Genomic DNA, 56,861 nt, shown 5'->3' with positions numbered 1-56,861 from the left:
CCTGTAGAACCGGCACGGAACAGGACTAAATCACCGGTGCGCAGTTTGGTACGTGAAATCGACTTGCCCATCTCCTGCTGTTCATAGGTTGAACGCGGAAGATCTAACCCAAATTGCTCACGGAACGTACGCTGTACAAAACCGGAACAATCAATACCTGTTTTTGTGCTGCCACCAAGGCGATAGCGCACGCCTTTCCAGTCAGCATACTGGTCCATAATGCGGGACTTCACGTCCAGATTACGTACCATATTTTCAAATTCATCCTGAGAGGCTTGCAGTGACGAGGAATCTTCCATTCCCACAACACGCGTCTCAGGATGCATATTCTTTGCGGTGTTCGATGTACTACATGCAGACAACAGTACCGCGACTGCTATCGCCGGGATCCCCCGTAAGATATATCTCAGAAACGGTTGAGATTTGACCATTTTGTTTATTATCCCTTGAAGTCCTTAACGACAAATATCGTTATAAAAATGCCAAACGTGACGAGACTAATTATCTGTTCACATTGAGACAATTCTTTCTGGTCACATTTGTGGCACAGCGCACAAAATTATTCGCCAGTGAAATAATTATCTCTATGGGGCAAAACGAGTTCGAGATTAACCGATTGCCTGGGGTATTGCGAGAAAAAAAAGCCTTTTTTTTATAAGAAAATGTGATACAGAAAGTAAAAACATAGAATTGCTCAAAATAGCGACGGATCCGCTGCGCCAGTATGCAATTGCTTCATTTTTATCATGAATATGATGACGAGAATATGACAGTGGGGAAAGATCGCGGCGAGAACGCTATCAGGGATCATGTCGATCCCTGATAGCTCACGTTAATTTAGGTTAGTTATTTGTTTAATTGTTGTTGCGCTCTTCCGGGAAGATAGCGATCGAACAGCGCTATTATCCTGTCGCTCAGTGGGGTCATCAAACACCACGGCAGCGCAATCAGCGCCACGGAGAGCGAACCGACGGCAATATCGGTAAACCAGTGAGCGCCAATCATTACGCGCGGGAAGGCAAAAACCACAAAAATAATCAGGGCTATGGCAAAAGCTTTTCTGCCGAAATAGCGAAGCATAATTGCGGAAAAAATAAGCAGCATCATGCCGTGATCGCCGGGGAAACTGTCCTTCGACGCATCTTTTGTTGGAATATGCAGCAGTTCGCTGACGCGATAAATATCGGTGAAGAATAGCGTTGGGCTTGAACGCTTAACCGGAATAATCGCAGTTGCCAGCTGGTTAATGACAACGGCAAACAGCAGCATCACCAGACCGATAATGAGAATACGCCGACGCCCGGCTTTATCCTCTTTCAGCCAGAAAGAGAGCATCAGGCAGCCCATGGCCAGCAGCGAGAAGCCGTCGAAGGCGCGGTTATTGGTAATTGCCACCAGCCACAGGAACGCGCTGCTCTTCACCAGCTCCTGGTTGAAGAAGTGAAAAATGGCAGAATCCAGCGGGAACCAGAAACCATGATCCGCCGGGATATACCAGGAGAAGAAAAGCGCCAGACCGGCGACATTAAGCAGTAATATCAGGGGAAATCGAGTTGTCATAACGTTCTGCATAGAGTGAAAACTGGGGCAACGTTAGCCGCCCGAACTTAAACGAATCCTCAACAGGCTGGACTGGAGGGCATTCCAGTCGGCGTTAACCGCACTAATTAACTCTATTCGGCTGTCAGGCGGCGCCACATTCTGCGTTTCAATAAAGAAATCGTCACCCTGACGGTTGATCCTCACCAGCCCGTCTGGTGTGCGCATGATCCCTTTCACGCGATCGACGGGCGCAAGGCGAGCCCACTCGAGGATCCCGATGGTGTCAAAAACGGTTTCAGCATCAAAAATCCATCCGCAGGCCTGATATCCCTGGCCGCTGTTCAGGTTACGACGCCAGCGCTGATGTTCCGGCAGGCTGAGTGCGGCTAAACCTTGCTTAACCGGATGACTGTGCGAATGATCCGCGCTGGCAGGCAACTCGGTGAGGTTCAGACGAGGAAGGTCAAGCAGGGCGCTATCAATATTCCCCTGGGTGGTCTGCACCCGCGTGCGGTTGCCGCCGAAATGTTGCCACCACGCGTCCAGCGCGGCCTGGCTTTCAGCCGTGGCGCGATCTGCTTTATTCGCGACAATAACGTCAGCCGAGGCGAGTTGATCGCGGAAATTCTCATTGGCCACCGCCTTGTCATCCAGAAGCTGACGCGGATCGAGCAGGCACAGGGTGGCGCGCAGGTCGATCCACGGCTCGTAAACCGGGGCGGTCAGTAAATCGAGGATCTGCTTCGGATGACCCAGCCCGGTGGGCTCAATCAGCAGGCGGTCGGGTTTGCCCTGACGCAGCAGCGTATTGAGCCCGACCTGCATCGGCAGGCCATTGACGCAGCACATGCACCCGCCGGGGATCTCTTTAATCATCGCGCCGCTGGATGACAGTAACGCGCCGTCAATGCCTACCTCGCCAAATTCATTGACCAGCACGGCCCATTTCTCGGCAGGATCTTTATTCGCCAGCAGGTGGAGAATTGAGGTGGTTTTACCGCTGCCGAGAAAACCGGTGATGAGGTTGGTTTTGGTCACGTGCGCTCCAGATGAGGATTGTGATGCTATAACACTAATCTCTCTATCCTGGCGAAAAACGTGACCGGTGAGAAGGGGGAGGGCGAACGGAGGCTTCATCCGTTCGCGTTAAGCGCAATAATCGTTAAATATTTAACGTCTCAATAACAGCCTGACGCGCGCCGTGGCGGGTGATGCGCTGGTATGCCTGGCTGACAGCCTCCACAAACGCGCTGTTTTGCGCGAGATCGTGACCAAAGACCTCGCTCAGCCCCAGCAGGGCGTTAACGCGGTCGGCGTCGCTGCTGGCATTGACCATCGTGCGAATTTTATCGCTGAGGGGATCGCGAACATCAATCGCGTTGCCACGGTCGTCGGTACCGCTGACGTAGCGTATCCAGCCGGCCACGCCCAGAGCCAGCAGCGACCACGGTGTTTTTCGCTCGAGATGAACGCGGATCCCGTCCAGCATTCTTTGTGGAAGCTTCTGGCTACCGTCCATCGCGATTTGCCAGGTCCGATGCTGAAGTGCCGGGTTGGCAAAGCGCTCGAGCAGGCTATCGGCGTAGGCGGTGAGGTCGACATCCTTAATGCGTAATGTGGGCGCCTGCTCGTCCAGCATCAGCCGACGGGCGGCTTCACGGAATGCAGCGTCCTCCATGCATTCATTAATATGGGCGTAGCCCGCGAGGTACCCCAGATACGCCAGGAAAGAGTGGCTGCCGTTGAGCATGCGCAATTTCATCTGCTCCCACGGCAGAACATCCTGCACCATCTGAACGCCCGCGACTTCCCACTCCGGACGGCCGGCAACAAAATTATCTTCTACCACCCACTGAATAAACGGCTCACAGCTGATGGCGCACGGATCTTCCACGCCGAGCGCGTCGGTGATTTCCGCCAGTGAGGCGTCCGTCGCGGCGGGAACAATTCTGTCGACCATCGTCCCCGGGAAGCTCACGTGGCTATCAATCCATTCAGACAGCGCTGCGGAACGCTTTTGCGCCATGCCCAGCACCGCGTTTTTCACCACGTGCCCGTTATCAGGGATATTGTCGCAGGAGAGCACGGTAAACGCAGGCAAGCCGCGCTCGTGGCGGCGGTGAAGCGCTTCGACCAGGATCCCGGGTGCGGAATGTGGCTCTGAGGGGTTTTCAAGGTCATGGATTATTCGGGCGTTGTGCAGATCGAGTTTCCCGGTCGCGGGATCTATGCAATAGCCTTTCTCCGTGATGGTGAGCGACACAATTGCGACCTGAGGCTCGCAAAATTTCTCAATAATGGCGGGCAGAGAGTCCAGCTTTGCGTTAAGGCATTCATGGACGGCACCGACGATAATCGCCTCATTGCCTTCCGCCCCTTTCTCCAGCACGGTGAACAGGTGATCCTGCGCGCGCAGCTGGCTCATCAGCACGTCGCCGCTGAAAAGGCTAATCTCACAAATACCCCAGTCGCCGCCTTTTTCATTAAGCACCCGGTTTGTTAACAATGCCTGGTGCGCACGGTGAAACGCGCCAAAGCCAAAATGGACGATGCGGGAGCGCAGTTGCTGACGATCGTAGCGCGGCTGCTGAACCTGGGCAGGAAGGGCGGTGGAGGCAATTGTCTTCATGAGATACACACCTGATTAACCATTAATTAACAATGCCAGTGTAAAGTTATATGACAGCAAATAAAATTGGTGAGCCGTAAATATCCCCGTTCTGTGAGTTTGATCAATCAATGTGTGGCGGTATGTTGACCCTTAGCGGTAAACATGTATGGTAGTCGTCATTGCAGTAACGCATATTGGTATAACAACTTAAGAGGGTGAGGCAATGGAACAAACCTGGCGTTGGTACGGGCCGAACGATCCGGTTTCTCTTGATGATGTGCGCCAGGCAGGCGCAACGGGTGTCGTCACGGCGCTGCATCATATTCCAAACGGTCAGGTATGGCCGGTAGAGGAAATTCAACAGCGTCAGGCGCTGCTGGCGGAGAAGGGGTTAACCTGGTCTGTAGTAGAGAGCATCCCGGTTCACGAAGACATCAAAACCCATTCCGGGGACTACCAGACCTGGATTGCTAACTATCAGCAGAGCATTCGCAACCTGGCGGCCTGCGGCATTGATACGGTTTGCTATAACTTCATGCCTATCCTCGACTGGACGCGTACCGACCTTGAATATCAGATGCCGGACGGCTCGAAAGCCCTGCGTTTCGACCAAATCGCCTTTGCGGCGTTTGAGCTGCACATTCTGAAACGCTCCGGCGCCGAAGCGGATTACACCGCGGAAGAGCAGCAGCAGGCGCTCGCGTGGTTTAACGCCGCCAGTGACGCAGACATCGAAAAGCTGACCCGTAATATTATTGCGGGCCTGCCGGGGGCGGAAGAGGGGTATACGCTGGATCAGTTCCGCGCGCGCCTGGCGGAATACGGCGATATTGATAAGCAGCAGCTGCGTGAAAACATGGCGTACTTCCTGCGCGCTATCGTGCCGGTTGCTGAAGAGGCAGGCGTACGCCTCGCGGTACACCCGGACGATCCACCGCGTCCTATCCTCGGCCTGCCGCGCATTGTTTCCACTATTGAAGATATGCAGTGGCTGAAAGAGACGGTAAACAGCATCTATAACGGCTTTACTATGTGTACCGGCTCCTACGGCGTGCGTGCGGATAACGACCTGGTGCGGATGATTGAAACCTTTGGCGATCGCATTCACTTTACGCACTTGCGTGCGACCTGCCGTGAGGATAATCCAAAAACCTTCCACGAGGCGGCGCACCTGGGCGGCGATGTGAACATGGTAGCGGTGGTAGACGCCATTCTGGCGGAAGAGGCGCGTCGCAAGCAGGCGGGCGATGTGCGTCCTATCCCGTTCCGTCCGGATCACGGCCACCAGATGCTGGACGATCTGCGTAAGAAAACCAACCCGGGCTATTCGGCGATTGGCCGTCTTAAAGGGATGGCGGAAGTGCGCGGCGTTGAGCTGGCGCTGAAGATGACGAAGTATCCGGAGCTTCTGTAAGCGCTATTGCCCGGTGGCGCTACGCTTACCGGGCCTATAAAAAACCGGCCTGAGAGCCGGTTTTTGTGTTTTTGTCGGTCGGTTAAGGCAAAGCCGCCACCCGACAAACACCACAATCAGTCGGCGCGACCCATATAGCGTTTTTCTTCGATATGGATGCGGATCTTCTCGCCAGCGGAGAGGTATTCCGGCACCTGCACAACCAGGCCGGTGGTCAGGGTAGCCGGTTTGTTGCGCGCGCTTGCGGATGCGCCTTTGATGCCGGGTGCGGTTTCCACGATTTCCAGATCGACGGTCTGAGGCAGCTCCAGCGCCAGCAGCACGCCGTCCCAGGTCAGGACCTGCATATCAGGCATGCCGCCTTCAGGAATGAACAGCAGCTCTTCTTCAATCTGATCTTTGGTGAAGATGTACGGGGTGTAATCTTCTTTGTCCATGAACACGTATTCGTTGCCGTCGATGTAGGAGAAATCAACGTAGCGACGGGTCAGGGTCACGGTATCGACGATATCGTCACCTTTAAAGCGCTCTTCCACCTTCAGGCCGGTACGCACATCGGCGAAACGCATTTTGTACAGCGTTGCTGCACCACGGGCGCTGGGTGCCTGAATGTCGATATCTTTCACAATCAGCAGTTTGCCGTTGTAATTCAGCACCATACCTTTCTTAATTTCGTTCGCTCTTGGCATTGCAGTAATCCTGTTTACGGGAGGTAAAAAATATCGCGCCAAATTACTCGCGCGCGGCCTTTCAGGCAAGAGGAATTCGTGGCTTTTGCTATCAATACGCAAAAGGTGTTACTGTGCGCGCGATGCCCGACTGCGCGGGCGATCGTCAGCGAAAGAGAGCATTTATGGATTGCCGTCCCGATTGTGGCGCGTGCTGTACTGCACCGTCCATTTCAAGCCCCATTCCAGGAATGCCGGAGGGCAAGCCTGCCAATACCCGCTGCGTTCAGCTCTCGGAAACGAACCTGTGCATGATCTTTGGCTCACCGCTGCGCCCGAAAGTCTGCTCCGGGCTTCAGCCCACGGCCGAAATGTGTGGCAGCACGCGAGGGCAGGCGATGACGTACCTTCTTGAGCTGGAAGCGCTCACCGCGCCCTAAACGTCTTTAATCCTCGCCAGACAGCCGATCGTCAGGGTACACATCACCAGCGCAATCCAGAACACCGTGTGATAGTTCCAGATTTCTGCAACGACACCGGCCATTGAGCCCGCGATAATCCAGCCCACGCGGGTGGTATTAGTATAAAGGGTGGTGGCAGAGCCTGCCTGGCCCGGCATCAGATCCTGGAAATAGAGCATGCCTATCCCGGCGAGAATGCCAATATAGATGGCGTTCAGCAGCTGTAAAGCCAGCAACAGCCCCGGCGTATGTACCGTCAGCATACCGATATAAAACAGCAGACCGGCAACGGCGGCGATGCGCATTAAAAAACGCTTTCCGAAGCGCTTTGCGTAATAGCCCGCAATGAGCATTGTCGGGATCTCAAGCCCGGCCGCTGTGCCCATCATGATGCCCGCCAGCTTCTCCGACAGGTGCAGTTCATCAATAATAAACAGCGGCATATTGATGATATACAGGCTGTTGGTGCCCCACATCAGCGTACAGATAACAAACAGGAGCAGGGCATCGCGGCGGTTGCGGCGCGGCGCTTCCAGCACGCCCGTTGCCACTTTGGTCTCTTTGCGCATGGACGGCAGGAAGAACCACACCAGCGCGCCGCACACCACAAACGCGACGGCCGCGCTCAGGTACATCACCGTAAAGCCAAAACCCATCGCCAGCGCGTAGGCCAGCGGCGGGCCAATCACCCATGCCAGCGACACCTGAGCACGCAGGACAGAGCTGAACATCACCGCTTCACGTCCGGTATGGTCGGCGTGTTCGCGGGCAAGGGCGAACAGCTGAGGGTTCGCCGTTGAGCCAAAGCTGCTCAGGAATACCCCGACGAAGAGCAGAATGAAATAGTTGCGGTTCCATGCAAACAGAACGCAGGCCATGACCCCGAGCAGACAGCAGAAAACGATCAGGCTTTTGCGATCGCCTTTTCTGTCAGATCGTCCCGCCAGAAACTGGCTGACCAGGATGCCGATGATGGCGCTTACGGTAAAAAAGAAGCCGACCATTGCCGGACGGACGTGAACCTCATTTGTCAGAAATAGGCTCAATGTTGGCGTCTGTAACGCACCGGCAATGCCCGTGAAGAAGGCAACAACCAGGAATGCCGCTGAGGTCAAATCAAAGGGCTTCGGCGAGACGGCCGCAGGGGTGTTATGCATGTTTTATAATTAGCGAGTAGCAGAGAGGGGCGGAGTTTACGCCGTCAGCTAAAAAATAAACAGTGGGTGCGGTCAATGATGCCACGAAAAATCAAAATGGCATTTCAACTTACGACCCACCCGGCTGACCTTAGCTGAAACTGTCTTGCTGAACTTCAGCAAAATTCAGCTGAACGAAGAAGAAATGTGCTGTATCTCTAAATTCTGATATCGGAAATACGAGTTTACTTGCAAGACATTGCAGAAAGCGCAAGACTTTTTGAAACGTTTCAGCGCTATCTTGTTTTAACAAACGGAGCAGGCTAGCGCATTTTTTCTCATTAAAGCTGAAACGATTCAAGTTCAGCAGGAGTGGAGAACCATGTTCCAGTTATCTGTTCAGGATATCCACCCGGGCGCTCAGGCCGGGGATAAAGAAGAGGCTATTCGCCAGGTTGCCGCTGCGCTTGTGCAGGCGGGTAACGTCGCGGACGGCTATGTAAACGGCATGCTGGCCCGCGAGCAGCAGACCTCAACCTTCCTCGGCAATGGCATTGCCATTCCGCACGGCACAACCGACACCCGCGATCAGGTGCTGAAAACCGGCGTTCAGGTTTATCAGTTCCCGCAGGGCGTGCTCTGGGGCGACGGTCAGGTGGCGTATGTGGCTATCGGTATCGCGGCCAGCAGCGACGAACACTTAGGTCTGCTGCGTCAGCTGACGCATGTCCTGAGCGATGACGATGTGGCTGAACAGCTGAAGTCCGCGACCACAGCTGAAGAGCTGCGCGCCTTGCTGATGGGCGAAAAACAGAGCGAAGCGCTGAAGCTGGATAACGAAACGCTGACGCTGGACGTGGTTGCCTCCGATCTGGTAACGCTGCAGGCGCTGAACGCGGGTCGTCTGAAAGAAGCCGGCGCGGCGGATGCCACGTTTGTGACGCGCGTGATTAACGATAAGCCGTTGAATCTGGGTCAGGGTATCTGGCTGAACGACAGTGCTGAAGGCAACCTGCGCAGCGCTATCGCCGTGAGCCGCGCGGCTAATGCGTTTGACGTAGAAGGCGAGCGCGCGGCCATGCTGGTGACCGTGGCAATGAACGATGAGCAGCCGGTTTCCGTGCTGAAGCGTCTTGGCGATCTGCTGCTGAACAACCAAGCTGAAAAACTGCTGAACGCTGATGCCTCCACCGTGCTGGCACTGCTGACCAGCGATGATGTGCAGACTGAAGACGTGCAGACCGCGGAGTTCGTGGTACGCAACGAGCACGGCCTGCATGCCCGTCCGGGCACCATGCTGGTGAATACCATTAAACAATTCGAGAGTGAGATCACCGTGGCGAATCTTGATGGCACGGGCAAACCGGCCAACGGCCGTAGTCTGATGAAAGTTGTCGCGCTGGGCGTGAAGAAAGGCCACCGTCTGCGTTTCACCGCGCAGGGTGCTGATGCTGAACAGGCGCTGAAAGCGATTGGCGACGCCATCGCGGCAGGTCTGGGGGAGGGCGCATAATGAGCAGACGTGTTGCGACTATTACGCTGAACCCGGCTTATGACCTGGTAGGATTTTGCCCGGAAATTGAGCGCGGCGAAGTCAACCTCGTGCGTACCACTGGCCTGCATGCTGCGGGCAAAGGGATTAACGTCGCGAAAGTGCTCAAGGATCTCGGTATCGACGTCACCGTGGGTGGATTCCTCGGTAAAGATAACCAGGATGGTTTCCAGCAGCTGTTCAGCGAGCTGGGCATTGCCAACCGTTTTCAGGTTGTTCAGGGCCGCACCCGCATCAACGTCAAGCTGACGGAGAAAGACGGTGAAGTGACCGATCTGAACTTTTCTGGCTTCGAAGTGACGCCGTCTGACTGGGAGCGTTTTGTTAACGACTCTCTGACCTGGCTTGGTCAGTTTGACATGGTCTGCGTCAGCGGCAGCCTGCCGTCCGGCGTGAGCCCGGAAGCGTTTACCGACTGGATGACGCGCCTGCGCAGCCAGTGCCCGTGCATTATTTTTGACAGCAGCCGCGACGCGCTGGTTGCCGGTCTGAAAGCCTCACCGTGGCTGGTGAAGCCGAATCGCCGCGAGCTGGAGATCTGGGCGGGTCGTAAGCTGCCAGAATTAAAAGATGTGATTGACGCTGCCCATGCGCTGCGCGAGCAGGGTATCGCTCACGTGGTTATCTCGCTTGGTGCAGAAGGAGCGTTGTGGGTTAACGCTTCTGGCGAATGGATCGCCAAACCGCCGTCGGTTGACGTTGTCAGCACCGTTGGCGCAGGGGATTCCATGGTTGGCGGCCTGATTTATGGTCTGCTGATGCGTGAATCCAGTGAACATACTTTACGTCTTGCCACTGCCGTTGCTGCCCTGGCCGTAAGCCAGAGCAATGTCGGCATTACCGATCGTACCCAGTTAGCCGCGATGATGGCGCGCGTTGACTTAAAACCTTTTAACTAACAGCAGGAGAGGAATAATGAAAACGCTGCTGATCATTGACTCCGGTCTCGGACAGGCTCGCGCCTATATGGCGAAGACCTTGCTGGGAGCGGCGGCGAACAAAGCACATCTCGAGATCATTGATAACCCGGGCGATGCCGAACTGGCCATTGTCCTGGGCGACAACATCCCGGCTGACAGTGCGCTGAACGGCAAAAAAGTGTGGCTGGGCGATATTAATCGCGCGGTGGCACATCCGGAACTGTTCCTGAGCGAAGCGAAAGGGCACGCGTCTGTCTACAGCGCGCCTGTCGCGACGGCACCGGCTGCGGCCACGGGGCCGAAACGCGTTGTTGCGGTGACGGCCTGCCCGACGGGCGTGGCTCACACCTTTATGGCGGCTGAGGCCATTGAAACCGAAGCGAAAAAACGCGGCTGGTGGGTTAAAGTTGAAACGCGCGGCTCCGTCGGTGCCGGCAACGCTATCACCCCTGAAGAAGTGGCTGAGGCCGATCTGGTGATTGTGGCGGCGGATATCGAAGTGGACCTGGCGAAATTTGCCGGTAAGCCAATGTACCGCACGTCTACCGGCCTGGCGCTGAAAAAGACCGCGCAGGAGTTTGATAAAGCGCTGGTGGAAGCGAAGCCGTATCAGGCAACCGGCGCGCGTCAAACCGCGACGGAAGGTAAGAAAGAGTCTGCAGGCGCCTATCGCCATCTGTTGACCGGTGTGTCTTACATGCTGCCGATGGTGGTTGCAGGTGGTCTGTGTATCGCCCTCTCGTTCGCATTTGGTATTACCGCGTTTAAAGAGCAAGGCACGCTGGCCGCTGCGTTAATGCAGATTGGCGGCGGTTCCGCGTTCGCACTGATGGTTCCCGTTCTGGCAGGCTTTATTGCCTTCTCCATCGCTGACCGTCCTGGCCTGACGCCGGGTCTTATCGGCGGTATGCTGGCCGTGAGCACCGGTTCTGGCTTTATCGGCGGTATCATCGCGGGCTTCCTGGCAGGTTACGTCGCGAAGCTCATCAGCTCGAAGCTCAAGCTGCCGCAGAGTATGGAAGCGCTGAAGCCGATTCTGATCATCCCGCTGATTTCCAGCCTGGTGGTCGGTCTGGCGATGATTTACCTGATAGGTAAGCCGGTTGCGGGCATCCTGGCGGGTCTGACCCACTGGCTGCAAACCATGGGCACCGCGAACGCGGTTCTGCTGGGCGCAATTCTCGGCGGCATGATGTGTACCGACATGGGTGGTCCGGTGAACAAAGCGGCGTACGCCTTTGGTGTTGGCCTGCTGAGTACTCAGACCTACGCACCGATGGCAGCGATCATGGCGGCAGGTATGGTGCCTCCTCTGGCGCTCGGCCTGGCGACGATTATTGCCCGTCGTAAGTTCGATAAAGCACAGCAGGAAGGCGGTAAAGCGGCGCTGGTTCTGGGCTTGTGCTTCATCACCGAAGGGGCGATTCCGTTCGCAGCACGTGACCCAATGCGTGTACTGCCGTGCTGTATCGCGGGTGGGGCAGTGACCGGGGCGATCTCCATGGCGATTGGCGCGAAGCTGATGGCACCACACGGCGGTCTGTTCGTGCTGCTTATCCCTGGCGCCATCACGCCGGTGCTGGGCTACCTGCTGGCCATCGTTGCCGGTACGCTGGTGGCGGGTCTGTCATACGCGGTGCTGAAACGTCCTGAAGCGGAAGTCGTGGCGAAAGCAGCGTAAGCGATAAACCACAAAAAAGCCGGGTTGCATTATGCACCCGGCTTTTTTTATGCCGCCTGTTCAGCGGTTTGCTGTGCCTTCAGCCAGGCAATCTCTTCTGCCCAGATGTCCGGATTAATGGTTTCCAGCACCATCGGAATACCGTCGAAGCGGGCGTCCTGCATAATGAAGCGGAACGCATCGTGGCCAATGTTGCCTTCACCCAGGCTGTGGTGGCGGTCAACGCGGCTGCCAAAGGCGCTTTTCGCATCGTTTAAGTGCATTCCGCGCAGGTACTTAAAGCCAACAATGCGCTCGAACTCATCGAACGTGTTTTTCGTTGCCTCGGTTGTACGCAGGTCATAGCCGGCGGCAAACGCGTGGCAGGTATCAATGCACACGCCAACGCGGGATTTATCCTCCACGCCGTCGATGATCGCCGCCAGATGTTCAAACCTAAAGCCGAGATTGCTGCCCTGACCGGCGGTATTCTCTATTACCGCGGTGACGCCTTTGGTCTTGTCCAGCGTGATGTTAATGGATTCGGCAATGCGCGCCAGGCAGGCATCTTCATCGATTTGCATCAGATGGCTTCCCGGATGGAAGTTCAGCAGCGTCAGCCCCAGCTGTTCGCAGCGCTGAACTTCATCAAGGAACGCCTCGCGGGATTTTTCCAGCGCCTCTTCAACCGGGTGACCGAGGTTGATCAGGTAGCTGTCGTGGGGAAGGATCTGGCCTGGCCCGTAGTGGTACTTCTCACAGGCGGCTTTGAAATCATCAATCACGTCAGCGGTGAGCGGCGCGGCGCGCCACTGGCGCTGGTTTTTGGTGAACAGGGCGAAAGCGGTCGCCTCGATTTCGGCGGCGCGAATGGCGGCATTCGCAAGGCCACCTGCAGCGCTGACGTGCGCTCCAACATATTTCATAAAAAAACTCCTGCTAACCCGAAACGCTTATGATAGCGGGTTAGCAGGAGAAGGACGAGATGGTTTATGCCATCAGGCTATGGACCGCGAGGTTAATCGCTCCGCCCCCGACAATCAGCCAGATGAAGAGCACCAGCGCCATCAGCAGCGGTTTGGCACCGGCTTTTTTCAGCGCGCTGACGTGTGTGGTCACCCCCAGTGCCGCCATGGCCATCGCCAGCAGCACGGTATCCAGCGTCACCAGCATATCCACCGCCGCTTTCGGCAGCAGGTGGAAGGAGTTAAAGATAGCGACCACGATGAACAGGATCGCAAACCACGGAATGGTGATTTTGCTTTTCTCGCTGCCGCCTGCCGGTGCCAGCTGCTTAACCCGCGCCGCGAGGAAAATCAGGAACGGCGCCAGCATCATTACGCGCAGCATTTTGGCAATCACCGCCGCGTTTTCGGCTTCCGGGTTAATGGCATGTCCTGCCGCCACCACCTGAGCCACTTCGTGCATGGTCGAACCGATATAGATGCCGTAGGTTTCCGGGCTAAACCAGTGGGCAACCAGCGGATACATTGCCGGGTAGAGGAAGATCGCCAGCGTACCGAAGATCACCACCGTCGCCACCGCCACGGTCACCTTGCTGGCTTCGGCTTTAACGACGGGCTCTGTTGCCAGCACCGCCGCGGCCCCACAGATACTGCTCCCGGCACCGATCAGCCAGCTGGTTTGCTTATCCAGGCCAAAGACTTTCTGGCCGATAAAGCAGGCCAGCAAAAAGGTGCAGGTCAGGGTCAGGACGTCGATGGCAATTCCGCTCACGCCCACGTCCGCAATCTGCGAAAAGGTGAGACGGAAGCCGTAAAGGATGATCCCGAGACGCAGCAGGTGCTGTTTGGCAAAGATCACGCCGCCGTCGCAGGATTTCCAGATATGTGGGTAAACCGTATTTCCCACGACCATGCCCAGCAAAATGGCCAGCGTCAACGCGCTGAAACCTGCGCCCGCGATAGCCGGGATGCTGCCGCCCCATAGCGCTACGGCGGTCACTGCTGCGCTAAGCGCGAGGCCCGGCACGAAGTGCCACACTGTACGATGATGTTGTAAGGTGATTTCTGACATAACCTTCTCCTTTGTCTGGCTAAAGGTTACGGCGCTCTGGCTTAAAAATAAAATTGATTATATACTTATAATCAATCTATATAAGTGGTAAGCAACCATGCACATTACATTGCGTCAGCTGGAAGTGTTTGCCGAGGTGCTGAAAAGCGGCTCGACGACCCAGGCGTCACAAATGCTGGCGCTCTCGCAGTCTGCGGTCAGCGCGGCGTTGACCGATCTTGAAGGGCAGCTGGGCGTGCAGCTGTTCGACAGGGTAGGGAAGAGACTAGTGGTCAACGAGCACGGTCGTCTTCTTTATCCACGCGCTCTGGCGCTGCTGGAGCAGGCTATCGAAATCGAACAGCTGTTCCGCGAAGACAACGGTGCGATCCGCGTCTACGCCAGCAGCACCATTGGGAACTACATTCTGCCGGAAGTGATTGCCCGCTACCGCCGGGATTTCCCGACCCTGCCGCTGGAGATGAGCGTGGGTAACAGCCAGGACGTTATCAACGCGGTGATTGATTTCCGCGTGGATATCGGCCTCATCGAAGGACCCTGCCATAACGTCGATATCATTGCCGAGCCCTGGCTGGAAGATGAACTGGTGGTGTTTGCGTCCCCGGCCTCGTCGTTATTGCAGGGCGAGGTGACGCTGGAGCGCCTGGCACAGGCGCAGTGGATCCTGCGCGAGCAGGGCTCCGGCACGCGTGAAATTGTCGATTATCTGCTGCTTTCCCATCTGCCGCATTTCCAGTTAGGGATGGAGCTTGGGAACTCTGAGGCTATCAAGCACGCGGTGCGTCATGGCCTGGGGATCAGCTGTCTTTCCCGGCGCGTCATTGCCGAACAGCTTGAGACGGGGTCGCTGGTTGAAATCCCGGTTCCGTTGCCGAAACTGGTGCGCACGCTATGGTGCATCCATCATCGTCAGAAACACCTTTCCAGCTCTCTGCAGCGTTTTCTGCGCTACTGCGCCATTTAACGTTCCCCGGTGGCGCTTCGCTTACCGGGGCTACGCGCGCCTGTCACCCTACATTTTTATGCTTTACTTATAATCCTGGCCGAGTCATGAAGCTCTCTTATAACTGAGTATTTCTGCCGGAAGGAACGCGGATCGTCTGCTACAATCGCGCCTCATTTATTGAATGGACAGCATTTTCATATGGTTTCAGAAATTAAAACCACAGAAGCGCCCACGCTACGTCGTGAACTCAAGGCGCGTCACCTGACGATGATCGCCATTGGCGGCTCAATCGGTACAGGTCTTTTCGTTGCCTCTGGCGCAACGATTTCGGCAGCCGGCCCGGGTGGGGCACTCTTCTCTTATATCCTGATTGGCCTGATGGTGTACTTCCTGATGACCAGTCTCGGCGAACTGGCCGCGTACATGCCGGTATCCGGTTCGTTCTCGACCTACGGTCAAAAATACGTTGAAGAAGGCTTCGGCTTCGCGCTGGGCTGGAACTACTGGTACAACTGGGCGGTCACTATCGCCGTTGACCTTGTCGCCGCACAGCTGGTGATGAACTGGTGGTTCCCGGATACGCCGGGCTGGATCTGGAGCGCCCTGTTCCTCGCCGTCATCTTCCTGCTGAACTACATCTCCGTGCGCGGTTTCGGCGAAGCGGAATACTGGTTCTCTTTGATCAAAGTGGCAACCGTCATCATCTTTATCGTCGTCGGTGTGGCGATGATCGTTGGTATTTTCAAAGGCGCAGAACCTGCGGGCTGGAGTAACTGGGCGATAGGCGATGCGCCGTTTGCCGGTGGCCTTTCGGCGATGATTGGCGTGGCGATGATTGTCGGCTTCTCGTTCCAGGGTACCGAGCTGATTGGTATCGCCGCCGGTGAGTCAGAGAACCCGGAGAAAAATATTCCGCGTGCGGTCCGTCAGGTCTTCTGGCGTATCCTGCTGTTCTATGTGTTCGCGATCCTGATTATCAGCCTGATCATCCCGTACACCGATCCAAGCCTGCTGCGTAATGACGTAAAAGACATTAGCGTCAGCCCGTTCACGCTGGTCTTCCAGCACGCCGGTCTGCTTTCAGCTGCGGCAGTGATGAACGCCGTTATCCTGACCGCTGTGCTTTCAGCTGGTAACTCCGGGATGTACGCGTCCACCCGTATGCTCTACACGCTGGCATGTGACGGTAAAGCACCGCGTATCTTTGCGAAACTGTCCCGTGGCGGTGTACCGCGTAACGCGCTCTACGCCACAACGGTGATTGCCGGTCTGTGCTTCCTGACCTCCATGTTTGGCAACCAGACGGTGTACCTGTGGCTGCTTAACACGTCCGGGATGACGGGCTTTATTGCCTGGCTGGGGATTGCTATTAGCCACTACCGTTTCCGCCGCGGCTTCGTCAAGCAGGGTCACGATGTTAACTCGCTGCCGTATCGCTCCGGCTTCTTCCCGCTGGGTCCTATTTTCGCCTTCATTCTGTGCCTGATCATTACGCTGGGACAGAACTATGAAGCGTTCCTGGCGGACACCATTGACTGGGGCGCCGTGACGGCGACCTACATTGGTATTCCGCTGTTCCTCGTCATCTGGTTTGGCTACAAGCTGACGAAAGGAACAAAATTCGTTCGCTACAGTGAAATGGAATTCCCGGAACGATTTAAACAATAACCGCACTTCCTCTTTTTTAACCCGCTCAATCGAGCGGGTTTTTTTATTCCCGCATTCTGATACAAAGATATATTTCTTAACAATTTAATTGATAATAATTATCGTTTGCTTTATCGTTATCAAAAATAAGCGTGTCACCGACCCACCTCAGATGTGGGCGGCAGGGAAGACGCTGTGAGCAATGATGATTTGATTTAGTTGTATTTACCTCATGGAGATATGGAATGTTTAGGTTGAATCCCTTCGTCAGGGGAGGACTTTGTGCGTCCGCAATGTCCCTGGCCCTGCCTGTTATCGCAGCGGAATCCGGCGACACAATGGTTGTAACGGCCTCCGCGACCGAGCAAAACCTGAAAGACGCCCCGGCAAGCATCAGCGTGATTACCCAGGAAGATTTGCAGCGCAAACCCGTTCAGAATCTGAAAGATGTGTTACGGGAGGTGCCGGGCGTTCAGCTCACGAGCGAAGGGGACAACCGTAAAGGGGTAAGTATTCGTGGACTGGACAGCAGCTATACGCTGATCCTGATCGACGGCAAGCGCGTTAACTCGCGTAACGCGGTATTCCGCCATAATGATTTCGACCTCAACTGGGTGCCGGTTGACGCCATCGAACGAATCGAAGTGGTGCGCGGACCGATGTCTTCTCTTTACGGTTCCGATGCGCTGGGCGGCGTGGTGAACATTATCACCAAAAAAATCGACCAGAAATGGACGGGCACCCTGAGCGCCGATTCCACGATTCAGGAGCACCGCGACCGTGGAGACACCTACAACGGTCAGTTCTATACCAGCGGTCCGCTGGTGGACGGTCTGCTGGGGCTGAAAGCCTACGGTAGCCTCGCGAAGCGTGAGAAAGACGGTCAGCAGAAGTCCTCTACCACGGCGAGCGGTGAAACGCCGCGCATTGAGGGCTTCACCAGCCGCGATGCGAATGTGGAGTTCGCCTGGACACCGTCTGAAAAGCACGACTTTACGGCGGGCTACGGTTTCGACCGTCAGGATCGCGACTCGGATTCCCTCGACAAAAACCGCCTTGAGCGTCAGAACTATTCTCTCAGCCACAACGGCCGTTGGGGCGTCGGCAACAGCGAGCTGAAGGTTTACGGCGAAAAGGTGGATAACAAAAACCCGGGCAACAGCAATCCGATCACCTCCGAGAGCAACGCGGTGGACGGGAAATACGTGCTGCCTCTGGGTGAAATCAACCAGCTGCTGACCTTCGGTGGGGAATGGCGTCACGATAAGCTGAAAGATCCGGTCAACCTGACGGGCGGTTCCAGCAGCAGTACCTCGACAAGCCAGTATGCCCTGTTCCTTGAAGATGAGTGGCGTCTCTTTGAACCTCTGGCGCTGACCACCGGCATCCGTATGGATGACCATGATACCTACGGTGACCACTGGAGCCCGCGAGCCTATCTGGTTTACAACGCGACCGATACCGTAACGGTGAAAGGGGGCTGGGCTACCGCGTTTAAAGCGCCGTCACTGCTCCAGCTGAGCCCGGACTGGGTCACCGGCTCGTGTCGCGGTGCCTGTGAGATTGTCGGTAACCCGGATCTGAAACCGGAAACCAGCGAAAGCTTCGAATTCGGTCTGTACTACAGCGGGGAAGAGGGCTGGTTAGAGGGCGTGCAGGCCAGCGTTACCACCTTCCAGAATAATGTGGATGATCGCATCAGCATCAGCCGTACGGCCAATGCAAAACAGGCCCAGGGTTACCCTAACTACGTTGGCCTGAATGCGGATGGTGAGCCGATTTTCCGCTACTACAACGTTAACAAGGCGCGCATCCGCGGGGTGGAGACCGAGCTGAAGCTCCCGCTGGCGGACGACTGGAAACTGACCCTGAACTACACCTACAACGACGGCCGTGACATCAGCAACGGCGGCAACAAGCCGCTGTCCGATCTGCCGTTCCACACCGCCAACGGTACCGTTGACTGGAAGGCGACGCAGGACTGGTCGTTCTACGTTCAGGGCAACTACACCGGTGAGAAACGCGCGCTGACCAGCAGTGCACCAACGCCGGGTGGCTATGTCATCTGGAATACCGGCGCCGCGTGGCAGGCGACGAAAAGCGTGAAGCTGCGCGCGGGCGTGCAGAACCTGCTGGATAAAGATCTGAGCCGCGACGATTACAGCTATACGGAAGATGGCCGTCGCTACTTTGTCGGTGTGGATTACAAGTTCTGATGTAACCTCTATGCCCGGTGGCGCTTCGCTTACCGGGCCTACAAAATCCGCGAACGTAGGCCGGGTAAGGCGAAGCCGCCACCCGGCAATCATCCGCACTTACGCGAACAAATGCTCCGCATGAAAGCGGAGATGATCCTCAATAAAGGACGCGATGAAGTAATAGCTGTGGTCATACCCCGGCTGAATGCGCAGCGTCAGCGGCCAGTCCTTCTGGCGTGCCGCTTCTGCGAGCACCGCAGGCTGTAGCTGCCCGGCGAGGAACTGATCCGCATCGCCCTGATCGACAAGCACCGGGATCGCATTTGCCGAGCTGCTGGCCAGCATCAGCGCACAGCTGTCCCATTCCTGCCATTTTGCTTCATCTTCACCCAGATAGTTCGTGAAGGCTTTCTGCCCCCACGGCACCTGCGTTGGGTTCACAATTGGCGCAAATGCCGACACGCTGACGTATTTTCCCGGATTTTTTAACGCCATGATCAGCGCCCCGTGACCGCCCATAGAATGTCCGCTGATGGCGCAGCGGTCGCTTACCGCAAACCCGGACTGAATCAGCGCGGGCAGCTCGTCGCGAATGTAGTCATACATACGGTAGTGGCCTGCCCACGGCTGCTCGGTCGCATTGAGATAAAACCCGGCGCCTTTACCCAGGTCGTATCCTGCATCGTCGGCCACATCATCGCCACGCGGGCTGGTATCAGGCATCACCAGCGCAATACCCAGCTCGGCGGCAAGTCGCTGCGCGCCCGCTTTGGTGGTGAAGTTTTCGTCGTTGCAGGTCAGGCCCGAAAGCCAGAACAGAACCGGCGGATTTTCCGTCGGCGGCAGGAAAATGCTGAACGTCATCGCACAGTTCAGGACGGTGGAATCATGCCGCCAGCGCTGCTGTCGACCTTCAAAACAACGGTGCTCTTCGAGCAGTTCCATGCAGGGCTCCTTAATGAGAATGCGTATTCATAAAAACCATAATACAGCCTTTTCATTGACCTGTGAGTAACTTTCACTTTCGCCAGACGGCGAGATGCTGCATCATAAATTTACTTTTCTTTAACAATTGGAGCGGTCATGGCGCTGCGTATTGCGCTCAGTGGATTTGTCGTTCTGGTGGTGGCGATGGGGATAGGGCGCTTTGCCTTTACGCCTCAGGTGCCGCTCATGATTGCTGCCGGGCAGCTTACGCTGACCAGCGCGGGTCTGGTGGCGGCGATGAATTATCTGGGCTATCTGGTGGGCGCATGGGATGCCATGCGCGCGCACCGCTTTGTGGAAACGCGCCTCTGGCTTGGCATCACCGGCGCGGTTGCGCTGACGCTGCTCTCCGCGGCGGCGGATAACGCCGTCGTGCACGGCCTGCTGCGCTTCGTGATTGGCTGCATGAGCGGCTGGTCGATGGTACTCATTGCCGCCTGGACCAACGAACGGCTGGGGCAGCTGGGTAAACCGGGCCTGAGCGCCGCCGTGTTTGCCGGGCCTGGGGCGGGCATTGCCCTGAGCGGGCTGCTCGCCGTCTATATCCAGGCGAAATCCCTTTCGGCCGGGGCGGCATGGCAAATCTACGGCGTGCTGGCGCTGGTGCTGATTGCGCTGGTGGCGCGCTACCTGCCGCGATCCGGGCAGCTCCATCGCCCCGGCACCGCGCCGGAGCCGCTGGTGCTGACGGCGGATTTAAAGCGCCTGGTCTGGAGCTACAGCCTGGCCGGGTTTGGCTATATCCTCCCGGCGACATTCCTGTCGCAAATGGCGGCGGTGCGTTTTCCCGGCAGCCTGTTCGCCCAGTTTGTCTGGCCGTTTTTTGGTATCGCCGCCGTGGTGGGCATTGCGCTCAGTATTCTTTTACGCCACACCTCAACGGCGAACCGCAGGCTGGCTATCGTGCTGTGGTTACAGGGGGCTGGCGTGCTGGCGGCCTGGCTGCTGCCGGGGATTGGCGGTTTGCTGACGGGCGGGCTGCTGGTGGGCGGCGGTTTTTTGTGTGCCGTGCAGCTCTCTCTTTTATACGGCCGCGAGCTGGCGCCAAACCATACGCGTTATATGGCAGGCCTGCTCACCACCGGGTATGCGATTGGTCAATTGATTGGCCCGATGACCTCGGCGTTATCAACCTGGCTTACCCACCGGCTGGAGCCCGCGCTGGGTCTGGCGGGCGTTGCGCTGTTCGTCGGCGGAGCGCTGGTCTGGAATCGTCACGCTGAAAGGCAACAGCAATTGCAATAATTATCGTCGTGAATACTGGATTATGTGCGCCGCCTCACGCACAATGAGCGCATACTTTTGCCACAACGAGGGCAAAAGACGCCACACCTGCAGGAGAACAAAATGTCATCACTCAGTAAAGAAGCTGCCCTGGTCCACGAAGCCCTGGTTGCGCGCGGTCTTGAAACGCCACTGCGTCCGCCCGTACAGGATTTGGACAATGAAACCCGCAAGCGTCTGATTGCCGGTCATATGACCGAGATCATGGAGCTGCTGAATCTCGATCTGAGTGACGACAGTCTGATGGAGACGCCGCACCGCATCGCGAAAATGTACGTCGACGAAATTTTCTCCGGGCTGGATTACGCCAACTTCCCGAAAATCACCGTCATTGAAAACAAGATGAAAGTGGACGAGATGGTGACGGTACGCGATATCACGCTGACCAGCACCTGCGAACACCACTTCGTGACCATCGACGGTAAAGCGACCGTGGCGTATATCCCAAAAGATACGGTGATTGGCCTGTCGAAAATCAACCGCATCGTGCAGTTCTTTGCTCAGCGTCCGCAGGTGCAGGAGCGTCTGACGCAGCAGATCCTGACCGCGCTGCAAACGCTGCTGGGCACCAATAACGTGGCCGTCTCTATCGACGCGGTTCACTACTGCGTGAAGGCGCGCGGCGTGCGTGATGCGACCAGTGCAACGACCACCACGTCGCTGGGCGGCCTGTTTAAATCGAGCCAGAATACCCGCCAGGAGTTCCTGCGCGCCGTACGTCACCACAACTAAGTCTTACAGGGCAGGAACCATGGAGCGAAACGTCACGCTCGATTTTGTTCGCGGCGTCGCCATTCTCGGTATCCTGCTGCTTAATATCAGCGCCTTCGGCCTGCCGAAGGCGGCTTATCTCAATCCTGCCTGGTATGGCGACATCACGCGCAGTGATGCCTGGACCTGGGCTGTCCTCGATCTCTTCGCGCAGGTTAAATTCCTCACGCTGTTTGCCCTGCTGTTTGGTGCAGGTCTGCAACTCCTCCTCAAACGCGGTACGCGCTGGATCCAGTCGCGCCTGACGCTGCTGGTTCTCCTCGGCTTTATCCACGGGCTGTTCTTTTGGGACGGCGATATTCTTCTCGCGTATGGACTAGTCGGGCTGATCTGCTGGCGTCTGATTCGCGATGCGCACAGCGTAAAAAGCCTGTTTAACACCGGCGTGATGCTCTATGTCATGGGGCTTGGGGTCCTGCTGCTGCTGGGGATGATCTCCGGCGAGGCGACGAACCGTTCCTGGATACCGGATGCCGCTAACCTGCAGTACGAACAGTACTGGAAGCTGAAGGGCGGTACGGAAGCGATAAGCAACCGCGCGGATATGCTGGGGGATAACCTCCTTGCGCTGGGCGCGCAATACGGCTGGCAGCTGGCGGGCATGATGCTGATGGGGGCGTCACTGATGCGCACCGGCTGGCTGAAAGGGGAGTTCAGCCTGCGTCACTATCGGCGAACGGGTGTCGGGCTGGTGCTGATCGGCGTGCTGATTAACCTCCCGGCGATAATCACGCAGTGGCACATCCACTGGGATTACCGCTGGTGCGCGTTCCTGCTCCAGGTGCCGCGCGAACTGAGCGCGCCGTTCCAGACCATCGGATACGCGGCGCTGATCTATGGCTACTGGCCAACGCTTTCCCGCCTGTGGATCGTCAGCGCTATCGCCTGCGTGGGCCGCATGGCGTTGAGCAATTACCTGCTACAAACGCTGATATGCACCACGCTTTTCTATCGCTTTGGCCTGTTTATGAAATTCGACCGCCTCACGCTGCTGGCGTTTGTTATTCCGGTCTGGGTGATTAACCTGGCGTTTTCTGTTCTCTGGCTACGCTATTTCCGCCAGGGACCGCTGGAGTGGGTGTGGCGTCAGTTAACCGCACATGCTTCAGGGGTATCATTGAGGAACACATCCAGATAACGATCTGGATCACAATCATTAACAAAACGGATGTAAGCGTTTTCATGAGTGTGAGCTTCTTCACGTAGTCCCCTTTCTCTCGCTGCCAAAATAGCCACCTTGCTAAACACAGGGGGTGTCTGTGAGTTGCTGCAATCCTTTGAAGGATGGTGAATATGATCACCATTCGTGACGTCGCCCGTCAGGCGGGCGTTTCTGTGGCTACCGTCTCACGCGTGCTGAACAATAGCGCGCTGGTCAGCCCTGAAACCCGTGAAACCGTAATGAAAGCCGTGACCCAGCTCGGGTACCGGCCAAATGCCAATGCCCAGGCGCTTGCGACGCAGGTCAGCGACACCATCGGCGTGGTGGTGATGGATGTATCGGATGCCTTTTTCGGCGCGCTGGTCAAAGCGGTCGACGTGGTCGCCCAGCAGCATCAGAAATATGTCCTGATCGGCAATAGCTATCATGAGGCGGAAAAGGAACGCCATGCCATCGAAGTGCTGATCCGCCAGCGCTGTAACGCCTTGATTGTCCATTCAAAAGCCTTGAGCGATGAAGAGCTAACCGGCTTTATGGATCAGATCCCGGGCATGGTGTTGATCAACCGCATCGTCCCCGGCTATGCCCATCGCTGCGTCGGGCTGGATAACGTCAGCGGCGCCATGATGGCGACGAAAATGCTCATCAACAACGGGCATCAGCGGATCGGCTATCTGGCCTCCAGCCATCATATTGAAGATGACGACCTGCGGCGCGAGGGGTGGCAAAACGCCCTGAAAGAGCACGGCATTACGCCGTCAGAAAGCTGGACAGGCACAGGTACACCGGACATGCAGGGCGGTGAGGCGGCAATGGTCGAGCTGCTGGGCCGCAACCTGCAGCTTACTGCAGTGTTTGCCTATAACGACAGCATGGCGGCAGGGGCCCTGACGGCGCTGAAAGATAACGGCATTGCGGTGCCACAGCATTTATCACTCATTGGTTTTGATGATATTCCGATTGCCCGTTACACCGACCCGCAGCTGACAACGGTGCGTTACCCCATTGCTTCTATGGCGAAACTGGCGACTGAGCTGGCGTTACAGGGGGCGGCAGGGCTGCTGGATCCGGGCGCAACACACTGTTTCATGCCGACTTTAGTGCGTCGGCACTCCGTCGCGGCCCGACAAATTGTGGTTCCGATCACTAACTGATTACATCAGGTGATGTAACCGTTTTCAATCTGTGAGTAAATTCACAGTATCTTAACAAGGCGCTGACTATGATGTCAGCGTTTTAGGGGCTGAAAAGCTATGTAACGGTGATTATTCACTTTCACTATAGCCAATGTGCCGCAAACAACGAATAAAACGCATTTCTGGAGCGTTACCGAACACGGAAGAAAGAAATTTTATAAGTGAACTTCGGCTGTCAGTAACGTTTTATTAACACCTGCCCGCCGATCGTTATTCACAAGAACTACCCTGCATAAAAAAAACCGGAGATACCATGAATAAGAAGGTGTTGACCCTGTCTGCCGTAATGGCAAGCATGCTTTTTGGTGCAGCAGCGCACGCTGCGGATACCCGTATTGGTGTGACCATCTATAAATACGACGACAACTTCATGTCTGTTGTACGTAAAGCGATTGAGAAAGATGCGAAAGCAGCGCCAGACGTTCAGCTGCTGATGAACGACTCCCAGAACGACCAGTCCAAACAGAACGACCAGATCGACGTTCTGCTGGCGAAAGGCGTGAAAGCCCTGGCCATCAACCTGGTTGACCCGGCTGCAGCAGGCACGGTTATTGAAAAAGCGCGCGGCCAGAACGTGCCAATCGTCTTCTTCAACAAAGAACCTTCCCGTAAAGCGCTGGATAGCTACGACAAAGCGTATTACGTCGGTACCGACTCCAAAGAGTCCGGTATTATTCAGGGCGATCTGATCGCGAAACACTGGGCGGCGAACCCGAACTGGGACCTGAACAAAGACGGTCAGATTCAGTTCGTGCTGCTGAAAGGCGAACCCGGCCACCCGGATGCTGAAGCCCGTACCACCTACGTTATCAAAGAGCTGAACGACAAGGGTCTGAAAACCCAGCAGCTGGCGTTAGATACCGCGATGTGGGATACCGCTCAGGCGAAAGATAAGATGGACGCGTGGCTGTCCGGCCCTAACGCGAACAAAATCGAAGTGGTTATCGCCAACAACGATGCGATGGCAATGGGTGCGGTAGAAGCGCTGAAAGCGCACAACAAATCCTCCATTCCTGTGTTCGGCGTGGATGCGCTGCCAGAAGCGCTGGCGCTGGTTAAATCCGGTGCGATGGCCGGTACCGTTCTGAACGATGCCAACAACCAGGCGAAAGCCACCTTCGATCTGGCGAAAAACCTGGCCGATGGCAAAGGCGCGGCTGATGGCACCAGCTGGAAAATTGAAAACAAAATCGTTCGCGTACCTTACGTGGGCGTAGACCAGTCCAACCTGGCTGAGTTTATCGGTAAATAAGTTAGCGGTACTGTCTCCACTGGGCGCAATTCGTTGCGCCCTTTTATAACGCGATATGCGAGGCCAACAAGGTATAATTATGGTCAGCACAAATACTCAGTCATCCGGTGAATACCTGTTGGAAATGAGCGGTATCAACAAGTCATTTCCCGGCGTTAAGGCACTCGATAATGTTAATTTAAAAGTTCGTCCTCACTCTATTCATGCCCTGATGGGGGAGAACGGTGCGGGTAAATCAACATTATTAAAATGTCTTTTTGGGATCTATCAAAAAGATTCTGGCAGCATTCTTTTTCAGGGGAAAGAGATCGATTTCCATTCAGCGAAAGAAGCACTGGAAAACGGTATCTCGATGGTTCACCAGGAATTAAACCTGGTGCTGCAGCGTTCAGTCATGGATAACATGTGGTTGGGGCGTTATCCAACCAAGGGTGTCTTTGTCGATCAGGACAAAATGTATCGCGACACCAAAGCGATTTTTGATGAGCTGGATATTGATATCGACCCGCGCGCCCGCGTGGGAACATTATCCGTCTCCCAGATGCAGATGATCGAAATCGCCAAAGCGTTCTCCTATGATGCGAAAATCGTCATCATGGACGAACCGACATCGTCATTAACGGAAAAAGAGGTTAATCACCTTTTTACCATTATTCGTAAGCTAAAAGATCGCGGCTGCGGCATTGTGTATATCTCCCACAAAATGGAAGAGATCTTCCAGCTGTGCGATGAGATTACCATCCTGCGCGACGGTCAGTGGATTGCCACGCAGCCGCTGGAAGGGCTGGACATGGACAAGATCATCGCCATGATGGTCGGCCGTTCCCTTAACCAGCGCTTCCCGGACAAAGAAAACAAGCCGGGCGAAGTGATCCTGGAAGTACGTAATCTGACCTCGTTACGCCAGCCGTCTATTCGCGATGTCTCCTTCGACCTGCACAAGGGCGAAATCCTGGGGATTGCCGGTCTGGTCGGGGCAAAACGTACCGATATCGTGGAAACCCTGTTCGGTATCCGTGAGAAAGCCGAAGGCACTATTACGCTGCACGGTAAGAAAATTAACAACCACAACGCCAACGAAGCCATTAATAATGGTTTTGCGCTGGTGACGGAAGAGCGTCGTTCAACCGGTATTTATGCCTATCTGGATATTAACTTTAACTCGTTAATTTCTAACATTCGCAATTACAAAAACAAAGTCGGGCTGCTGGATAACTCCCGCATGAAGAGCGATACCCAATGGGTTATTGACTCCATGCGCGTGAAAACGCCGGGACACCGCACCCAAATTGGTTCGCTGTCAGGCGGTAACCAGCAGAAAGTCATTATTGGACGTTGGTTATTAACCCAGCCAGAAATTCTGATGCTGGATGAACCGACCCGCGGTATTGACGTCGGCGCGAAGTTTGAAATTTATCAGCTGATTGCCGAGCTGGCGAAAAAGAATAAAGGGATCATTATTATTTCTTCCGAAATGCCGGAATTGTTAGGGATCACGGATCGTATTCTGGTTATGAGCAATGGTCTCGTTGCCGGTATTGTTGACACCAAAACGACAACGCAAAACGAAATTTTGCGTCTTGCGTCTTTGCACCTTTAAGATCAGGGGCTCCTCATGAGTGCGTTAAATAAAAAAAGTTTTCTCACTTACCTGAAAGAAGGCGGTATTTACGTTGTTCTTTTAGTACTGCTGGCTATCATCATTTTCCAGGACCCTACGTTCTTAAGCCTGCTGAACCTGAGTAACATTCTGACCCAGTCCTCCGTGCGTATTATTATTGCGCTGGGCGTGGCGGGCCTGATCGTAACCCAGGGGACGGACCTTTCTGCCGGTCGCCAGGTGGGTCTGGCGGCGGTTATCGCGGCAACCCTGCTGCAGTCGATGGAAAACGCCAACAAGGTCTTCCCGGAAATGGCCACCATGCCGATTTTCGTGGTGATCCTGATTGTCTGCGCCATCGGTGCGGTGATTGGTCTGATCAACGGTATCATTATCGCCTACCTGAACGTGACGCCGTTTATCACCACGCTGGGTACGATGATCATCGTTTACGGTATCAACTCCCTGTACTACGACTTTGTCGGTGCTTCCCCCATCTCGGGTTTTGACAGCGGCTTCTCGACCTTTACGCAAGGGTTCATCGCGCTGGGCAGCTTCCGCCTGTCGTATATCACCTTCTATGCGCTGATTGCGGTGGCCTTCGTCTGGATCCTGTGGAACAAAACGCGCTTTGGTAAAAACATCTTCGCTATCGGCGGTAACCCGGAAGCGGCGAAAGTCTCCGGCGTGAACGTTGCCCTGAACCTTCTCATCATTTATGCCCTGTCCGGCGTGTTCTACGCCTTCGGCGGGATGCTGGAAGCGGGCCGTATCGGCTCTGCAACCAACAACCTCGGCTTCATGTACGAGCTGGATGCAATCGCAGCCTGCGTGGTGGGCGGCGTCTCCTTCAGCGGCGGCGTGGGTACGGTACTGGGCGTGGTGACCGGTGTGATCATCTTCACCGTCATCAACTACGGCTTGACCTATATCGGCGTGAACCCGTACTGGCAGTACATCATCAAAGGCGCCATCATTATCTTCGCGGTCGCGCTGGATTCACTCAAGTACGCGCGTAAGAAGTAATTCCTCCTCGCGTTATCCGGCCCGCTCATCGAGCGGGCTTTTTTTATGCCCTACGCCAGATGCGACTCCTCCCGGGTCACAATGCGCTCAAACCAGTCGAGTTCAGAGAGCTTGCAGGCGACCCACTGCTCGGAAAAGGCGTCGCCCAGGCTGTCGGTGAGGTATTGACAGCGGGCAAAGGTCTCAATCGCCTCCTGCTGAAACAGCGGCAGCTCGGGACGATCGTGCTGCGGTTCGGGCAAATCCTCGTCGTCGGTGTTTTCCAGCCCGTACAGCATGCCGGTCAGGATCGTGGCGGCGACCAGATAGGGATTGGCATCGGCCCCGGCCAGCCGGTACTCGATACGACGGTTGTGGTCATCCGAGCAGGGAATACGCAGGGCGGCGGAACGGGTGTTATAGCCCCAGGAGTTAAATACGGGCTCCGTCAGGTTTTTACGCAGGCGACGAAACGCGTTGACGCCCGGCGCAAGAATGGCGACGGAGGCGGGCATCAGCGCCAGCTGCCCCGCGATGCACAAACGCATCATGCTGTTAAGCGCGTTCACCGGGGAAGCAAAGACGTTTTCGCCGTGACGATTGTTCAGGCTGAAATGGAAGTGCAGGCCGCTGCCGGACAGCTGGCTGAAAGGTTTAGCCATAAAGTTGGCCTGCAGGCCGTGCTTTTCGGCAACGTATCGGGTCAGGCGACGAAGCGCCAGCACGTTATCGCAGACCTCAACGACGCGATGGCTGTGCTTCAGGTTTAATTCGTACTGACCGGACTCGGCTTCCGCCACGATCCCGCACATCGGGATGCGCTGAAGGTGCGCCAGCTGTTCCAGCTCGTCAAACAGTGCCGCATGGGCCGTCGTAGTATCCATGTGAAAACAGCCCTGATTTTGCGGATCCCGATCGTCATGCCCCGTCAGATAGAACTCGATTTCCGGGGCAATCACCGGGAAGAGGCCGTGCTGGTGGAAGCGGGCCAGCACGTTCTGCAGTATCACGCGCGGCTCAAGCGGGCAGGGGGTGTCGTCGCTGTCTTTCATCGTCAGCAGGATCTGCGCGTTGTGCTGCGGATCTTGCGGGCAGGGGCGCAGGGAGCCGGCGACAGGAACGCAGAGTCGGTCCGGCTCATCATGCAGCGGGGCGGCGATTTTTCCTTTCTGATCCATCGAGTAGACCGAAAGGGGAAAATAACAGCCTTTTTCCAGGCTCAGCATGCTCTCCACCGACAGACGCTTGCCGCGCATCGTGCCGTTGATATCGTTCAGGTAAACGTCAATGTGTTTCGTCTGGGGGTAGCGTTCCAGATAATCTGCCACTTCCACTGAAATGTTGTGCTGCAGGGCGTCAATTTTTTCATCAAGCCAGAGACCGGAATTGAGTGCGCCAGGAAGTGATAAACCGGGAAAGTTAAAATACGGGCGGAGACTTTTGAGGAAAAACGCATTCATTATTGAGTTCATAGTCATTCTTCAACGAAGCCGTAGCGGCAGTGAACTCAGCTTAAAAGAGCCGACGTAAAGGGGGGATAAAAAGCGTCAGGCCCGGCGTAAAGAAAGTATAAAGGCGGTCCTGTTATTTTTCCTTTTTCTGCATATCCAGCAGCTGCTCGGGCGTGACGGCCGGGTAACCCTGCGCGTCTTCCGGCACTTCGTGCATCGCCGGAATCGGAACCAGCGGGCCTAAAAAGCGCGGTTCGCGTTTGAAGATATACAGATCGGCCAGGGCGCCAAAACGGGCGCCGAACTCGCGCACGCGCACGCTCAGCATATCTTTTGGCGACGGCACCGCGTAACACTGCGCCTGAATGCCCATATGCAGCGCGATAAACAGCGCGCGCTCGCAGTGGAAGCGCTGGGTAATGATGATGAAGTCGTTGGTATCGAAGACTTTACGCGTGCGCACGATGGAGTCCAGGGTGCGGAATCCGGCGTAGTCGAGCACGATATCGGCAGGATCCACGCCCGCGGCAATCAGGTCCTTCCGCATCGTCACCGGTTCATTGTAGCTTTGCAGCGCGTTATCGCCGCTCAGCAGCAGGTAGTTCACCTTGCCGCTGTTGTAGGCGTTCAGCGCGCCCTGAATGCGGTAACGGTAATACTGGTTGATCACGCCGGTGCGGTAATACTTGGCGGTGCCGAGCACCACGCCAACCTGACGATAGGGCAGGTCCTGCAGGTCATCAAAGATGTAGGGGGCGGTTTTCCAGCTCATCCAGCGATCGAGACCCAGCACGATCAACAGCAGTATGCCGACCAGGACAGACAGGCTGTAAAAAACGCGCTTTAACATGGAGATGGCTCGTTCGTGGATGAAATTTAACTCAGGCTACTTTACCCGCCTGGTTAGCGCAAGAAACAGCGACTCAACTGAGGGGTTTTTCAGCAAACTGGCGGGCATTTCTGCCCGCCGGAAGGATTACGCAAGCAGTACGCGGTCAATCGTCGTGCAGCCCAGCGCTTTAAGCGTCGCGGCGGTCGCATCCCACTGAATCAGCGGCGCATCGGCAATTTCTGCCAGAATAGCGCGCTGAATGTCCGGATAGTCATAGCCGTTCAGGCTCAGCAGGTTAAGCGCGCCCTGCAGCGGAGGCAGAGTTGGGTTAAACGCGGCGTTTTCCGCGTAGCTGCCGCTAAAGATCCGGCCATCGCGGCACTGCAGCGCCACGCCGCTCGGAGACTTGCTGTACGGCGTGTGGCTTTTGTTGGCCGCGCGAATGGCCGCCTGGCTCAGGTCATCGCCGGACAGGGCGTAACCGTGGTCCTGCTCGTCCATCAGCAGCGTTTTGATCTCCAGATCTTTCGGGCCAAACGCGTCAGGCAGATAATCCCCCAGCGTGTGCGGCGCGCGGCCCGGCAGGTTGATGCGCAGCTGCAGCCCGCTGTTCAGCTCGTTCATAAACTGACGGCAGTGGCCGCAGGGGGTGTAGTTAACGGTAATGGCGCTCAGGGCTTTTTCACCGCGCAGCCAGGCGTGGCTGATGGCGCTCTGCTCGGCGTGAACCGTTTGCTGCATGGTCGCGCCCAGGAACTCCATATTGCCGCCGAAGTACCAGGTTCCGCTGACGCCGCGCGCAATGGCCCCGACGTTAAAGTGGGAGAGATCGGCCCGCGCGCAGGCGGCAGCCAGAGGAAGCAGTGCGAAAGCCAGCGCGTCTTCGTCCAGTCCCGTTGCTTGTTTCAGCATCGTGACCTGCTCCGTGGTCAGCAGGGCGGGGAAGTGTGCATCTGCCAGAACGGGAGCCAGGGCTGACTGCAAATTCTCTGCAAGCTGGGCGAAAGCAGCTTGAAAACGTGGGTGCATGGCGTTTGCCTCATAAAGGTTAATGGATCGGTAGTTTACGGAGCCGTCAGGGCTTTATATGTGATCCACTTCTCATTATGTTTGCAACTTATGAAATCAAAATGAAATTTGCGCGACGCATCGCAAATTTTAGCCCATCACCGCCAGAATCAGCGGGAAAATGAACGGGGCCAGCAGGGAGGTGATAATCCCGCAGATCACCAGCGCCAGGGAGCTAAACGCCCCTTCCTGATAATCCAGCTCCGCGCAGCGGGCGGTGCCCAGGGCGTGGGAAGCTGTTCCCATCGACAGCCCCCGTGCCGCTTTAGTGTGAATACGCATCCCGTTCAGCAGGGTGTGACCAAACACCGCACCCAGAATACCGACGAAAATGACGCACATCGCGCTGATGGCCGGGATCCCGCCGAGGCTGCCGCCGACCGCCATCGCGATAGGCGTGGTCACCGATTTAGGCAGGATAGAGGCGGCAATTTGCGGGGAGGCCCCCATCAACAGCGCCACCGACGTGCCGGTGATCATCGCCACCAGGCTGCCCACAAAACAGATGGTAATGATGGATTTCCAGCGGGCGCGGATCTGATGGAGCTGCTCGTATAAAGGAAAGGCGAGCGCCACAACGGCAGGCTGCAGCAGGTCGTTTAAAATTTTGCTGCCGGCAAAGTAGCGTTCGTAGGGAATGCCGGTGAGCAGCAGGAACGGAATAATCACCACCATCGCCACCAGCAGCGGGTTCAGCAACGGCATTTTGAAGCGTGCGGCAAGCTTGCGCGCGGCGAAGAACACCGCCAGCGTTAACGGCAGCGACCACCAGATATTGGCCATCATTTTTTTGTTTTCTCCCCGACCACGTTACGTTCGCCATGCACCAGATGTGAACTCCAGCTCACCACAAGGAAAACCACCAGCGTACTGACCGCGCAGGAGACCACAATCGGGCCGAACTGGGCCTTGAGCAAATCAAAATACTGCATGACCCCGACGCCGATGGGCACGAAAAGCAGCGCCATATAGCGAATAAGGACGAAGCAGCCGGGGTTGACCCATTTTGCGGGCAGGATTTGCAGCGCCAGCAAAACAAAGAGGATCAGCATACCGATAATGCTGCCGGGAATGACGATCGGCAGCAGCGACGCGATGAAAATCCCGGCGTACAGGCAGGCGTAAATCAGGACGAATGCGCGCAGATATTGCCAGATAATGTTCAATGATTTGCTCATGGTGATAGTCCTTGCTGAAACGCATTCATCATACAATTAAACCTAAAAATGTGCCACGGATCACATCATGAAATTTGAGCATACCAGACATTCCAGAATGGAACGTCTGGTATCACCGCACAGGGGCAGGCTACAGTTTAGAGGAAAGGGCGTGCGGTGGCGAAGTGACGAGCCAGAGAAATGCCTCTGAGTCAGGCCTCGCGTTGGGCGGCGAGTTTATCCAGAAAAGAAAACAGCACCTGATTCATTTCGCGATAATCATGCGAGCGAAGTTTTTCCGCCGTTTCGACAAAACGAAATTCAGCCGCGCGGCGGAGATCGTTCTGCGAATGTTCAATCAGCAGCTCAACCACCTCTGGCGTCAGTTCCATATGACACTGAAAACCGTAAATTCGTTCGCCATATTGCACGATCTGACGGGGGCAGCCCTCGCTGTAAGCCAGCACCTTAGCCTGCGGCGTCAACCCTGGCATGTCGTTATGCCAGTGACCGACGTTCAGCTCGTGGCCAAAATCCTCAAACAGCGGGTTCGCCTTGCCTGCCTCTGTGAGCCTGACGGGAAATGTGCCGATCTCTTTTTCCGGGCTATGGCAAAACGCGGCGCCCAGCGCTTCACCGATAAGCTGCGAGCCCAGACAAACGCCAATCACCGTTTTACCTGCCTCAATTGCGCGGCTGATGAGTGCCTTTTCCGCCTGCGCATCAAACCATGGGCACTCCTCAAGCGCGGTGGCAGGTGACTGCGGGCCTCCCATGATGATAAGCAAGTCTGTGCTCTGCAGATCCTCGGGTAACGGATCGCCCTGATAAACTCTGGAGTAGCTCATACTACAGCCGCGGTTTTTCCCCCAGACTTCATATGCGCCTGGCGCTTCGAAATGTTCATGAATGATAAAATGAATGTGCATTGCGTCTCTCTCCGGTTACGTGTACAAGCAGCATCATAAGAGGAAGGGAGGAATGTAAAATGCCAACCGTTATCGATAAAACGCCAATTCACGACGATGCCATCGGATGGTCCAGAGGGGCAATTAGCTATACGCGCGGCGAAGTGGATCCCCCTCACCGGCATCCACAGGGGCAGCTTTTGTTTGCCATCAAAGGGGTGATGCTGGTCGAAACCGGCAATAAGCGTTGGGTCATACCGCCACAGCGCGCGCTGTGGATCCCTCCCTTTCAGGAACACACCTACAGCGTGTTATCCGCAACGGAGCTCCGCGCGGTCTGGTTTAGCCCCACGCTGATATCGCAATGCCGATCTTTTAAACGGAAAGAAGAGGTTCACGTGATTATGGCGACGGCGCTGTTCAAAGAGCTGATTGCCGGGCTGTTCAGTGCGCAATACCGGCCAGCCAGCCAGCGAAGCATGGCCGTTTTGCTGCTCGAAATCCTCAGCGAGGCGCAGCAGATTTCGGCCGAATTACCGATGCCCGTGGATGAGCGGTTACATCGCGTTGCCTGTGACATCATTGCCAGCAATCTCTGGGATGTTTCGATGGAAAGGCTGGCGGAACAGGCCGCGATGTCTGAACGCACATTCTCACGCGCCTTTATCAAAGATACCGGCTTTAGCTTCCGGGCCTGGCGACAGCGCGCAAGGATTTGTGCCTCGCTGGATCTGCTCGCCAACGGATACCCGGTTAAGCAGGTGGCCTGGATGCTGGGGTTTTCTGGCCCGGCGGCATTTGCGGCGGCGTTTCGCGCCATTGTGGGGGCAACGCCGGCTGACTTTCTCCCTGAACAGAAGCGCTTCCCAGCGATATAGAGAGCGGCTACTATAGCGCGTCTTTTTTCACAGGTACTGCTATGCGTGTTTTACTGGCCCCAATGGAAGGCGTGCTCGACTCCCTCGTGCGCGAGCTTCTGACCGAGGTGAACGATTACGATCTCTGCGTGACGGAATTTCTGCGCGTGGTCGATATGCTGTTGCCGGTAAAATCCTTCTTCCGCCTGTGCCCCGAGCTGCACAACCAGAGCCGGACCTCTTCCGGCACGCTGGTGCGTATTCAGCTGCTCGGCCAGTATCCCGAATGGCTGGCGGAAAACGCCGCCCGCGCGGTTGAGCTGGGCTCTTACGGGGTGGATCTCAACTGCGGCTGCCCGTCGAAGCTGGTGAACGGCAGCGGCGGCGGGGCGACGTTGCTGAAAGATCCTGAGCTGATTTACCGCGGCGCGAAAGCCATGCGTGAGGCCGTGCCTTCGCATTTGCCGGTGACGGTGAAGGTGCGCCTGGGCTGGGACAGCGACGCGCGGCAGTTTGAAATCGCCGATGCGGTGCAGCAGGCCGGGGCTACCGAGCTGGTGGTGCATGGCCGCACCAAAGAAGATGGCTACAAGGCCGAGCGCATTAACTGGCAGGCGATCGGTGAGATCCGCAAGCGCCTCACCATTCCGGTCATCGCCAACGGTGAAATCTGGGACTACGAGAGCGCGCAGGCCTGTCTGAAGGCCACCGGCTGCGATGCGGTGATGATCGGTCGCGGCGCCCTGAATGTGCCGAACCTCAGCCGGGTGGTGAAATATAACGAGCCGCGAATGCCGTGGGCAGACGTCGTTACGCTGCTGCAAAAATACAGCCGACTGGAAAAGCAGGGCGACACCGGTTTGTATCACGTCGCGCGAATTAAACAGTGGCTGAGCTATTTACGCAAAGAGTACGATGAAGCGCTGGGATTATTTCAGGAAATTCGGACATTGCAGACTTCGTCTGATATTGCCCGGGTAATTCAGTCAAAATAATAAGCGTTAAATTGCTCACACTTTTTTAAACCAGAAAACCGTTCTGGTTTTCAACGTGGCGCGACGGTGTTAAGGTGCCACTGTTTTCAACGCAGGATTGTTACTGGTTAACAGGCAAAACCTAAGCGTTTCACAGCATTTTCGCTGTGGAGCGCTTAGGTTTTTTTTTGCCTCTCGTTTACGCAGGAGAGAAATTTGGCTTAGCGCTTTTTACTGATTTTAAAAAAATGAAATATCGACAGGAAATAGAAAAATTTCCTGCGACCGGTTACGCACAAAATACTCAATCACAGGTTGTTATCATGGCATATAAAAATAAACTCTATGCGCTCGCCTTATTGACGATATCCCCGCTGTCGGTGGCGCAGGACTGGAACGGAACGGTATTAGGCTTTGAAGCTCCTCCGGAGCCTGTTCTGGGCGAAATGCTCGGCATACGTAAAATCCTCAACCATAACGGTTTTACCTATAACCTCGGATATCTGAATGAAATTGGCTGGAACGGAGGCGGTGGCTATAACCACGACTCCCACGTGGCCTATATCGACCAGTTTGCGCTGACCTTCAGCCAGGATCTTGAGCGCTGGACCGGTATCCCGGATGCGCGTATCGAAGGGAACATCGTCAACCGTAACCACAATGACGACCTCACCACCAAACGCGTGCAGGACCCTCGCGTCAACTTTAACGACCTGACCCAGGAGAGCTGGGGCGGGCAGTCGATTACCCGTCTGGGCTGGCTGACCTTTGCCCGCAGCTTTGACGACCGGCGTCTGACCTGGCGCATCGGGATGATGAACAAGGTGCAGACCTTCGATCAAATCATCCCCTGTGATTTCCAGCTCCTGTCGCAGTGCGGCGGGAAGTCAGCCAACTCGCTGACGTGGAACAACTGGAACGTTCACACCTGGGGCACCACGCTTGCCTATAAATTAACGCCGACGCTGACCTTAAAAGGTGGCGTGATGGAGCAAAATCCCGAGGCCTCCAGCCGCAGCCACGCGTGGAGCTGGTCGACGAAGGGCAGCAAAGGGGTTTTACTGCCGGTTGAAATCGAAGCGCGTCCGCTGATTAACGGCCTGCCGGGGGCGTATAACCTGGGCGTGGTGTTTACCAACGCGCCGCAAACCGATCTCTATCGCGGCAAATCCGGCGGGGCGGGCGCGACGGACCCGAACGGCTTTGATACCCACAGCCGGACCTGGTTCATGTACGCCGGGCTGAACCAGCAGCTTACGCAGCATCAGGATGACCCGAATCGCGGGTTGAGCACCTCTTTCAGCATGAGCCTTGCGGATCAGAGTACCAACTACATGCACCAGGTTTACGCCGCCTCGCTGCGCTACCGCGGGCTGTTTGACGCGCGGCCGGAAGACTGGATTGGCTTCGGGCTAACCTGGATTGATATGAGCAGCCAGTACGCCCGCAACCAGCGCTATATGAACAGCCTGAGCGGCGTGTCGGACTATAACGATCCGGCGTATCACCCGGAGCCAGGCCACTCCCTGAACGGTGAGTTTTATTATCGCTTCCGTCCGGTGTCGTGGCTGGAGCTGCAGCCGGGCATTCAGTACTGGCACCATCCCGGCGGGGTCAGTCGCACCCAGGATGCCTGGGTTACCGAGCTGAAAACGGTGGTGAGCTTCTGATATCACCGTAGCAAGTTCGATCCGCGTCACGTTTCTGACGCGTGATGCATTGAGGCTATGAATGAAACTGATAGAGTGCCAGAACTGGATTGTTACTGCTTAGGCAGGCAAAACCTGATTTTCTGGCATCTGCCGGAGGTCAGGTTTTTTTGTTTCTGGGGTTCAGATGAAAATCGCCAAGATACTCAATAATAACGTGGTGGTTGTTCAGGATGAGCGCGGGCGCGAACAGGTGGTGATGGGCCGTGGGCTGGCCTTTCAGAAGCGCGTCGGCGAAGCGCTGGATACCGCGTTGGTTGAAAAGGTGTTTGCGTTACAAAGCGATGAACTGGTGCGTCGACTCGGAGAGCTGCTGAGTCAAATTCCGCTGGAGGTTATGACCACCTGCGACCGTATCATCGGGCTGGCGGCGCAGCGGCTGGGCAAGCTGCAGGAGAGTTTGTATATCACCCTCACCGACCACTGCTACTTTGCGATTGAGCGGCAGAAGAACGGGCTGGCCATCAAAAACGTGCTGCTGTGGGATATTAAACGGCTGTATCCGAAGGAGTTCGAATTAGGGCAGGAGGCGCGGGCCATTATTGCCAGACGCCTGAACGTCGAGCTGGAAGAGGATGAGGCCGGGTTTATCGCGCTGCATCTGGTCACCGCGCAGCTGAACAGCGAAATGCCGGAAGTGATGCACGTGACGCGGGTGATGCAGGAGATCCTGCAGCTGGTGAAGTATCAGCTGCAGCTTGAGTACGATGAAGACTCGCTCAGCTATCAGCGTTTTGTCACGCATCTGAAGTTTTTTGCCCAGCGGATGCTGACCCGCACCGTGGTGGAAGATGACGATGTCTCGCTGCATACGGCAGTAAAAGACAACTACGCGAAAGCGTGGAAATGCGCCGAGAAAATCGCCCAGCACCTGAACAAAAGCTATCAGCGCGAGCTGACGACCGAAGAAATTATGTTCCTCGCTATTCATATCGAGCGGGTGAGAAAAGAGGGGCGTTAAGCCTCAAAACAGGATTGTTACTGCATCTCGCAGGCAAAACCTGAGCGCGGCCTTCGTCAGAAGGTCGTTCTCGGGTTTTTTTATTTTTTGTACTCAGTCAACAGGTGCCTGCAGGCATCGGATGTAAGGAAATCGAGATGGAATACCAGGCTTTAGCGAAGGATATTCTCGGCCACGTTGGCGGAAAAGAGAACATCGTCAGTCTTGTGCACTGCGCGACCCGGCTTCGCTTCAAACTAAAAGAGAATCAACGGGCGGATGCGGAAGGGCTGAAGAAAAACCCGGGCGTGATCATGGTGGTCGAAAGCGGCGGCCAGTTTCAGGTAGTGATTGGCAACCACGTCCACGACGTCTGGCAGGCGGTGCGCAATGAGGCAGGCCTTACCGATGACGCGCCCGCCGTGGAAGAGAGGGGGGAAAAGGGCAACCTGCTGGGCCGCCTGATTGACATCGTCTCCGGGATTTTCACTCCGTTTATCGGCATTCTGGCCGCGTCCGGTATTCTGAAAGGGCTGCTGGCGCTGGCGGTGGTGTGCGGCTGGCTCAGCACTGAGAGCGGCACCTATAAAATCTGGTTCGCCGCCAGCGACGCGCTGTTCTTCTTCTTCCCGCTGGTGCTGGGCTACACCGCCGGGAAAAAATTCGGCGGCAACCCGTTTATTACCATGGTCATCGGCGGGGCGCTCACCCATCCGATGATGATTGCGGCGTTTAACGCCAGCCAGCAGCCGGGCGCGGTATCGGACGCTTTTTTGGGCATTCCTGTCACCTGGTTTAACTACAGCTCGTCGGTGATCCCGATTATTCTCGCCGCGTGGGTCAGCTGCTGGCTGGAAAAGCAGAGCACCAGGCTGCTGCCTTCCTCGATGAAAAACTTCTTCGCGCCGCTGATCTGCTTAGGATTAACCGTGCCGCTGACCTTCCTCGTTATCGGGCCGCTGGCGACCTGGCTGAGCCAGATGCTGGCGAACGGCTATCAGAGCATTTACATTCTGGCACCGTGGTTGGCGGGCGCGGCGATGGGCGCGCTGTGGCAGGTCTGCGTTATTTTTGGCCTGCACTGGGGGCTGGTGCCGCTGATGATTAACAACCTGGCGGTGCTGGGGCATGACTCCATGCTGCCAATGCTATTGCCCGCGGTGTTTGGCCAGGTGGGGGCGGCGCTGGGGATCTTCCTGCGTACCCGCGATGCCCGTCAGAAAATGCTGGCCGGGTCGTCCGTTACGGCAGGGATTTTCGGTATCACCGAACCCGCTGTGTATGGCGTAAACCTGCCGCTGCGCCGTCCGTTTATCTTTGGCTGCGTGGCGGGAGCTATCGGCGGCGCGATTGTCGGCTTCAGCGATACCCACGTTTACTCCTTCGGCTTCGCCAATATCTTTACCATCGCCCAGATGATTCCGCCGGGTGGGGTAAACGCCACGCTGTGGGGCGGCGTGATCGGCACCGCGGTAGCGCTGGTGCTGAGCTGCGGGTTGACGCTGGCGGCGGGCATGCCGGGACGCGCAGCGGCGGAAGCTGCGGTTACGGCAGGGGAAAACGATGTCTTATCCCCGATGACCGGGACCGTTCTGGCGCTCGACCAGGTGCCGGATACCACGTTTGCCAGCGGCCTGCTGGGCAGCGGTGCCGCGATTATTCCCTCGGATAACAAAGTGGTGGCCCCGTTTGCCGGCGTGGTGGCCTCGCTGTTTCAGACCAAACACGCCATCGGCCTGCTCAGCGACAGCGGTATTGAAGTGTTGATCCACGTGGGGATCGACACCGTGAAGCTCGACGGCAGGCCGTTTACCGCCCACGTGAAGGTGGGCGACAGGGTGCAGCCCGGCGATCTGCTGCTGGAGTTTGACCGACAGGCGATTATCGATGCCGGATACGACCTGGCGACCCCGATCATTATCAGTAACAGCGATGAGTATCGTGACGTGGTGACCGTGGCGGCAACGTCCGTCAGCGCCGGTGCGCCGTTACTCAGCGTAAGCCATCAATAACAGGAGAACGTGATGAAAACTTTCCCGGACGATTTTTTATGGGGCGGCGCGGTTGCCGCGAATCAGGTAGAAGGCGCGTATCTGGAGGAGGGGAAAGGGCTATCCACCTCGGACGTTCAGCCGCAGGGTGTCTTCGGCCCGGTGGTTGAGCGCGTGGCGGGCGACAGCGGCATCAAGGACGTCGCCATCGACTTCTATCACCGCTACCCGGAAGACATCAAACTGTTCGCTGAGATGGGCTTTAGCTGCCTGCGGGTCTCCATTGCCTGGACCCGCATTTTTCCGAACGGCGACGAGCAGCAGCCTAACGAGGCGGGGCTGGCGTTTTACGACCGGCTGTTTGACGAGCTTGCCGCGCACAACATTACCCCGCTGGTGACGCTCTCGCATTACGAAATGCCGTGGGGGCTGGTGAAGCAGTACGGCGGGTGGGGCAGCCGCCAGACCATTGGGTTCTTCGAGCGCTACGCCCGTACCGTGTTTGCGCGCTACAAGGAGAAGGTGAAGCTCTGGCTGACCTTCAACGAGATCAATATGTCTCTGCACGCGCCGATGACCGGCGTGGGCCTGCCGGAAACCAGCAGCAAAGGGGAGGTGTACCAGGCGATCCACCACCAGCTGGTGGCCAGCGCGCTGGCCGTGAAGGCCTGCCACGAGATTATCCCGGATGCCAGAATCGGCAACATGCTGCTGGGCGGCCTGATGTATCCGCTGACCTGCAAGCCGGAAGATGTTCTGGAGACGCTGCAGGAAAACCGCGCGTGGCAATTCTTTGGCGACGTGCAGTGCCGTGGCGCCTACCCGGGCTATATGCAGCGCTTCTTCCGCGACAGCGGGATTCAGCTTGAGGTCACGGATGACGACCGCGAGGCGCTGAAATCGACCGTCGATTTTATCTCGTTCAGCTACTACATGACGGGCTGCGTCACCGCGGATGAGGCCCTCAACCAGCAGGCGCGCGGCAATATCCTGAGCATGGTGCCAAACCCGCATCTGGCAAGTTCCGAATGGGGCTGGCAGATTGACCCCATCGGCCTGCGTACTCTGTTAAACGTGCTCTGGGATCGCTATCAGAAGCCGTTGTTTATCGTGGAAAATGGCCTCGGGGCGAAGGATAAACCGGATGCGGACGGCGTGGTGCAGGATGATTATCGCATCAGCTACCTTAACGACCACCTGGTGCAGGTGCGTGAAGCCATTGACGACGGCGTTGAGGTGATGGGGTATACCAGCTGGGGGCCAATCGACCTGGTGAGCGCGTCTAAAGCTGAACTCTCCAAGCGCTACGGCTTTATTTACGTCGATCGCGATGACGGCGGTAACGGCACGCTGGCGCGCAGCTGTAAGAAAAGTTTCTACTGGTATAAAGAGGTGATTGCCACGAAAGGGGCTTCGCTGAAAGCCTGATATTAATGACGTTGCCCGGCTCTGAGCCGGGCAAATAGATCAGAAAATCATCTTGAATACGCCGGTAACCACTAAGAGCCCTATCAGAAATATAATTAAAATAACCCACAGTAATATTTTCATTCCTTTCTCCCGCTCATGTATGTCCTGAATAAGTGTAGCAGCGTATTTATATTTGGCGTGAATGCATTGAATTTAATCATTCTCTTCGGGAATAAATTTCCGGGTATTAAAATGTATGACAATTTGCGGATTGCCACGCGTTACTAAAAAAATGAACGATATCGAGCGTAACGTGCGCCTTTATTTTTTGAGTGTATGGCGTCATGAAGCGTTCTCTTATTTTATCTCTGAGTGCACCCTTCGCTTTTATTCTGGCGGCCTGTGCGCCTGAACATGCCACGGTGTCTCCCATTAAAATGCAAACCGCTGCGGCGTCGGTGAATACGGTTCTGAATCATCAGGACTGGCCGAAGAATGAGTGGTGGAAAGCGTATAACGATCCCCAGCTTAACGGGCTGATTGCGAAAGCGTTGAGCGATGCGCCGGATATGCAGATTGCCCGTCAGCGCATTACGCTTGCCGAAGCCCAGGCCAAAGCCGCAATGGCCGCTGACGGTCCGCAGATTGATTTTTCCGCCGATGCGGAACGCCAGAAAATGTCCGCCGAAGGGCTGATGGGGCCTTTCGCCCTTACCGACCCGGCTGCAGGCACCACCGGGCCGTGGTACACCAACGGCACCTTTGGGCTGACCGCAGTCTGGGATCTCGATCTGTGGGGAAAAAATCGCGCCCGGGTCGAGGCCCGGATTGGCAAAGTGAATGCGCAAAAAGCGGAGCTGGAGCAGACCCGCCAGCTGCTGGCCAGCAGCGTGGCGCGGCTCTACTGGGAGTGGCAAACTCAGGCCGCCGCAGGGGAGGTTCTCGCGCAGATCAAACATGAGCAGGACAACATAATCGGCGCCGACCGCGAACTGTATCAGCACGGGATCACCTCCTCCGTGGAAGGGGTGGAAACCGATATCGACGCCAACAAAACCGAAGAACAGCTGGCAGAAGTCAACGGGAAGATGAAAGCCGTTGAGGCGCGTCTGGTCGCGCTGACGAATTCTTCCTCCGTGACGCTTACGCGGCATCCGCTGCCGACGGTTGACGCCGCGCTACCGCCGACGCTCGGTTATGAACTGCTGGCACGCCGTCCGGATCTTCAGGAGGCGCACTGGTATATCGAAGCCTCCATGAGCGAGGTGGAGGCCGCCAGAGCGGCTTTCTACCCTGACGTGAACCTGATGGCGTTCTTACAGCAGGATGCCCTCCATCTGAGCGATCTGTTTCGCGCTTCAGCGCAGCAGATGGGCGTGACCGCCGGGCTGACGCTGCCGATCTTCGACAGCGGCAGGCTGAACGCCAGCCTGGATATCGCCCAGGCGCAGAACAATCTCTCGGTCGCGAACTACAACAAAGCGGTGGTCGAAGCGGTCAATCAGGTGGCGCGCACGGCCAGCGAAGTCGAAACGCTGACGGCGAAGAACCGCCATCAGCAGCAGGTCGAAAAAGATGCGGCGCGGGTTGTGGCGCTGGCGCAGGCGCGTTTCAGCGCGGGGATCGTTGCGGGCTCGCGGGTCAGTGAAGCCAGGATCCCGGCCCTCAGGGAAGACCTCGCCGGATTGTTGCTGAAAGGCCAGTATGTCGACGCCACGCTGCAGCTGACGTCGGCGCTGGGCGGCGGCTATCATCATGGCTAAAAATGGTCATTATCTATACTTACCTCTTTGCAGTTTTTCAGGAGGTGAGTATGACCAGAGTAGCGATAGTGACCGCATCGGATTCCGGGATTGGTAAAACCACGGCGCTGATGCTCGCAGAGCGCGGGTTTGATATTGGCGTCACCTGGCACTCGGATGAAAAAGGGGCGCTGGAAACCTGCCGCGAAGTTGAAGCGCAGGGGCAGCGCGCAGAGGCTATCCATCTTGATTTAAGCACGCTGCCGGAAGGCGCAGAGGCCATTGAAACGCTGATTGCGCGTTTTGGTCGGCTGGACGTGCTGGTCAACAATGCGGGTGCGATGACCAAAGCGCCGTTCCTTGAGATGCCGTTTGACGACTGGCGGAACATTTTCACCGTCGACGTAGACGGCGCGTTTCTCTGTTCGCAGATTGCCGCCCGGCAGATGGTGAAGCAGGGGGAAGGGGGGCGGATTGTGAATATCACCTCGGTGCACGAGCACACGCCGCTGCCGGAGGCCAGCGCCTACACGGCGGCAAAACACGCACTCGGCGGGTTAACCAAATCCATGGCGATGGAACTGGTTAAGCACAACATTCTGGTGAACGCCGTCGCGCCGGGCGCCATTGCCACACCGATGAACGACATGGACGACAGCGAAGTGAAGGAGGGCTCAATGCCGGAAATCCCGCTGGCAAGACCGGGCCACACCAGAGAGATTGCCAGCCTGGTGGCATGGCTGTGCGACAGCGACGCCAGCTACACGACGGGGCAATCGTTTATTGTCGACGGGGGCTTTATGCTGGCGAACCCGCAGTTTAAGCCGGAGGGGTAGTTTTCCCTCACCCTAACCCTCTCCCAAAGGGAGAGGGAACAAAAACACCCTCTCCCTTTGGGAGAGGGCCGGGGTGAGGGGAGGAGACCGCACTCACTCCTCATCCCGCGTCTTATCCCGGTGCTTCAGCCACAGCCTGACCCCGATCACCGCCGCAACCACCAGAATCAACCACGCCCAGTGCTTCAGGTGCTGGTCGAGATTATGCAGCCACGGGCCAATCACTTCGCCCCCGACGTAGCCGAGCGTCGTAAAGATCAGCGCCCAGGCTATCGCACCAAGAACATTGAGCGGCAGGAAAATTTTTGGCGGCAGATGGCTGGCGCCAATCAGTATCGGCCCGATAATGCGAAAGCCATACATAAAGCGCGTGCCGATGACGAACAGATAGGGATGACGTTGAATGAGCCGTTGAGCGCGGCGGATTTTCTTCTGATGCTTTGCGAAACGCTTAAGCAGCGTGGGCCCGAAGCGCAGCCCGAGAAAGTAGAGCAGCTGATCGCCAATCATTCCGCCGAGCGCGACCGCTGCGACGACCAGCGGGAATTTCAGTAAGCCCTGATGCGCGGCGACGCCGCCTAACAGCGTGATGGTTTCACCTTCTGCCACGCTACCGACGACCAGCGCGGCATATCCATATTGTTCAATAAGTGCGTTAATATCCATTACGTAAATGTTATCTCCCTCTGCTTACCTCGTTTAATCATATACCCCATGAATCAACAGCGGGGAAATCAACGGAAATTTCCCACTGTACATAAAATAATCTAAAGCCTGCATTATACTTAAGGTATCGCTGACGGGCCGACAACAAGGGGGCGCTATGAACCATGTCTGGGGACTTTTCTCCCATCCCGATCGTGAGATGCATGTCATTAAAAGTGAGAACGAAACGGTCTCGCATCATTACACGCACCACGTGCTGCTGATGGCTGCGGTGCCGGTAATATGCGCTTTTATCGGAACAACACAAATCGGCTGGAACTTCGGTGATGGCACCGTGGTTCAGCTTTCCTGGTTTACCGGGCTCTATCTGGCCATCGTTTTTTATGGCCTGATGCTGGCGGGTGTGGCGGTAATGGGCCGCGTCATTCACTGGATGGCGCGTAACTACCCGCAACGTCCATCGCTGGCGCACTGTATGGTCTTTGCCGGATACGTCGCGACCCCGCTGTTCTTAAGCGGTATTGTTGCGCTCTATCCACTGGTCTGGCTGTGCGCGCTGATCGGTACTATTGCCCTCTTTTACACCGGATATCTGCTGTATCTGGGGGTTCCAACCTTCCTGAATATCAATAAAGAAGAAGGCCTGAGTTTTTCCAGTTCAACACTCGCTATTGGGGTGCTGGTGCTGGAGGCGCTACTGGCGCTGACGGTTATTCTTTGGGGTTACGGATACCGTCTCTTCTGAGTTCACTGCATTGCTGGCGTAAATGCCAGCAATGCAGCATCTGTTCACGATTATCCGCTGGCGACAACGCCCGGTGACCGCTATGATGCCGAAGCCAGCCTGTGTTTATCCGTTGATACAGGCGGTGTACGTCATGACGTGCGTGAATAATTATCAGAAGTCTCACCATGCTGAAATTCCGAGTCTCTTTACTTAGCCTGGCGCTGCTGCTGGGCGCGTCCGCTGCCGTGCCGGCCGTCGCTAAAACGCCCGCGGTGACCGCCGCTGCTGCTCAGCCGCAAATTGCGTCCGGCAGCGCGATGATTGTCGATCTCAACACCAATAAGGTGATCTACGCCAGCCATCCGGACCTGGTGCGCCCGATCGCCTCGATTACCAAATTAATGACCGCGATGGTGGTGCTTGATGCACATCTGCCGCTGGACGAAAAATTGAAAGTGGACATCAGCCACACGCCGGAGATGAAGGGGATCTACTCCCGCGTGCGTCTGAACAGTGAAATCAGCCGTAAAAATATGCTGCTGCTGGCGCTGATGTCGTCTGAAAACCGTGCGGCGGCGAGCCTGGCGCACCACTATCCGGGCGGCTATGACGCCTTTATCCGCGCGATGAACGCGAAAGCCAAAGCGCTGGGGATGACCAATACGCATTATGTTGAACCGACGGGACTGTCGATCAACAACGTCTCCACGGCCCGCGATCTGACGAAACTGCTGATTGCCAGCAAACAGTATCCGCTGATTGGTCAGCTCAGCACTACCCGTGAAGAGATGGCGACCTTTGCGAACCCGGCCTATACGCTGCCGTTCCGCAACACTAACCATCTGGTATACCGCGATAACTGGAATATTCAGTTAACCAAAACCGGCTTTACCAACGCGGCAGGACACTGTCTGGTGATGCGCACCGTGTTTAACGGTAAGCCGGTGGCGCTGGTGGTGATGGATGCCTTCGGCAAATATACCCACTTCGCGGACGCGAGCCGCCTGCGTACCTGGATTGAAACCGGGAAAGTGCAGCCCGTTCCGGCCGCAGCATTGACGTATAAAAAGCAGAAAGCGGAACAGATGGCGACGGCGCAGAACGACTGAGTCGTTTGTACGCGCTGATGCCCTTACCCCGACCCTCTCCCGCAGGGAGAGGGCGAAAACACTAAAAACGGTAACCCAGGTTACCGTTTTGCGTTTATTCCGGCAGCGTCCAGTCCCCATCGTTGAGCGAGCGCTGCATAATCACCGTATCCCGCCAGTCGCCTTTCTTATACCCCACGCTGCGCAGCTGACCGACAATCTCGAAGCCGTGCTTTTTATGCAGCCGCAGCGAGCCGGAATTATTGTTGCCATCGCCCACAACGGCAATCATCTGCCGCCACGGGCCTTGCTCGCAGCGGGCGATCAGCGCATCCATTAATGCCGAACCAAAACCGCGCCCGGTAATGCTGGCATCCACGTAAATCGACTCTTCCAGGGTATAGCGGTAGGCGTGTCGCGGGCGGTAAGGCGTGGCGTAGCAGTAGCCCACCACGATGCCGCGATACAGCGCGATAAGCCACGGCAAACCGCTCTCAGCCACGCTTTTCATACGCTGACGCATTTCGTCGATGGTAGGGGGGACTTCTTCAAATGACGCGCGCCCGTGCAGCACATGCCATGCATAGATGGCGGCGATGGCATGCACATCATCGGGAAGGGCATCGCGCACTTCCAGTTCGGTCTCGGATAAAACATCAACAGCCGACATGATGTGCCTGCTCCTCGTTATAGAAAGCCGGAGAAACGTTCCTCCGGCGTCAGACGGTTACTCTATTACGATTAAGGCGCGCTAAACAATCTCTCAAATTTGGCTATAGGAATTAATCAGACGCTTGCGTTACGCGCTGCTCCGCGTCCGCGCTCTCTTTCCAGTATTTCTTCCGCGTTGTTTTACCAATGCCGGGATTCATGCTGTTTGTAGGGTCATTCTCGCGATAAAACTGCTTAAGTGCGTCAGGGGCTTTATAAAGATGCCCGACGTTATGTTCCGCAGGATATTGTGCGCCGCGTTCACGCAGCAGGGCGAGCATCTGCTCCTTCAGTTCGTGCGCATCGACCCCTTTTTTGACGATGTAATCCTGATGGAAGACATAACACATAAAGTGGCCGTAATAGAGCTTATGCACCAGCTTGCTGTCGATTTCCGGAGGGAGGTGCTCAAACCACTCGGTGTCGTTACGTCGCAGGGCGATATCCAGCGCCAGAATATCTTCCACCTCTTCGGAATGCACCGCCTGATAACGGATGGCGGCGCCTGCGGCGGCAAAACGGTGCAGGAACGCTTTGCTGCCCTCTTCAGGCGTACAGGCAAAGAAATCCCCTTCGGCGTTTTTGAAGAATTCGGTCAGCCAGGACTGCGCTTCGGCAATTCCGTCCCCGGCCATTTTCAGCAGCAGGTGGTGCTCGTACTTATCGCGCCAGGTTTTCATTCGCTCCGGCAGATGCGCCGGGAAAACGTTGCCCAGCTTCTGCATAAAGCGGTCGGTGAAGTGGGGTTTGAACAGCGACACCTTCTCCAGCATCGCGTCGGTGCGGCCCTTCATGGTGAAGAAGAACGGCATTTTGTCGGTGCCGAGCTTGTCGATCATCAGGAACGTATCTTTGCCGTAACGCTCGGCGATGTCGTAAATGTCCCGGTGCATGTACTCGCCCGCCACCGGCAGATGGGTGAATTCGCCCAGAATATGACGACGAATTTCGGTCAGAACCTCGGGCTGATTGGTGCCAATGTAAAACACCTGCTGCTTTTTCTCCGCCGGGAAAGTATCCAGACGCACGGCAAAAACGGCCAGCTTCCCGGCGCAGCCGGAGGATTCAAACAGGCGGTCCGGATCGGCGTTGTAGCGCGCCGGCGTATCGGCGTCGATATCCCGCACGCGGGTCACGTAGTCGTGATCGTGCGCATGACGACCGTCGTGCTGCACGTCTTCGTCCTTCACGCGATCGTCGTCGAGCTTGCTGAGGATCTGTTCCGGCGTCGCGCCGAGATCGATTCCCAGATGGTTCACCAGCGTCAGCTTGCCGTTTTCATCAATACGGGCAAAAAGCGACATCTCGGTGTAGGCCGGGCCGCGCTGCACCAGCGAACCGCCGGAGTTGTTGCAGATCCCACCGACCACCGAGGCGCCAATGCAGGAGGAGCCAATCACAGAGTGCGGCTCACGGCCCAGCGGCTTAAGCGCTTTTTCCAGGGAGTAGAGCGTTGTGCCGGGGAACGCGAGCACCTGCTCGCCTTTGTCCAGCAGGTGCAGTTTGTCGAGGCGCAGGGTGCTGATAATCACGATGTCGCGATCGTAATCGTTGCCGTTCGGCGTGGAGCCTTCGGTCAGGCCGGTATTGGCGGCCTGCATTAAAATAATCTTGTCGGCGGCGACGCAGGCGCTCAGGACGCGCCACAGCTCCAGCAGCGTGCCGGGGAAGACCACCGCCAGCGCTTCGCCCTGACCGGAGCGGAAGCCTTTGCGGTAGCGGGCGGTTTTGGCCGGGTCGGTAAGCAGGTGAGAGGAGCCAACCTGGCGCGACAGTTCGTTAATAAAAGCCGTGTTATCGTTTGTTCGAACAGAAGACATCTTCCACTCCTTGTGGTGGGGCAAATTTCTCGCTGTAAAGCATAGCGCGATTAACTGTTAAGCGGTCGAGTATTCACGAGAAAAATCAGAGAATAACCCTGCAACGTTTCGAGGGTTTGTGGCACACTGCGCTTTTCGCACGGTATGGCCGAGATCGTCCGGCGGTTATTGATGAGAGAGTAAAACGACATGAAATGGCTATGTTCTGTAGGTGTCGCCGTCAGCCTGGCGCTGCAACCTGCGCTGGCAGAGGATTTGTTTGGTAATCACCCGCTCACGCCTGAAGCACGGGACGCGTTTGTCACTGAATTGCTCAAGAAAATGACGGTCGATGAGAAAATCGGCCAGCTGCGTCTTATCAGCGTCGGTCCGGATAACCCGAAAGAGGCCATCCGCGAGATGATCAAAGACGGGCAGGTAGGGGCCATCTTTAATACCGTCACCCGCCAGGATATCCGCAAGATGCAGGATCAGGTGATGGATCTCAGCCGCCTGAAAATTCCGCTGTTTTTTGCCTATGACGTGGTGCACGGCCAGCGTACCGTTTTCCCGATTAGCCTCGGTTTAGCCTCCTCCTTTAACCTCGACGCGGTGAAAACCGTCGGGCGCGTGTCGGCTTATGAAGCGGCGGACGACGGCCTGAACATGACCTGGGCGCCAATGGTGGACGTCTCGCGCGATCCACGCTGGGGCCGCGGTTCGGAAGGCTTTGGTGAAGATACGTATTTAACCTCCACGATGGGTAAAACCATGGTGGAAGCGATGCAGGGCAAAAGCCCGGCGGATCGCTACTCGGTGATGACCAGCGTCAAACACTTCGCGGCCTATGGCGCAGTGGAGGGCGGGAAAGAGTACAACACCGTCGACATGAGCCCGCAGCGCCTGTTCAACGACTACATGCCGCCGTACAAGGCAGGGCTGGATGCGGGCAGCGGCGCGGTGATGGTGGCGCTGAACTCGCTGAACGGCACGCCTGCGACGTCCGATTCATGGCTGCTGAAAGACGTGCTGCGCGACCAGTGGGGCTTTAAGGGCATCACCGTTTCCGACCACGGCGCGATTAAAGAGCTGATTAAACACGGTACCGCCTCCGATCCGGAAGACGCGGTGCGCGTGGCGCTCAAGTCGGGCATCAACATGAGCATGAGCGACGAGTACTACAGCAAATACCTGCCGGGGCTGGTGAAGAGCGGCAAGGTCACGATGGCGGAGCTGGACGATGCCGCGCGCCACGTGCTGAACGTGAAATACGACATGGGTCTGTTTAACGATCCGTACAGTCATCTTGGGCCGAAGGATTCTGACCCGGCAGATACCAACGCCGAAAGCCGCCTGCACCGCAAAGAAGCGCGTGACGTGGCGCGCGAAAGCCTGGTGCTGCTGAAAAACCGCCTCGACACGCTGCCGCTGAAAAAATCCGGCACCATTGCCGTGGTGGGCCCGCTGGCCGACAGCAAGCGCGACGTGATGGGCAGCTGGTCTGCCGCAGGCGTGGCCGACCAGTCCGTGACCGTGCTGACCGGGATTAAGAGTGCCGTGGGTGATAACGCGAAAGTGGTGTACGCCAAAGGGGCGAACGTCACCAACGATAAAGACATCGTCACCTTCCTCAACCAGTACGAGGAAGCGGTGAAGGTCGATCCGCGCACGCCGAAGGAGATGATCGACGAGGCGGTGAATACCGCGAAACAGTCTGACGTGGTTGTCGCGGTCGTGGGCGAAGCGCAGGGTATGGCGCACGAGGCCTCCAGCCGTACCGACATCACCATTCCGCAGAGCCAGCGCGATCTGATCGCCGCCCTGAAAGCCACCGGCAAGCCGCTGGTGCTGGTACTGATGAACGGTCGTCCGCTGGCGCTGGTGAAAGAGGACCAGCAGGCTGACGCCATTCTGGAAACCTGGTTCGCCGGTACCGAAGGCGGTAACGCCATCGCCGACGTGCTGTTTGGTGATTACAACCCGTCGGGCAAGCTGCCGATGTCCTTCCCGCGCTCCGTTGGGCAGATCCCGGTCTACTACAGCCACCTGAACACCGGTCGCCCGTATAACGCCGACAAGCCGAACAAGTACACGTCCCGTTACTTCGACGAAGCTAACGGCCCGCTGTATCCGTTTGGTTACGGTCTGAGCTACACCAGCTTCAAGGTTTCTGACGTGAAAATGTCGGCGCCGACCCTGAAGCGTGACGGCAAAGTTACCGCCAGCGTCGAGGTGACCAACACCGGCAAGCGCGAAGGGGCAACGGTGATTCAGATGTACGTTCAGGATGTCACCGCCTCGATGAGCCGTCCGGTGAAACAGCTGCGCGGCTTCGAGAAGGTCAACCTGAAGCCGGGCGAAACCCAAACCATCAGCTTCCCGATTGACGTGGATGCGCTGAAGTTCTGGAACCAGCAGATGAAATACGATGCGGAACCGGGCAAGTTTAACGTCTTTATCGGGGTGGATTCTGCCCGCGTGAATAAAGGCGAGTTCGAGCTGCTGTAACCTTCCTTCCTTTGCATCCCCCGACTTCCGGGGGATGCGTCTTACGTTATGCTAAAAAGGCATTTTGCCGGGTAAATCCGCTGTTTTAAGCTACGCTTTTCTCTCAAGCCTCTGAAAAAGGCGATAAAAAAATGAGGATAGCGGAATGACGATTGCAAAGGGGATGTTGGGATCTGCGGTGCTGCTGGCGGCGCTGAGCCTGCCGTTACAGGCGGCGGAGCCGGTAAAAGTGGGCTCAAAGATCGATACCGAAGGCGCGCTGCTCGGCAATATTATTTTGCAGGTGCTGGAAAGCCACGGCGTGAAAACCGTCAATAAAGTTCAGCTCGGCACCACGCCCGTCGTGCGCGGGCGATCACCTCCGGCGAGCTTGATATCTATCCGGAATACACCGGCAACGGGGCATTCTTCTTCAAAGATGAAAACGATCCGGCATGGAAAAACGCCAAAGCCGGGTATGAGAAAGTCAAAAAACTGGACGCGGAACAGTACAAGCTGGTCTGGCTGACGCCGGCCCCGGCCAACAACACCTGGACTATCGCCGTGCGCAAGGACGTGGCGGAGAAAGGCAAGCTGACTACGCTTACGGATCTCAGTCGCTATCTGAAAGAGAAGGGCGACTTTAAGCTGGCAGCGTCCGCGGAGTTTATCGAGCGTCCTGACGCGCTCCCTGCTTTCGAAAAAGCCTACGACTTCAAGCTCGACCAGGCGCAGCTGCTCTCGCTGGCGGGCGGGGATACGGCGGTAACCATTAAGGCGGCGGCGCAGCAAACTTCCGGCGTTAACGCGGCAATGGCCTACGGCACCGACGGCCCGGTGGCGGCGCTCGGCCTGCAAACCCTGACCGATCCTAAAGGCGTACAGCCGATTTACGCCCCGACCCCGGTCGTGCGTGAGGCGGTGCTGAAAGCCTATCCGGATATTGCAGAATGGCTCAAACCGGTCTTCGAAAAACTGGATGAAAAAACGCTGCAACAGCTGAATGCCAGCATTGCCGTCGAGGGGCTGGATGCCAAAAAAGTGGCCGCCGACTTCCTGAAACAACAAGGGCTTGTGAAGTAACGGGAAAGGGCTGTGCCAATAAAATGTCATAACCGCGTACTGCTGCTCTTGGCCTTCGTGGCCATCGCGGCAGTCGCGCTGCCGTTTGTAAATGTCGCCCCTAACCGCCTGATGTCAGGGGAAGGGCGCTCTCTCTGGGACGTCTGGTCCTTCACGCCGTGGTGGCTGGCGGCGGCGCTGGCCGCGTGGGTTGCGCTTTCGCTCTGGCAAGGGCGCACGGCGCAGTGGCTGACGCTGCTCCTCGCTGAAGGGCTGTTTATCATCCTGTTCTGGGGGGCCGGGCAGGCGGCGACGCATATGGCGTCGGCGGAAAGCCCGCTGGCGAGAACCACGGTGGGCAGCGGCCTCTGGCTGTGGCTGGCGCTGTGTCTGCTGGCCAGCAGCGACGCCATTCGTCGACTCATCACCAGCGGCGTCTGGCGCTGGGTGCTCAACGCGCAGATATGGTGCATTCCCTTGTTCCTGCTGTTCAGCGGTGAGCTGAACAATCTCTCGCTGCTGAAAGAGTACGCCAACCGTCAGGAGGTGTTTGATGATGCCCTGGCGCAACACCTGACGATCCTTTTTGGCACGCTGATCCCGGCTCTGCTGGTCGGGATACCGCTCGGCATGTGGTGCTATCGTCATCCTTCACGCCAGGGTGGGGTCTTTGCCGTGCTCAACGTGATCCAGACCATCCCTTCCGTCGCGCTGTTTGGCCTGCTGATTGCCCCGCTGGCGGGGCTGGTGAAGTCATTTCCGGTGCTGGGTACGCTCGGCATAGCCGGAACGGGGTTAACGCCCGCGCTTATCGCGCTGGTGCTGTATGCGCTGCTGCCGCTGGTGCGCGGCGTGGTCGCGGGGCTGGGTCAGGTCGCGCCGGATGTGCTTGAAAGTGCCCATGCGATGGGGATGAGCGCGCGGCAGTGTTTCTGGAAAATTCAGCTGCCGCTGGCGCTGCCCCTGCTGCTGCGCAGCCTGCGGGTGGTGGCGGTACAAACCGTCGGCATGGCGGTGATAGCGGCGCTGATTGGTGCGGGCGGCTTTGGCGCGCTGGTGTTTCAGGGGCTGCTCAGCAGTGCCCTCGATCTGGTGTTACTGGGCGTGGTGCCCACGATTGCGCTGGCGGTTGTCGTCGACGCGCTGTTTGCCTTATGGCTCGCGCTGCTCAGGAGAAGAGCCAATGATTGAATTTCATGATGTCAGTAAAACCTTTGCCGGTCGCCCGGCGGCGAGCCACCTGAACCTGAACTTTGCCGAGGGGGCGTTTTCCGTGCTGATTGGCACCTCGGGCTCGGGAAAATCCACCACCCTGAAGATGATCAACCGCCTGGTTGAGCACGACAGCGGGCTGATCCGCTTTGCCGGGGAAGAGATCCGCAGCCTGCCGGTGCTGGAGCTGCGCCGCCGGATGGGCTATGCCATTCAGTCTATCGGCCTGTTTCCGCACTGGACGGTGGCGCAGAACATCGCCACCGTGCTGCAGCTGGAGAAATGGTCGCGGGTGAAAATCGCCGACCGGGTGGATGAACTCATGTCGCTCCTGGGGCTGGAGCCCGCGCTGCGCGATCGCTATCCGCACCAGCTTTCCGGAGGCCAGCAACAGCGCGTGGGCGTGGCGCGCGCGCTGGCGGCTAACCCGCAGGTACTGCTGATGGATGAACCCTTCGGCGCGCTGGATCCGGTTACGCGCGGGGCACTGCAGGCGGAGATGACCCGCATTCACCGCATTCTCGGACGGACGATCGTTCTCGTGACGCACGATATTGATGAAGCTCTGCGCCTGGCCGACCATCTGGTGCTGATGGATCATGGCGAAGTGGTGCAGCAGGGCTCGCCGCTTGAGCTATTAACATGGCCGAAGAACGACTTTGTGCGCGAGTTTTTTGGCCGCAGCGAGCTGGGCGTGAGGCTGCTCTCCCTGCGGACGGTCAGCGACTATATGCGTCGGGAGGAGCTCCCGGTGAGCGGCGAACCGCTGCAGGCGCAGATGAGCCTGCGGGATGCTCTCTCCGCGTTTGTCGCGCGCCAGTGCGAGGTATTGCCCGTCTCGGACTCGCGCGGGGCGCCGTGCGGAACCTTACATTTTCGCGATCTGCTGGCCGGGGAGGTGACGCGTGAAGGCACTGCGTGATCCGCTCCTCTGGCTGGTAGCGCTCTTTGTCGCCTTACTGTTTCTGATGCCCCACAGCGCGGCGCTGTTTAACGCCCTTTTTCCCGGGCTGCCGCGGCCGGTCTATCAGCAGGAGAGCTTTATTAATCTCGCCCTGGCGCATCTCTGGCTGGTGGCGCTTTCAAGCGTCATCGCGGTTGTGTTGGGGGTAGGGGCAGGCATCGCGGTTACGCGGCCCGCGGGCAAGGAGTTTCGTCCGCTGGTAGAGACAATAGCGGCCATTGGTCAGACGTTTCCCCCGGTGGCGGTGCTGGCGATAGCGGTTCCGGTGATGGGCTTTGGCCAGCAGCCCGCCATTATTGCGCTGATTTTATACGGCGTACTGCCGGTTCTGCAGGGCACGCTGGCGGGCCTCGCGGCGGTACCGGCATCGGTGCTAAGCGTGGCTGAAGGGATGGGGATGAGTCGCGGCCAGCGGCTGCGTAAGGTTGAACTGCCGCTTGCGGCACCGGTTATCATTGCCGGGATCCGCACGTCGGTGATTATTAACATCGGGACGGCGACCATTGCGTCTACGGTCGGTGCCAATACGCTGGGAACGCCGATTATTATCGGCCTGAGCGGGTTTAATACGGCTTACATTGTGCAGGGGGCGGTGCTGGTCGCGCTGGCGGCAATCGTCGTCGATCGCCTTTTTGAGCGGCTGGCGCTGTACCTCAGCCGACACCGCCGCGAACAATAAACGAGTATCCTGCCAGCATCACGCCGCCGATACCGCTCACGGCCATCAGGACAAAAAGGGTAATAATGGCCAGTTTGGTTGCCTTCATCATGTGCTCCTGTTGTTAACGGAACAATTATACGGTGAAGCGCAGCTGTTAATGAACCATTAAATGCCGTTATGGCTCATCCGGGCCAAGGGAATAAACCGGGTAACCATTCTCTCGCCATTCCGTCAGCAGCTGTTGCTGCGTGGCGGACGGCACTTCGCCACACCAGACCAGCAGGGTCTGACCGTCGAAAAACTCGGGCTTAAGCTGCGCCAGCGAGTGCGCCAGGACATCCACGCGCCAGCCCTTCTGGGTCGCAATCCACGCTTCCAGCCACAGGCGGGTGGTATCGTGTACATTCCAACCGACCACCAGCGCATCTTTTCCGGCTTTGTTCTTCGCTGAGGCAAGGCAGACGGCAATATAGTTGATCAGCACCCCGTCGAGCATGCTCAGCAGCGCCTGCAGGGTGGACTGCTGGCATTGCAGACGTCGACGGAGCGGAATGAAAAGATGGGAGATCAGTGTCTGTGCCGGATAGTCGCGGCCCTGCTCTTTTATCCATGCGCGCAGGCGCTGAAGATTCCCCGCCTGCAGAAGCCGCAGCAGGGTTTCCTGTTGTTCGCGCCAGAGGTGTTGCGTGTCCGGGTCGTCATGGCTCAGCAGGGACTTCACTTTTCCGACCTGCACCCCGTTGTCGATCCAGCTTTTAATTTCGCGGATGCGGTCGATATCGGCCTCATTGAAAAGGCGATGCCCACCGTCGGTCCTCTGCGGTTTAAGCAATCCATACCGTCGCTGCCACGCCCGTAGGGTAACGGGATTGATATCACAAAGGAGTGCCACTTCACCTATCGTGTAAAGCGCCATATTCGCCCCCTGGCTTACGCGTTCCCAGCTTAACTGTAGACCTACTTTGGCGAACCAGGAAGAATTGATTGATTTTTGAACAAACAATGCGAAGCATGCGCGATATTCAGAAAAAGGTGTGATAACGGACACGATTTTGCGCTTTTTTGGGATGCTTCAAAGAAAGTAAACCCGCATCAGTGTATGTTACGCGTTTTTAGCGTGTGCGGTTTTGAGTATGTACGAGTTTAATCTGGTGCTGCTGTTGCTTCAGCAGATGTGCGTGTTTCTTGTCATTGCCTGGCTGATGAGCAAAACGCGCCTGTTTATCCCGCTGATGCAGGTTACCGTACGCCTGCCGCATAAGCTGCTCTGCTACGTTACCTTCTCTATTTTCTGCATTATGGGGACCTATTTTGGCCTCCATATCGAAGACTCTATTGCCAACACGCGCGCTATCGGCGCGGTGATGGGCGGGCTGCTGGGCGGCCCCGTCGTCGGTGGGCTTGTCGGCTTAACCGGGGGTCTGCATCGCTATTCCATGGGCGGAATGACGGCGCTGAGCTGTATGATCTCGACGATCGTGGAAGGGCTGCTCGGCGGCCTGGTGCACAGCTACATGATCAAACGCGGCCGCCCGGATAAAGTCTTTAGCCCGCTTACCG

Annotated in this window: 50 protein-coding genes and 2 pseudogenes (2 of these 52 only partly in view); 31 read left to right on the top strand and 21 right to left on the bottom strand. The window is 56.7% G+C overall.

Features of this window, described 5'->3' with window-relative positions; all coding sequences use genetic code 11:
- The 4 genes from mepS to EnteroDNA1_RS07050 all read right to left on the bottom strand — a co-directional run.
- A protein-coding gene (gene mepS / locus EnteroDNA1_RS07065) for a bifunctional murein DD-endopeptidase/murein LD-carboxypeptidase (RefSeq protein WP_008500946.1) crosses the window boundary here: on the bottom strand, window positions 1-431 show its 5' portion. 139 nt of this gene lie to the left of the window's left edge; 431 of the gene's 570 nt are visible here — the first part of the coding sequence; its start codon is at window positions 429-431; its stop codon lies beyond the left edge, outside the window.
- Between the two features lie 415 nt (window positions 432-846).
- On the bottom strand, window positions 847-1,560 hold the full coding sequence (locus EnteroDNA1_RS07060; RefSeq protein ID WP_166670502.1) for a phosphatase PAP2 family protein: 714 nt from the start codon (window positions 1,558-1,560) through the stop codon (window positions 847-849).
- 33 nt (window positions 1,561-1,593) lie between these two features.
- Entirely contained in the window at window positions 1,594-2,580 is a 987-nt protein-coding gene (locus EnteroDNA1_RS07055; RefSeq protein WP_069303091.1) for a CobW family GTP-binding protein, read from the bottom strand.
- Between the two features lie 124 nt (window positions 2,581-2,704).
- Window positions 2,705-4,171: a mannitol dehydrogenase family protein gene (locus tag EnteroDNA1_RS07050; RefSeq protein ID WP_069303090.1), complete on the bottom strand. Its 1,467-nt coding sequence runs from the start codon at window positions 4,169-4,171 to the stop codon at window positions 2,705-2,707.
- A 205-nt stretch (window positions 4,172-4,376) separates the two neighbouring features.
- Between EnteroDNA1_RS07050 and uxuA the strand changes: the two genes are divergently transcribed.
- Window positions 4,377-5,567: a mannonate dehydratase gene (gene uxuA / locus EnteroDNA1_RS07045; RefSeq protein WP_033146040.1), complete on the top strand. Its 1,191-nt coding sequence runs from the start codon at window positions 4,377-4,379 to the stop codon at window positions 5,565-5,567.
- A gap of 116 nt (window positions 5,568-5,683) precedes the next feature.
- Here uxuA and yeiP read toward each other — a convergent pair whose 3' ends face one another.
- Window positions 5,684-6,256, bottom strand: a complete 573-nt coding sequence (yeiP, locus tag EnteroDNA1_RS07040) for an elongation factor P-like protein YeiP (RefSeq protein ID WP_008500940.1) — start codon at window positions 6,254-6,256, stop codon at window positions 5,684-5,686.
- Between the two features lie 164 nt (window positions 6,257-6,420).
- Between yeiP and EnteroDNA1_RS07035 the strand changes: the two genes are divergently transcribed.
- On the top strand, window positions 6,421-6,675 hold the full coding sequence (locus tag EnteroDNA1_RS07035; RefSeq protein ID WP_023312483.1) for a YkgJ family cysteine cluster protein: 255 nt from the start codon (window positions 6,421-6,423) through the stop codon (window positions 6,673-6,675).
- Here the strand turns inward: EnteroDNA1_RS07035 and setB are convergent.
- Window positions 6,672-7,853: a sugar efflux transporter SetB gene (gene setB, locus EnteroDNA1_RS07030; protein WP_069303089.1), complete on the bottom strand. Its 1,182-nt coding sequence runs from the start codon at window positions 7,851-7,853 to the stop codon at window positions 6,672-6,674. The two genes, EnteroDNA1_RS07035 and setB, sit on opposite strands and share 4 nt — an antisense overlap.
- 361 nt (window positions 7,854-8,214) lie before the next feature.
- On the opposite strand from setB, the gene fruB reads away from it, so the two are divergent.
- The 3 genes from fruB to fruA are packed head-to-tail and all read left to right on the top strand — an operon-like array spanning window position 8,215 to window position 11,985.
- Window positions 8,215-9,345 (top strand): fused PTS fructose transporter subunit IIA/HPr protein, encoded by a 1,131-nt coding sequence (gene fruB, locus EnteroDNA1_RS07020; protein WP_069303088.1) that lies wholly within the window; start codon window positions 8,215-8,217, stop codon window positions 9,343-9,345.
- Complete coding sequence (fruK, locus tag EnteroDNA1_RS07015; RefSeq protein ID WP_014170919.1) at window positions 9,345-10,283, top strand: 1-phosphofructokinase; 939 nt, start codon at window positions 9,345-9,347, stop codon at window positions 10,281-10,283. Before fruB ends, fruK begins: the two co-directional genes overlap by 1 nt.
- 16 nt (window positions 10,284-10,299) lie before the next feature.
- Entirely contained in the window at window positions 10,300-11,985 is a 1,686-nt protein-coding gene (fruA, locus tag EnteroDNA1_RS07010) for a PTS fructose transporter subunit IIBC (RefSeq protein WP_033146037.1), read from the top strand.
- 47 nt (window positions 11,986-12,032) lie between these two features.
- On the opposite strand, the gene nfo is transcribed toward fruA, so the two are convergent.
- Window positions 12,033-12,890, bottom strand: a complete 858-nt coding sequence (gene nfo, locus EnteroDNA1_RS07005) for a deoxyribonuclease IV (protein WP_045354228.1) — start codon at window positions 12,888-12,890, stop codon at window positions 12,033-12,035.
- Window positions 12,891-12,954: 64 nt separating this feature from the next.
- Window positions 12,955-14,001, bottom strand: a complete 1,047-nt coding sequence (locus EnteroDNA1_RS07000) for a YeiH family protein (protein ID WP_069303087.1) — start codon at window positions 13,999-14,001, stop codon at window positions 12,955-12,957.
- A gap of 97 nt (window positions 14,002-14,098) precedes the next feature.
- On the opposite strand from EnteroDNA1_RS07000, the gene yieE reads away from it, so the two are divergent.
- The 3 genes from yieE (at window position 14,099) to cirA (ending at window position 18,810) form a co-directional block, all read left to right on the top strand.
- A complete protein-coding gene (gene yieE, locus EnteroDNA1_RS06995) occupies window positions 14,099-14,965 on the top strand; it encodes a DNA-binding transcriptional regulator YeiE (RefSeq protein ID WP_023312476.1) in 867 nt (288 codons plus the stop codon).
- 180 nt (window positions 14,966-15,145) lie between these two features.
- Window positions 15,146-16,615, top strand: coding sequence for an amino acid permease (locus tag EnteroDNA1_RS06990; RefSeq protein ID WP_023312475.1), 1,470 nt, complete (start codon window positions 15,146-15,148; stop codon window positions 16,613-16,615).
- A gap of 224 nt (window positions 16,616-16,839) precedes the next feature.
- Window positions 16,840-18,810: a catecholate siderophore receptor CirA gene (gene cirA, locus EnteroDNA1_RS06985; protein ID WP_069303086.1), complete on the top strand. Its 1,971-nt coding sequence runs from the start codon at window positions 16,840-16,842 to the stop codon at window positions 18,808-18,810.
- Between the two features lie 99 nt (window positions 18,811-18,909).
- Here cirA and fghA read toward each other — a convergent pair whose 3' ends face one another.
- Window positions 18,910-19,737: an S-formylglutathione hydrolase gene (gene fghA, locus EnteroDNA1_RS06980; protein WP_069303085.1), complete on the bottom strand. Its 828-nt coding sequence runs from the start codon at window positions 19,735-19,737 to the stop codon at window positions 18,910-18,912.
- Between the two features lie 138 nt (window positions 19,738-19,875).
- Between fghA and EnteroDNA1_RS06975 the strand changes: the two genes are divergently transcribed.
- The 7 genes from EnteroDNA1_RS06975 to mglC all read left to right on the top strand — a co-directional run bounded on the left by EnteroDNA1_RS06975 (window position 19,876) and on the right by mglC (window position 28,070).
- Window positions 19,876-21,024 carry a YbfB/YjiJ family MFS transporter gene (locus EnteroDNA1_RS06975; protein ID WP_069303084.1) on the top strand — a complete coding sequence of 383 codons (1,149 nt, stop codon included), beginning with the start codon at window positions 19,876-19,878 and terminating at the stop codon, window positions 21,022-21,024.
- Window positions 21,025-21,126: 102 nt separating this feature from the next.
- Window positions 21,127-21,795, top strand: coding sequence for a GTP cyclohydrolase I FolE (folE, locus tag EnteroDNA1_RS06970; protein ID WP_023312471.1), 669 nt, complete (start codon window positions 21,127-21,129; stop codon window positions 21,793-21,795).
- A gap of 19 nt (window positions 21,796-21,814) precedes the next feature.
- Window positions 21,815-22,972 carry a DUF418 domain-containing protein YeiB gene (gene yeiB / locus EnteroDNA1_RS06965; protein ID WP_048979994.1) on the top strand — a complete coding sequence of 386 codons (1,158 nt, stop codon included), beginning with the start codon at window positions 21,815-21,817 and terminating at the stop codon, window positions 22,970-22,972.
- Between the two features lie 155 nt (window positions 22,973-23,127).
- Window positions 23,128-24,150 carry an HTH-type transcriptional regulator GalS gene (galS, locus tag EnteroDNA1_RS06960; protein WP_029740403.1) on the top strand — a complete coding sequence of 341 codons (1,023 nt, stop codon included), beginning with the start codon at window positions 23,128-23,130 and terminating at the stop codon, window positions 24,148-24,150.
- Window positions 24,151-24,445: 295 nt separating this feature from the next.
- Complete coding sequence (gene mglB, locus EnteroDNA1_RS06955) at window positions 24,446-25,444, top strand: galactose/glucose ABC transporter substrate-binding protein MglB (protein WP_023312468.1); 999 nt, start codon at window positions 24,446-24,448, stop codon at window positions 25,442-25,444.
- Between the two features lie 79 nt (window positions 25,445-25,523).
- On the top strand, window positions 25,524-27,044 hold the full coding sequence (mglA, locus tag EnteroDNA1_RS06950; RefSeq protein ID WP_023312467.1) for a galactose/methyl galactoside ABC transporter ATP-binding protein MglA: 1,521 nt from the start codon (window positions 25,524-25,526) through the stop codon (window positions 27,042-27,044).
- A 15-nt stretch (window positions 27,045-27,059) separates the two neighbouring features.
- Window positions 27,060-28,070: a galactose/methyl galactoside ABC transporter permease MglC gene (gene mglC / locus EnteroDNA1_RS06945; RefSeq protein ID WP_008500921.1), complete on the top strand. Its 1,011-nt coding sequence runs from the start codon at window positions 27,060-27,062 to the stop codon at window positions 28,068-28,070.
- A 50-nt stretch (window positions 28,071-28,120) separates the two neighbouring features.
- Here the strand turns inward: mglC and EnteroDNA1_RS06940 are convergent, their stop codons facing one another.
- The 6 genes from EnteroDNA1_RS06940 to EnteroDNA1_RS06915 all read right to left on the bottom strand — a co-directional run bounded on the left by EnteroDNA1_RS06940 (window position 28,121) and on the right by EnteroDNA1_RS06915 (window position 33,486).
- On the bottom strand, window positions 28,121-29,509 hold the full coding sequence (locus EnteroDNA1_RS06940) for a glutamine synthetase family protein (protein WP_069303083.1): 1,389 nt from the start codon (window positions 29,507-29,509) through the stop codon (window positions 28,121-28,123).
- Between the two features lie 124 nt (window positions 29,510-29,633).
- Window positions 29,634-30,350 carry an outer membrane permeability protein SanA gene (gene sanA, locus EnteroDNA1_RS06935; RefSeq protein WP_008500918.1) on the bottom strand — a complete coding sequence of 239 codons (717 nt, stop codon included), beginning with the start codon at window positions 30,348-30,350 and terminating at the stop codon, window positions 29,634-29,636.
- 126 nt (window positions 30,351-30,476) lie between these two features.
- Window positions 30,477-31,361 (bottom strand): cytidine deaminase, encoded by an 885-nt coding sequence (gene cdd, locus EnteroDNA1_RS06930; RefSeq protein ID WP_069303082.1) that lies wholly within the window; start codon window positions 31,359-31,361, stop codon window positions 30,477-30,479.
- Window positions 31,362-31,490: 129 nt separating this feature from the next.
- Window positions 31,491-32,186, bottom strand: coding sequence for a CidB/LrgB family autolysis modulator (locus EnteroDNA1_RS06925; RefSeq protein ID WP_029740398.1), 696 nt, complete (start codon window positions 32,184-32,186; stop codon window positions 31,491-31,493).
- Window positions 32,183-32,578 (bottom strand): CidA/LrgA family protein, encoded by a 396-nt coding sequence (locus tag EnteroDNA1_RS06920; RefSeq protein WP_023312463.1) that lies wholly within the window; start codon window positions 32,576-32,578, stop codon window positions 32,183-32,185. Before EnteroDNA1_RS06920 ends, EnteroDNA1_RS06925 begins: the two co-directional genes overlap by 4 nt.
- Window positions 32,579-32,769: 191 nt before the next feature.
- A complete protein-coding gene (locus EnteroDNA1_RS06915) occupies window positions 32,770-33,486 on the bottom strand; it encodes a type 1 glutamine amidotransferase (RefSeq protein WP_069303081.1) in 717 nt (238 codons plus the stop codon).
- Between the two features lie 59 nt (window positions 33,487-33,545).
- Between EnteroDNA1_RS06915 and EnteroDNA1_RS06910 the strand changes: the two genes are divergently transcribed.
- The 6 genes and pseudogenes from EnteroDNA1_RS06910 (at window position 33,546) to EnteroDNA1_RS06885 (ending at window position 41,364) form a co-directional block, all read left to right on the top strand.
- Window positions 33,546-34,343 carry an AraC family transcriptional regulator gene (locus EnteroDNA1_RS06910; RefSeq protein WP_069303080.1) on the top strand — a complete coding sequence of 266 codons (798 nt, stop codon included), beginning with the start codon at window positions 33,546-33,548 and terminating at the stop codon, window positions 34,341-34,343.
- Window positions 34,344-34,384: 41 nt separating this feature from the next.
- Entirely contained in the window at window positions 34,385-35,317 is a 933-nt protein-coding gene (gene dusC / locus EnteroDNA1_RS06905; RefSeq protein ID WP_045888710.1) for a tRNA dihydrouridine(16) synthase DusC, read from the top strand.
- A 302-nt stretch (window positions 35,318-35,619) separates the two neighbouring features.
- Window positions 35,620-36,966, top strand: coding sequence for a carbohydrate porin (locus EnteroDNA1_RS06900; RefSeq protein ID WP_069303079.1), 1,347 nt, complete (start codon window positions 35,620-35,622; stop codon window positions 36,964-36,966).
- A gap of 166 nt (window positions 36,967-37,132) precedes the next feature.
- Window positions 37,133-37,966 carry a BglG family transcription antiterminator LicT gene (gene licT / locus EnteroDNA1_RS06895; protein WP_032658940.1) on the top strand — a complete coding sequence of 278 codons (834 nt, stop codon included), beginning with the start codon at window positions 37,133-37,135 and terminating at the stop codon, window positions 37,964-37,966.
- 24 nt (window positions 37,967-37,990) lie between these two features.
- Window positions 37,991-39,957, top strand: a pseudogene (gene bglF, locus EnteroDNA1_RS06890) (PTS beta-glucoside transporter subunit IIABC).
- Window positions 39,958-39,969: 12 nt separating this feature from the next.
- On the top strand, window positions 39,970-41,364 hold the full coding sequence (locus tag EnteroDNA1_RS06885; protein WP_069303077.1) for a glycoside hydrolase family 1 protein: 1,395 nt from the start codon (window positions 39,970-39,972) through the stop codon (window positions 41,362-41,364).
- Between the two features lie 39 nt (window positions 41,365-41,403).
- Here EnteroDNA1_RS06885 and yohP read toward each other — a convergent pair whose 3' ends face one another.
- A complete protein-coding gene (yohP, locus tag EnteroDNA1_RS22685) occupies window positions 41,404-41,487 on the bottom strand; it encodes a small membrane protein YohP (protein WP_015572324.1) in 84 nt (27 codons plus the stop codon).
- Window positions 41,488-41,690: 203 nt separating this feature from the next.
- Between yohP and mdtQ the strand changes: the two genes are divergently transcribed.
- A complete protein-coding gene (gene mdtQ, locus EnteroDNA1_RS06880) occupies window positions 41,691-43,109 on the top strand; it encodes a multidrug resistance outer membrane protein MdtQ (protein WP_069303076.1) in 1,419 nt (472 codons plus the stop codon).
- 50 nt (window positions 43,110-43,159) lie between these two features.
- Window positions 43,160-43,924 (top strand): SDR family oxidoreductase, encoded by a 765-nt coding sequence (locus EnteroDNA1_RS06875; protein WP_073001511.1) that lies wholly within the window; start codon window positions 43,160-43,162, stop codon window positions 43,922-43,924.
- A 93-nt stretch (window positions 43,925-44,017) separates the two neighbouring features.
- Here the strand turns inward: EnteroDNA1_RS06875 and EnteroDNA1_RS06870 are convergent, their stop codons facing one another.
- Entirely contained in the window at window positions 44,018-44,590 is a 573-nt protein-coding gene (locus tag EnteroDNA1_RS06870) for a DedA family protein (protein ID WP_039263154.1), read from the bottom strand.
- A 157-nt stretch (window positions 44,591-44,747) separates the two neighbouring features.
- Between EnteroDNA1_RS06870 and EnteroDNA1_RS06865 the strand changes: the two genes are divergently transcribed.
- Entirely contained in the window at window positions 44,748-45,335 is a 588-nt protein-coding gene (locus tag EnteroDNA1_RS06865; protein WP_023312454.1) for a Yip1 family protein, read from the top strand.
- A 167-nt stretch (window positions 45,336-45,502) separates the two neighbouring features.
- Window positions 45,503-46,426: a D-alanyl-D-alanine endopeptidase gene (gene pbpG / locus EnteroDNA1_RS06860; protein ID WP_023312453.1), complete on the top strand. Its 924-nt coding sequence runs from the start codon at window positions 45,503-45,505 to the stop codon at window positions 46,424-46,426.
- Window positions 46,427-46,520: 94 nt separating this feature from the next.
- Here pbpG and EnteroDNA1_RS06855 read toward each other — a convergent pair whose 3' ends face one another.
- Both EnteroDNA1_RS06855 and dld read right to left on the bottom strand, forming a co-directional pair.
- Entirely contained in the window at window positions 46,521-47,075 is a 555-nt protein-coding gene (locus EnteroDNA1_RS06855) for a GNAT family N-acetyltransferase (RefSeq protein ID WP_069303075.1), read from the bottom strand.
- A gap of 112 nt (window positions 47,076-47,187) precedes the next feature.
- Window positions 47,188-48,936: a D-lactate dehydrogenase gene (gene dld / locus EnteroDNA1_RS06850; protein ID WP_069303074.1), complete on the bottom strand. Its 1,749-nt coding sequence runs from the start codon at window positions 48,934-48,936 to the stop codon at window positions 47,188-47,190.
- A 189-nt stretch (window positions 48,937-49,125) separates the two neighbouring features.
- On the opposite strand from dld, the gene bglX reads away from it, so the two are divergent.
- The 5 genes and pseudogenes from bglX (at window position 49,126) to EnteroDNA1_RS06825 (ending at window position 55,319) form a co-directional block, all read left to right on the top strand.
- Window positions 49,126-51,423 (top strand): beta-glucosidase BglX, encoded by a 2,298-nt coding sequence (bglX, locus tag EnteroDNA1_RS06845; protein WP_047060524.1) that lies wholly within the window; start codon window positions 49,126-49,128, stop codon window positions 51,421-51,423.
- A gap of 145 nt (window positions 51,424-51,568) precedes the next feature.
- A pseudogene (gene osmF, locus EnteroDNA1_RS06840) lies at window positions 51,569-52,485 on the top strand (glycine betaine ABC transporter substrate-binding protein OsmF).
- 12 nt (window positions 52,486-52,497) lie between these two features.
- Entirely contained in the window at window positions 52,498-53,655 is a 1,158-nt protein-coding gene (locus EnteroDNA1_RS06835) for an ABC transporter permease (RefSeq protein ID WP_069303073.1), read from the top strand.
- Window positions 53,648-54,598, top strand: coding sequence for an ABC transporter ATP-binding protein (locus EnteroDNA1_RS06830; RefSeq protein ID WP_069303072.1), 951 nt, complete (start codon window positions 53,648-53,650; stop codon window positions 54,596-54,598). Before EnteroDNA1_RS06835 ends, EnteroDNA1_RS06830 begins: the two co-directional genes overlap by 8 nt.
- Window positions 54,582-55,319 (top strand): ABC transporter permease, encoded by a 738-nt coding sequence (locus EnteroDNA1_RS06825; protein ID WP_064672827.1) that lies wholly within the window; start codon window positions 54,582-54,584, stop codon window positions 55,317-55,319. The genes EnteroDNA1_RS06830 and EnteroDNA1_RS06825 overlap by 17 nt, the downstream gene beginning before the upstream one ends.
- On the opposite strand, the gene EnteroDNA1_RS22165 is transcribed toward EnteroDNA1_RS06825, so the two are convergent.
- Window positions 55,294-55,407: a protein YohO gene (locus EnteroDNA1_RS22165; RefSeq protein WP_008500895.1), complete on the bottom strand. Its 114-nt coding sequence runs from the start codon at window positions 55,405-55,407 to the stop codon at window positions 55,294-55,296. The two genes, EnteroDNA1_RS06825 and EnteroDNA1_RS22165, sit on opposite strands and share 26 nt — an antisense overlap.
- Window positions 55,408-55,476: 69 nt before the next feature.
- Window positions 55,477-56,217: an HTH-type transcriptional regulator MlrA gene (mlrA, locus tag EnteroDNA1_RS06820; protein ID WP_033146010.1), complete on the bottom strand. Its 741-nt coding sequence runs from the start codon at window positions 56,215-56,217 to the stop codon at window positions 55,477-55,479.
- 217 nt (window positions 56,218-56,434) lie between these two features.
- Between mlrA and EnteroDNA1_RS06815 the strand changes: the two genes are divergently transcribed.
- Window positions 56,435-56,861, top strand: partial view of a sensor histidine kinase gene (locus tag EnteroDNA1_RS06815; RefSeq protein ID WP_064672826.1) — the beginning only. Its footprint extends 1,259 nt past the window's final position; the window shows 427 of its 1,686 coding nt (coding positions 1-427); the start codon lies at window positions 56,435-56,437; its stop codon lies beyond the right edge, outside the window.

It is taken from the genome of Enterobacter sp. HK169 (assembly GCF_001719105.1).
In the GTDB taxonomy this organism is placed as follows: domain Bacteria; phylum Pseudomonadota; class Gammaproteobacteria; order Enterobacterales; family Enterobacteriaceae; genus Enterobacter; species Enterobacter asburiae_B.
Note: the sequence above shows the minus strand (reverse complement) of the source record. Positions and strands in the feature narration are given on the sequence as shown.

Bases quoted from the DNA above. Each gene is read 5' to 3' on its own strand.
- dld (WP_069303074.1), bottom strand. From the start codon at position 48,936: ATGTCTTCTGTTCGAACAAACGATAACACGGCTTTTATTAACGAACTG.
- EnteroDNA1_RS06915 (WP_069303081.1), bottom strand. From the start codon at position 33,486: ATGCACATTCATTTTATCATTCATGAACATTTCGAAGCGCCAGGCGCA.
- yeiP (WP_008500940.1), bottom strand. From the start codon at position 6,256: ATGCCAAGAGCGAACGAAATTAAGAAAGGTATGGTGCTGAATTACAAC.
- EnteroDNA1_RS07000 (WP_069303087.1), bottom strand. From the start codon at position 14,001: ATGTCAGAAATCACCTTACAACATCATCGTACAGTGTGGCACTTCGTG.
- dusC (WP_045888710.1), top strand. From the start codon at position 34,385: ATGCGTGTTTTACTGGCCCCAATGGAAGGCGTGCTCGACTCCCTCGTG.
- EnteroDNA1_RS06885 (WP_069303077.1), top strand. From the start codon at position 39,970: ATGAAAACTTTCCCGGACGATTTTTTATGGGGCGGCGCGGTTGCCGCG.
- EnteroDNA1_RS06925 (WP_029740398.1), bottom strand. From the start codon at position 32,186: ATGATGGCCAATATCTGGTGGTCGCTGCCGTTAACGCTGGCGGTGTTC.
- nfo (WP_045354228.1), bottom strand. From the start codon at position 12,890: ATGAAATATGTTGGAGCGCACGTCAGCGCTGCAGGTGGCCTTGCGAAT.
- EnteroDNA1_RS06830 (WP_069303072.1), top strand. From the start codon at position 53,648: ATGATTGAATTTCATGATGTCAGTAAAACCTTTGCCGGTCGCCCGGCG.
- yohP (WP_015572324.1), bottom strand. From the start codon at position 41,487: ATGAAAATATTACTGTGGGTTATTTTAATTATATTTCTGATAGGGCTC.
- EnteroDNA1_RS07060 (WP_166670502.1), bottom strand. From the start codon at position 1,560: ATGACAACTCGATTTCCCCTGATATTACTGCTTAATGTCGCCGGTCTG.
- EnteroDNA1_RS06920 (WP_023312463.1), bottom strand. From the start codon at position 32,578: ATGAGCAAATCATTGAACATTATCTGGCAATATCTGCGCGCATTCGTC.
- fruA (WP_033146037.1), top strand. From the start codon at position 10,300: ATGAAAACGCTGCTGATCATTGACTCCGGTCTCGGACAGGCTCGCGCC.
- EnteroDNA1_RS07035 (WP_023312483.1), top strand. From the start codon at position 6,421: ATGGATTGCCGTCCCGATTGTGGCGCGTGCTGTACTGCACCGTCCATT.
- EnteroDNA1_RS06940 (WP_069303083.1), bottom strand. From the start codon at position 29,509: ATGAATGCGTTTTTCCTCAAAAGTCTCCGCCCGTATTTTAACTTTCCC.
- bglX (WP_047060524.1), top strand. From the start codon at position 49,126: ATGAAATGGCTATGTTCTGTAGGTGTCGCCGTCAGCCTGGCGCTGCAA.
- cdd (WP_069303082.1), bottom strand. From the start codon at position 31,361: ATGCACCCACGTTTTCAAGCTGCTTTCGCCCAGCTTGCAGAGAATTTG.
- EnteroDNA1_RS06990 (WP_023312475.1), top strand. From the start codon at position 15,146: ATGGTTTCAGAAATTAAAACCACAGAAGCGCCCACGCTACGTCGTGAA.
- EnteroDNA1_RS06865 (WP_023312454.1), top strand. From the start codon at position 44,748: ATGAACCATGTCTGGGGACTTTTCTCCCATCCCGATCGTGAGATGCAT.
- EnteroDNA1_RS06900 (WP_069303079.1), top strand. From the start codon at position 35,620: ATGGCATATAAAAATAAACTCTATGCGCTCGCCTTATTGACGATATCC.
- fruB (WP_069303088.1), top strand. From the start codon at position 8,215: ATGTTCCAGTTATCTGTTCAGGATATCCACCCGGGCGCTCAGGCCGGG.
- EnteroDNA1_RS06875 (WP_073001511.1), top strand. From the start codon at position 43,160: ATGACCAGAGTAGCGATAGTGACCGCATCGGATTCCGGGATTGGTAAA.
- EnteroDNA1_RS06870 (WP_039263154.1), bottom strand. From the start codon at position 44,590: ATGGATATTAACGCACTTATTGAACAATATGGATATGCCGCGCTGGTC.
- yeiB (WP_048979994.1), top strand. From the start codon at position 21,815: ATGGAGCGAAACGTCACGCTCGATTTTGTTCGCGGCGTCGCCATTCTC.
- mglA (WP_023312467.1), top strand. From the start codon at position 25,524: ATGGTCAGCACAAATACTCAGTCATCCGGTGAATACCTGTTGGAAATG.
- mdtQ (WP_069303076.1), top strand. From the start codon at position 41,691: ATGAAGCGTTCTCTTATTTTATCTCTGAGTGCACCCTTCGCTTTTATT.
- mlrA (WP_033146010.1), bottom strand. From the start codon at position 56,217: ATGGCGCTTTACACGATAGGTGAAGTGGCACTCCTTTGTGATATCAAT.
- licT (WP_032658940.1), top strand. From the start codon at position 37,133: ATGAAAATCGCCAAGATACTCAATAATAACGTGGTGGTTGTTCAGGAT.
- setB (WP_069303089.1), bottom strand. From the start codon at position 7,853: ATGCATAACACCCCTGCGGCCGTCTCGCCGAAGCCCTTTGATTTGACC.
- EnteroDNA1_RS06855 (WP_069303075.1), bottom strand. From the start codon at position 47,075: ATGTCGGCTGTTGATGTTTTATCCGAGACCGAACTGGAAGTGCGCGAT.
- fruK (WP_014170919.1), top strand. From the start codon at position 9,345: ATGAGCAGACGTGTTGCGACTATTACGCTGAACCCGGCTTATGACCTG.
- mglB (WP_023312468.1), top strand. From the start codon at position 24,446: ATGAATAAGAAGGTGTTGACCCTGTCTGCCGTAATGGCAAGCATGCTT.
- yieE (WP_023312476.1), top strand. From the start codon at position 14,099: ATGCACATTACATTGCGTCAGCTGGAAGTGTTTGCCGAGGTGCTGAAA.
- cirA (WP_069303086.1), top strand. From the start codon at position 16,840: ATGTTTAGGTTGAATCCCTTCGTCAGGGGAGGACTTTGTGCGTCCGCA.
- EnteroDNA1_RS22165 (WP_008500895.1), bottom strand. From the start codon at position 55,407: ATGAAGGCAACCAAACTGGCCATTATTACCCTTTTTGTCCTGATGGCC.
- galS (WP_029740403.1), top strand. From the start codon at position 23,128: ATGATCACCATTCGTGACGTCGCCCGTCAGGCGGGCGTTTCTGTGGCT.
- mglC (WP_008500921.1), top strand. From the start codon at position 27,060: ATGAGTGCGTTAAATAAAAAAAGTTTTCTCACTTACCTGAAAGAAGGC.
- sanA (WP_008500918.1), bottom strand. From the start codon at position 30,350: ATGTTAAAGCGCGTTTTTTACAGCCTGTCTGTCCTGGTCGGCATACTG.
- folE (WP_023312471.1), top strand. From the start codon at position 21,127: ATGTCATCACTCAGTAAAGAAGCTGCCCTGGTCCACGAAGCCCTGGTT.
- uxuA (WP_033146040.1), top strand. From the start codon at position 4,377: ATGGAACAAACCTGGCGTTGGTACGGGCCGAACGATCCGGTTTCTCTT.
- EnteroDNA1_RS06910 (WP_069303080.1), top strand. From the start codon at position 33,546: ATGCCAACCGTTATCGATAAAACGCCAATTCACGACGATGCCATCGGA.
- EnteroDNA1_RS06975 (WP_069303084.1), top strand. From the start codon at position 19,876: ATGGCGCTGCGTATTGCGCTCAGTGGATTTGTCGTTCTGGTGGTGGCG.
- pbpG (WP_023312453.1), top strand. From the start codon at position 45,503: ATGCTGAAATTCCGAGTCTCTTTACTTAGCCTGGCGCTGCTGCTGGGC.
- EnteroDNA1_RS07050 (WP_069303090.1), bottom strand. From the start codon at position 4,171: ATGAAGACAATTGCCTCCACCGCCCTTCCTGCCCAGGTTCAGCAGCCG.
- fghA (WP_069303085.1), bottom strand. From the start codon at position 19,737: ATGGAACTGCTCGAAGAGCACCGTTGTTTTGAAGGTCGACAGCAGCGC.